Raw genomic sequence first — 57,671 nt, forward strand, 5'->3', positions numbered from 1 at the left:
ATGGTTTTTAACTTTAAAAATAAGTGTTTTCGCCGATTTGTGCTAGGTTTTTAGACAATTCTTTAGGATTTTTTTAAAAATTCTAATTTTTCTAAAAAATATTTTTGCTTTTTTTTGATGGATTTATGTTTTGTATTGAAAACTTTAATCTTTACAAAAATTATTTTTTTAGATTGTTTGGCACAATTTAGCACAATTTATAACACAATAATTTTTTTAATATTGCTAAAACTACGACTACATAAGCAAATCAGAACTTTTATATTAAATCTTGATTTATATTATTTACTTAAGTATTAAAATTTTAACGAATGAAAACTATTGAATTATAGTATGTAGTTTTTGTATTTAATATTTTATTACCTATAAAATCCTAAGTATTTTTTATATAAGTGATATATTTTACAAGAAAAATAAAATATTTTAATTTTGTAATTTGCCACTTGTAAAGTTCTAAGAGCTTCTTTAAAAATTTCATCAGCTAAAACAGCGTCTTGGTATTTTTTACTTTTTTTAGCTTGAAGACATAAAAAATCATGAATTACTACTGCTGATAAGTATTCTGGAGAATTTGGTGGAAAGAAACTCCAAAATATTCTAGGTATATTTGCTCCATTTGTAACAAATCCCTTTGGTATTATGATGGTTTGATTTTTGCTTTCATATTTATATTCAAAAGCTAATTCAAATTTATTTTTATCTATTGGTTTTACTACAACTCTTGTCATTTTACTCTAAAGACTGCAAAAATATATCTTTTGCATGAATATATGTTGTATCAAAGACTTTTATATTTTTAAAATCATTTTCGTTAATTAATAGTGCAATTTCAGTGCAAGCTAATAAAATTCCTTCAATATTATGTTTATTTATAATATTTATGAAAGTTTCTTTACTATTTTGTTTGATAACATTAAAGCAAAGTTCATTGAAAATAATATCATTAATAGTATTTATATCACTATTATTTGGGGTAATTACATTTATTCCTTTTAACTCTTTTTTATAAAAGTCTTCTTGCATAGTGTATTTAGTGCCTAGTAATAAAATATTTTTTATATTATTATGATTTAATTCTTTAAGGCTTGAATGGGCTATATGAATAAATCTAGCTTTTAAATCTTTTTGCAAATCATTTGCAATTTTATGCATAGTATTTGTACAAAGTGCAATTATGTTTGCTCCAGCCTTTTCTAATCTTTTTGCTTCCTTATTTAATAATTCTCCTGCTTTTTGCCATTCGTTATTGTGTTGAAGCTCTTCAATCTCATCAAAATCTACGCTTGATATTAAAATCTTTGCACGAGATAAAGAATTGTGATGAGCTTGGCTAAATTCATTTATTAATTTATAATAAGTTATTGTACTAGCATAGCTCATCCCACCGATTAGGCCTATCATATTAACCTCTTATTGCGGCATTGATTAAGTCTATAAAACCATCTACATTAAGACTAGCTCCACCTACCAAAACTCCATCGCAAAGTCTTTTAATATCAGCGATATTGCTAGAATTTACACTACCACCATATAAAATACTTTGCTTAGTTTTTGAGCGTAAAAAGCTCATAATATTTTCAATATCTTCTAATTTTGCAGCACTTTTACCAATACTATAAATTGGCTCATAAGCTAATATTAATTTATCATATTGTAAATCTATTTTATTTAGTTGTTTGTTTAAAAAATCTATGCTTTTATTTTGTTCGTAAGTAGAGTAATCTTCTCCTATGCAATAAATAATTTTTAAATCATTTTCAGCGCAAAATTCAAATTTTTTTGCCAGAAATTCATCTGTTTCGCCTAAATTTCTTCTTTCACAATGTCCTAAAATAATTGTTTTAATTCCAAATTCTAGCAAATGATCTAGTCCAATTTCTCCAGTAAAAGCTCCACTATGAGTTGGATATATATTTTGGGCAGCTTGAATGAAACTAAATTCACTATCAATAAATGAAGTTGCACTTGGAGCTACAATTACTTCAAGATTAGTAAAATCACTAAATCTTAAATAAGCATTAAGTTTTTTAGCGTATTCAGCAAAACCTTTTCTAGTATGATTACATTTAAAATTTGCGGCAATTATCATTAATATTCTTCCTTTAATATAAGTGGTTTTATAGCAGGTAATTCTTTACCTTCAATTAGTTCTAAACTAGCACCACCGCCAGTAGAGATAAAACTAAAATCATCAGCATCTCCTGCACGATTAATAACATCAGCAGTGTCTCCACCACCAGCAACGCTAGTAGCATAAGAATCGCTTATATAATGGCTCATTTTAAAGCTACCTTTTGAGAATTTATCAAACTCAAATACTCCCATAGGTCCATTCCACCATATAGTTTGAGCGTCACTTAAAATTTCTTTAAATAAAATTGAGCTAGCAGGTCCAATATCAAGCCCCATCCAACCATTTGGTATTTCTTGAACGCTTACTTTTTTTACTACACTATCATTTGAAAAGCTTTGTGCAGCAAGAACATCAACAGGTAAATATAATTTAACGCCTAGTTCTTTTGCAGTTTGCATAATTTGTTTAGCATCTTCAATTAGCTCTTCTTCTACAATTGAATTTCCTATATTTAATCCGTTTGCTTTAAGGAAAGTAAAAGCCATTCCGCCACCAATTATTATCTTATCAACTTTAGGAAGTAGATTGTGTAAAGCTTGTAATTTTCCACTAACTTTACTACCACCAACAACAGCAACAAAAGGTCTAGCAGGAGATTTTAATAAATCTTGTGCGAAATTAAATTCTTTTTGCAATAAAAACCCAGCACATATCTCTTTTGCAAATCTAGTAATTGCTTCTACACTTGAATGTGCTCTATGACAAACTCCAAAAGCATCATTACAATACACATCACACATTGAAGCTAAACTCTTAGCCAAATCTTCATCGTTTTTTGTTTCACCTTTTATAAATCTTAAATTCTCTAGTAGTAAAATTTCACCTTTTTTTAAGTTTTTAGCTTTGTTTTGAGCGTCTTCTCCGATTATATCGTTTGCCATTATAACTTCAGTTCCAAGAAGTTTTGATAATCTTTTTGCAACTGGCTTTAAAGAATATTTATCACTTATTTCTTTTGGTCTACCCAAATGACTTGCAAGAATCACTCTAGCATCATTGTCAAGGCAATATTTAATAGTTGGAATTGCAGATTTTATTCTTCTATCATCACTAATGTTTCCAAATTCATCTTGTGGGACATTAAAATCACATCTAATAAAAACACATTTGTTTACTAAATCTACATCTTTTATGGAAATTAAAGGCATATTATTTCTCCTTACTAATATATTGAGCTAATCTATTTAATTGATATGAATATCCGTATTCATTATCATACCAAGCTAGAACTTTTACAAAATCTTCATCAATTATTTGAGTTAAATCAGGGACAAATATACATCCATAAGTGCTAGTGCAAAAATCACTTGAAACGCAGCAATCGTAATCAATTGCTAGAATTTCATTCATTGTTTTACTTGCTTTTATAAAAGTTTCATTTATTTCATCTTTTGTAGTTTTTTTATCTAACAATAAAGTTAAATCAAGCATTGATACATTTGCTAAGCTAGTTCTAACACTTTGACCATCAACTTTACCTAAAAGGTTAGGTATAACTTTACCTATTGATTTTGCTGCACCTGTGCTTGATGGGACTAGATTTAGTGCTGCTGCGCGACCCCTTCTAATGTCTTTAGGGCATTTTGTATCACATAGTTCTTGAGTTGCTGTATATGCGTGAATTGTATTCATTAAAGCTTTTTTAATACCGAAATTTTCATCTAAAACTTTTGCCATTGGTGCAAGGCAGTTTGTTGTGCAACTTGCATTTGAAATAATAGCTTCGCCGTTATATTTAGTGTGATTTACATCCATTACAAACATAGGTGTATTATCTTTTGGTGGTGCTGACATAATTACTTGTTTAATACCATTGTCTAAATATGCTTTAGTTTTTTCTTGTGTTAAAAATGCTCCCGTGCATTCAAAAACTAAACTAGCTCCATATTTAGCAAAATCAATATTTTCAATTTCTCTACTTCTAATTATTTGAATTCTTTTATTTCCTACTATTAAAATATCTTCTCCATCATTGTCAATTTCTTGATTGAAATTCCCATGAACACTATCGTATTTTAGAAGGTATTTAATACTTTTCATATCCCACGAGCAATTTATTGCTACTAAATTCATTTTGTTTTCATTAAGAATTATTCTACTAAGACATCTACCAATCCTACCAAATCCATTAATCGCTACATTTACTCCCATTTTTAACCCTTTATTTAAAAAATTTGAGATAATACTAATAAAAAAAGGTTAAGAGATTTTGAAAATAGCAATTTTTGGTGGTAGTTTTGACCCAGTTCATTTAGGTCATGAAAAAGTAGTAAAAGCAGCTTTAGATACATTAGATATTGATAAATTAATAATATTGCCAACATATATTAGTTTATTTAAAAATAATTTTAATGCTAGTCCAGAACTTAGATTAAAATGGCTAAAGAGCGTGTTTGTTGAAAGTGATAAATTATTAATAAGTGATTATGAAATATCTCAAAATGAGCCAGTTCCTAGTTTTAAGAGTGTTATGTATTTTAAAAATTTACTAAATTCTAGCTTAATTTATTTTATAATAGGGGCTGATCATTTAAAAACTTTACATAAATGGCATAATTTTGATGAATTATCTAAAAATGTCGTTTTTGTTATAGCTAGTAGGGATAATATTTTTATACCAGATAATTATTTAAGACTTGAAATAAATGAAGATATTTCTTCAAGTTTTATAAGAAATAATTTGATTTTGGAAAAAGTAAATCCTAAAATTAAAGATGAAGTAAAAGAATTTTATAAAGGAAAGTAATGAATAGAAATGAAGATATTATTAAGCTTTTAGATGAAAAAAAAGCAGAGAATGTTGAGTTGATTAATATTAAAGGAAGTGAATATTTTGTAGATGAAGTAATTATTGCAACTATGATTTCTACTAAACAATCTTTTGCAATAATTGAAGATATTAAAGAATTGTTAAAAAAACATAATAGTAAAGTTTATTATGAAGAATGCACTGATGATTGGAGTGTTCTTGATTTAGGAGATTGTTTAATTCATTTAATGAGCCCTGCTTATAGAGATAGATATCAGATTGAAAAATTCTTACTTGAGTTTAAGCGTTAAAAATTTTTTTGTAGTATCGCGTTTATCAATTAAGGAGAAATCATTATGGCTAAAAGAATTTTAATTAAGTTTTCAGGTGAAGCTTTGGCTGGAAAGCAAGGCTTTGGAATAGATACTCATATTTTAAAGTTTATTGCAGGACAAATTAAACAATTAGTAGATGCTGGGACTCAAGTAGGAATTGTTATCGGTGGCGGTAATATTATTCGTGGAGTTAGTGCTGCTAAAGATGGGATAATTAAGCGTGTTAGTGGCGATCATATGGGAATGTTATCTACCGTGATAAACTCAATTGCTATGCAAGAAGCGTTAGAAGGTTGTGGAATTAGTGTAAGAGTTCAGAGTGCTATTCAAATGGAAGCTTTTTGCGAAACTTATATTATGAGAAGAGCGCAAAGACATTTAGAAAAAGGTAGAGTTGTAATTTTTGCAGCAGGAACAGGTAATCCATTTTTTACTACTGATACTGCAGCAGTTTTAAGAGCTATTGAAATTAATGCTGAAATGATTATTAAAGCAACAAAAGTTAATGGTGTATATGATAAAGACCCTATGAAATTTGAAGATGCAAAAAGATATAATGAATTAAGTTACGAACTTGCTATGGGCGATGATATTAAGGTAATGGACGATACAGCAATAGCACTTGCTAAGGATAATAAATTACCAATAGTAGTTTGCAATATGTTTGAAGAAGGTAATATTTTAAAAATTATTAAAGATGATTTTAGCAATTGCTCAATCGTAAAAAATTAATTAAAAGGAATAAAATGAGAACTGAACAAGTAGCAGCAAAAGCATTAGAAAAAGTAGGAAATGATAGATATATTCTATCTTTAATAGTAGCTAAAAGAGCTAGAGAATTAAGTGATGGTGCTGAACCTTTAGTAAAAGTTGAAAAAGGAAAAATGAAATTTACTGATATAGCAATGTTAGAAGTTGCTGAAGAAAAAATTATATTTGATGGTGTAATAAACGAATAAAAAAATGAAAAATATTCTAAGTTTTGAAACATTATTAGAAGACATTAAACATTGTAATGATTTAAATAAAGCACGGGAATTATTGTATTCACTTTTTTCAAGCACTCCTATGCTTGAAAAAGCTTTAGATTTTTGTATAAAATCACATGAAGGACAATTTAGAAAAAGTGGAGAACCTTATTCTATTCATCCTATTTTAGTTGCGTGTTTTGTAGCTTTCTTTTCAAAAGATGAAAGTATGATTTTAGCAGCACTTTTGCACGATGTTGTAGAAGATACCGAATGCACTCAGGAAGAACTTGTAAAAATGTTCGGACATTCTGTGGGTATTTTAGTTGAAGGTATGACTAAAATAGTTGAGATTAGGGGAGATAATTTAGCTAGTTCAGAATCAAACGAAAAACTTAGAAAATCAGCAATGACTTTTAGAAATATGTTAATGGTTAGCATTGAAGATAGTAGGGTATTGCTTGTTAAATTATGTGATAGATTGCATAATATGCTAACTCTTGATGCGTTAAGAGAAGCAAAACAAAAAAGAATAGCTGAAGAAACTCTAATGGTATATGCACCAATTGCACATAGGTTAGGAATTTCTAGTATTAAAAATTACTTAGAAGATTTAAGTTTTAAATATTTAATGCCAGTAGAATTTAAAGAAATAGCAGATTATTTAAAGGCAAATAATGTGCAATTACAATTAACATTAAATGATTTTATTGAAAAAATAATTAATTTAATGCGTGATAACGGATATATTGAAGATGTAGATTTTAAAATAGAAAAAAGAATAAAACATGTATATTCTATTTTTTTAAAAATGCAAAGAAAAGGCGTTAGTATTGAAGAAGTGCTTGATTTATTGGGGATTAGAATTTTAGTAAAAGATGTTAAAGATTGTTATATAGTTTTAGGGCTTTTACATGTGCATTTTAATCCACTTGCTTCAAGATTTAAAGACTATATTGCCTTACCTAAGCAAAATGGTTACCAAACAATCCATACTACTTTATTTGACGCACAATCAATAATAGAAGCACAAATTAGAACATATAAAATGCACGAAACTGCAGAACTTGGAATTGCAGCACATTGGAAATATAAAAATGATAAAGAAGACTATAAAGCTGATTGGGTAAATGATATAGCAACCAATAGTTCTTTAGAAGAAAAAGACAATGATTTGGCATTTTATGAATACGCAAAAGATAGTTTATATGTTGAAGATATTGCAGTATATTCCCCTAAAGGAGAGATTTTTACATTACCTAGAGGTTCGACTGCTCTTGATTTTGCTTTTGAAGTTCATTCACAAATTGGTCTTAAAGCAAGTCACGCTTATATAAACAGAGTAAAATCTCCATTGCTTACAAGTCTTAAAAATGGGGATATTGTAAGAATTGAGATAGATGATAACGCAAAACCAAGATGTTCTTGGCTTGATAGTGTGGTTACTGCTAGAGCCAAAGCTATGATTAAATCACATTGCAAGCAAAGAATTTCAAGTATAGACCAAAAAGCTGGGTTAAGAATTTTGCAAACTATTTTTAGTGCTGATGAAGATAAAATAAATACTTGGATTGCAAATGAAAAATTATCAAAAAATGTTAAAAAATGCACTACAGATAATATTACTTTAAGTAAGGTTATAGATAGTCTTAAAAAATATTCAAAAAGAATTTGGCTAGTTAAAAATTATGATTTAAAAAAACAAAGAATAGAAAATCTTGTTGTATATTCAAACTACAAAATAAATAATGTGGATTTTGATTATTGTTGTAACCCAAAAAGAGGTGATGATATAGTTGCTTTTAAACATAATCATTCTGTTACAATTCATAATAAATTATGTGAAAGAGCAAGTAAATTAATGGAAGATTCTAAAGAAGAAATGGTGCTAATTAAATGGTCTAAGCATGCTCCTAAAAATTATAAAATGATTTTTTCTTTAGAGAATAAAAAAGGCACATTACTAGCATTATTAACAGAATTACTAAAACTACAAATCAATGTTAATAGTATTAATATTACAAAAAATGCTGATAGTTTATTGGAGTATTTTGAAATAGTTTTTGAAGTACCTGATAATCAAAATATAGAAATAGCAAAAGAAAAAATCAAAACAAAATGTAAAATCTATGAGTTTATATCATTAAAAGACGCTTATAGTGAATAAAGGATAAAGATGAATTTGAATGAAATTTATAATGATTTAGAACGCGGTGTATCAGAATTTATTGATTTAGAAAAAATTAAGAATTTGATTAAAAATTACTATGAAAAGGGCGAAGTATTTTATGTAAAAGCTGGGTTTGACCCAACTGCACCTGATTTACATTTAGGTCATAGTGTTATTTTAAACAAAATGAGATTTTTACAAAATCATGGTGCTATAGTTCAATTTTTAATAGGAGATTTCACTGCTCAAATAGGTGATCCAACAGGCAAAAGTGCTACTAGAAAACAATTAAGCAAGGAAGAAGTTTTAAAAAATGCAAAAACTTATGAAGAGCAAGTTTTTAAAATTTTAGATAAAGAAAAAACTGAATTAAAATTTAATTCAACTTGGCTTAATGCTTTAGGAGCAGTTGGCATAGTTGAACTTACATCAACTTTTAGTGTAGCTAGAATGCTTGAGCGAGATGATTTTACGAAAAGATTTAAAGAACAAAGCCCTATATCAATTAGCGAATTTTTATACCCACTTTTACAAGGTTATGATAGCGTTGCATTAAAATGTGATATTGAAATGGGTGGAACTGACCAAAAATTTAATTTATTGATGGGAAGAACATTACAAAGAACTTATAATACAGGTAAAGAACAAGGTATTATAATGTTACCACTTTTAGTAGGTCTTGATGGTGTTAATAAAATGAGTAAGAGTTTGGGTAATTATATCGGAGTTAGTGAAGAACCGAATTCTATGTATGCAAAATTACTTAGTATAAGTGATGAATTAATGAAAGAATATTACAATCTTTTAAGCTTTAAGACAACAAAAGAAATTAATGATATTTTTGACAATATTAAAAACAATACTCTACATCCAAAGGTTGCTAAAGAAAATTTGGCTTTAGAAATAGTTGAGAGATTTTGGGGTAAAGATTTAGCAATTAATGCGAAAAATGAGTTTGATAATATTCATAGTAAAAATGAAATTCCAAGTGATATTGCGGAGTTTAATTTTAATGAAGAACAATGGATTATAAAACTAATGCAAGATACTAATTTGGCAAGTTCAGGCAGTGAAGCAAGAAGAGCTATAAAAGCTAATTCTGTAAGTGTTAATGGAGAAAAAATTAGCGATGAGCAACTAAAATTAAGCAATGGTGAATTTATAATTCAAGTTGGAAAAAGAAAATTTGCAAAAGTAATAATAAAAGGATAATAATGAGCTTACCAGAATTAAAAATAAGAAATTTTACATTAAAAGTGCCGGTATTTCAAGGAGGTATGGGACTTGGAATAAGTTGGGATAAATTAGCTGGTAATGTTAGTTTAAATGGAGCTTTAGGTATTATTAGTTCGGTTGGAACTGGGTTTTATGAAAATAGAGCACATATTAACAAAGAACTAAATGGCAAACCTTATGGAAGTGAGAATTTTTATTCTACAAAAGGACTTAATGCTGTAATTACTAATGCTAGAAAAATTTGTAGTGACTCACCATTAGGCTGTAATATAATGCACGCGTCAAACGAATATGAAAGAATAGTAAAAGACGCTTGCAATGTCGGTTTTAATGCAATTATTAGTGGTGCAGGATTACCTACAAATTTGCCAGAATTTACTAAAGACTTTCCTGATGTTGCATTAATTCCTATTGTATCATCAGCAAAAGCTCTTAAAATAATTTGTAAAAGATGGACTCAAAGATACGATAGATTGCCTGATGCAGTTGTTCTTGAAGGGCCTTTAAGTGGTGGTCATCAAGGATTTACATACGAGCAATGTATAGACCCAAATTACCAATTAGAAAAATTAATTCCTGAAGTAAGAGCTGAGCTTAATGAATGGGGAGATAATATTCCTTTAATTGCAGCTGGTGGAATTTGGAATAAAAATGACATTTTAAATGCTATTAGTTTAGGTGCAAATGGGGTTCAAATGGGAACAAGATTTATAGGAACTTATGAATGTGATGCTGCACTTGAATTTAAACAAGTATTATTAGATGCTAAAAAAGAAGATATAGAATTGCTAAAAAGTCCTGTTGGCTATCCTGCTCGTGGTATTAGAACAAACCTTCAAAAAATGATAGAAGAAGGCACTGCTCCTAAAATTTCTTGTATAGCAAATTGCGTTGCACCATGTGAGCGTGGTAGGGGCGCTAAAAAGGTAGGATATTGTATTGCCGAAAGACTTTATGATGCTTATAGTGGAAAAAAGGAAAGTGGATTATTTTTTACAGGTGCTAATGGATATAGATTAAATAAGTTAATTAGTGTTAAAGAGTTGATTGAAAAATTAGTTAATGGTGAAGATGAATAAAATCTTACTATTATTACTAAGCGTTGTTTTGTTTGCTAGTAGTTTAAATGAAGAATTTGTTAATTTTGATAAGAGTTTTTTATTATCTAGCAAAACAGAACAATTAGCAATTCATCAGAGATTAAAAACTATATATATTAAAAGTATAATTTCTGATGATATTGATACCAAAAAAGAAGTTTTAAAAAGAATTATTTTAAGTTCAAAAACATTAAAACTTGACTCATCTACATATCAAAAAGAATTACAAGATTTAGGTATTAATCCTAATAAGATTTCATTTAATAACATAAATAATACTGATGCAAAAAAGACTAAAGATATAGCTAAAGAGCAAAAATCAATTAATACTCAAAATACCAAAACACAAAATACTAAAACTACAACAAATACTTTAAATTCTAAAAATATAAATAGTCAAAATAAGCCAGAAACAAAACAAGAAGAAGTAAAAAAAACTTATATAACTAAAATTAATAAGGCAAATAACACAATAGAAATATCATTAAAAGGAGATTTTGATAATAATATAAAAAGTATTATCTATAATACAAAAGAATTAAAAAATAAAATATTGGAATTTAATGCTGCTTTAGATATAGGAAAACAAAATTTCATAGATAAAAATTATGAAATAAGTTTGGTTCAATTTAATCCGGAAAAAGTAAGATTTGTATTAAGGTCAAAATCTGATTTGAAATTAGATTATAAGATTGATAATAATGTTTTACTCATTACTATAGATGGTAATTTGCAAGAGCAAAATAAGCAAGAAAATACTACTCAAATAAAAAAATCTTTAGTTGAAGATAAAAAAGAATTAGATAATAATACTAAAGTAAATAATAATGTAAAAAATGCTACTACTAACGATAAAAACAAACAAGAAAGTAATATAAATACGAAGCTAGATAGTAATGATAATGCTACAAATAATATTACAAATGATAAAAACAAAAAACCTATAACAATTACAAAAGCCGTTAAAAAAGATAATGGGGTTTTATTGACTTTAAACAACTCTTTATCAAATGATGATATTAAAACTTTTAGCTATAGCAACAATCAAATCTTAGAATTTGACGCAGTTTTAAATGGTGGTAGGAAAAATTATGATTTTAAAACATACTCTATTAGTGTTTTACAATTTAATCCTAAAAAGGTAAGAGTGGTTTTATACTCTAAGAATACTAAAAAAATATTTTTTAATATAAATAATAATTCTCTAGAAGTAAGCACCGATGAGATTAGTGAAAAAGTTGAAGTTGGATTTAAAAAATCAAATTTATTAATTACTTTAGACGCAGGTCATGGTGGAAAAGATGTAGGTGCAACTGCTTTTGGCAGATATGAGAAAAACATTACTCTATCAATAGTTCTAAAATTAGAAAAAGCTCTAAAGAACAAAGGGTATAAAGTATTTTTAACAAGAAAAAAAGATGTTTATATAAATCTAAGAGATAGAACTAAAATGGCAAATGATAAAAAAAGTGATTTATTTATAAGTATTCACGCAAATTCTATCGGGGATAAGACAAAATTTGATAAAATATATGGAATTGAGACATATTTTCTCTCTCCAGCTAGAAGCGAAAGAAGTAAAAACGCAGCTGCAATAGAAAATAAAAGTGATATTGAAGAGATGAATTATTTTTCTAAACAAACTTTTTTGAATTTTTTAAATAGAGAAAAAATTATTTCATCTAATAAGTTAGCTATTGATATACAAGGTGGTATTTTAAATAATATACCTAAGGGATATTTAAAGCGAGATGGTGGAGTAAAAGAAGCTCCTTTTTGGGTTTTAGTTGGTGCTTTAATGCCTGCTGTTTTGATTGAAGTTGGCTATATATCACATCCTATTGAAGGTAAAAATATCGCAGATAGTGCTTATCAGGATTATTTGGTAAATGGTATTGTAAATGGAATTGAGAGTTATTTTGTTAAAAACAAATAAGGAAGTTTTATGAAAAAGGCGAATTGGATTTTAAAAAATGATGAGATTTTTTCTTTAGATTTTGATGATTTTTATTACAACATAAAAGAACCTTTAAAAGAAAGAAATGGAATTTATATAGATAATGCTTTTAGTAACGCATTTAATAAATTAACCATTTTAGAACTTGGTTTTGGATTGGGTTTAAATTTCTTTTTAAGTGCAAAAAGAGCTATTGATTTAGGCATAAAACTCCATTATGTAGCGATTGAAAATTATTACCAAAGTATTGATGATATAAGATATTTTTGTAATAAATTTGGTATAGAGTTAAATAATAATTTTATTAATGATTACCCACCTTGTAAAGATGGAATTTATAGAATAGAATTTGATGGTGTTGTTCTTGACTTAGTATTTCAAGATGTAAATATTGCTTTAAAAGATTTAGATTTTTTAGCTGATGTTGTATATGCTGATGGTTTTTCTCCTAATAAAAATAAAGAAATGTTTTCTAAAGAGACTTTAAAATATGTCAAAAAGCTATTAAAATTAACTGGTAAATTGGTTAGTTATAGTTCAAATTCTGATTTTAAAAAATCTTTAATTGAATTAGGATTTGAAATACACGATATTAATTTGGGAATAAAAAGAGAAAGCACTCTTGCTATATTAAAACATAAAGATTTGCAAGATGATATAGAAGGATATTTTCATAAAAACTATTTAGAAGTTAATAATATAGCAATTATTGGTGGTGGTATTGCAGGCGCTACAATAGCTTATGAGCTATCAAAGTTAGGTAAAACTATTAGTGTATTTGAGCAAAGCCATACTTTAGCAAACGAAGGAAGCGGAAATAAAATAGGGTTATTAACAGCATTAATTCAAAATCCATCAAGTTTGTTAGGAGAATTTAGTCAGTTTTCGTTTTGGCATAGTTCAAAATTTTATAAAAAATTAGGCTATAGCTTAGAAGGGATATTAGAGCACGCATATACTGATGAATTAAGAGAAAGATTTAAACTACAAAAGGATAATCCATTAATTAAATTACATTTTGATTTTGCATATTTAAAAGATGGTGGGACATTAGAACCCTGTAAATTAGTTCCTAAAATTTTTGCAAAATCCAATACTAGGATATTTTTAAATTATAAACTAAATAGTTTTAGAGAATTTTATGATAGAGTTGAGCTTGATTTTGATAATAAGATTATGATTTTTGATGCTGTAATATTTGCTAGTGGTGCATATTCTAAAGAAATCTTTAGTAATTTACCATTATCAGTAGTAAGAGGTCAGGCAACTTGGCTAAAAAATAAAATTAAATATAAGCACCCAATTAGCTCAAAAGCTTATATAACTGGAGCAAAAGATGGGATTATTTTACTAGGTGCTACTTATGATAGAAACTTAATTGCTGAAGCAAGTAAAGAATATGATGATATTAATATAAATAATTTTAAAGAAATTTTTAAAGCTGATTTTAGTGATTTAGTAATAGGTAATAGGGTTGGTTATAGAAGTTATTCTTCAGATAGATTTCCTATTGTTGGAGCTTATTTTAATGAAGAAAAATATAAAAATCTTTATAAATCTTTACAATTTGATAAACATAAACCGCAAGTAAATTCTCCAAGAAGTAGGATTTTTATAAATACAGCTCATGGTTCAAGGGGTTTATCTAGTGCGATAACATCTGCAAGATTAATTGCTAGTTATTTTAACAACACACCTAGCGGAATGTTTAAAAGATACGAACACGCACTTCATCCTGCTAGATTTTTAATAAGAGATTTAAAAAAAGGCTTAGTTAAAGATTAGGAATTTAAATTCCTAATTTTGCTATCAAAAACTAATAACAATTCAATATTAATTTCTTTAAAAAAGCGTAATTTTTATATTTTAGTATTAAAAATATATATTGATTTAGCACAAACTTAATTATATTTTTTATTTAAAACTAGTGCGAAAAAATACCAAATAATTATTTAAAAATGTTAAAGTTAGGGCTATTAAATTATCAGGATTTGTATTGAAAAAGATTGTATTTTTATTAATTAGTGCTTTTGTTTTTTCAAAGGAATTAAGTGATGAAAAGTTATTTAAATTAGCCGAGACAATTAGCGGAAGAAATGTTGAGTGTAACGGACATGATTATTTTGTAAATTTAAATAATTATATAGATGAGCTAAATAAAGCTTATAATGATAAAAATATTTATCAAAATCCTATAAAAGATTATGATAAATATTATGATTATTTTCAATATTGGGCTTATCAAAGCATTGGCAATAAAAGATTATTTGATGAGTTTAATAATGAAATAAATAATTTTTGTAGCAATAACAAGGAGCATTTTATAAAGCTTTCTTCTAAAAATTATCAAAAATCTTGTGAGAATTTCACTCAAAGGCTAGGAATGAGAGCTTTTGGCTCTATTAATAAATTTATTAAGCTTGATGATATTTATATTGAATTTTTAAAGATAGAAAATCCAGAAGATAGCATTGCATATCTTAACGAAATTAGCCCAAATTATTATCAGTTAGATTTTTTATTAAAAATAGCTTTATTAGCTAAAAAAGATATGAAAATAATAGAGTTTTTAGCTAAAAATAATACAAATATTAATTCAGGTTATGAGAGTGCGATTTTTTATGCACTTGATTATTATGAAGCATTAGAATATTTATTAGAAAACAAAGCTAATGTTAATTATGTAAATGCTCTTGGTAAAAGTGCGATTTTTTATGCAGTTGAAATCAGTGATATTAAAACTATAAAATTACTTATGAAATATGGGGCTAATCTTAATTTACAGCAAATTGATAGTGAAGAAGAGCTAAAAACAAATCTTCCTTATTATATTTCTTTTTGCTCTTACATTCATCCTGCAAAGACTTTAGTAATACACGCAGCGTCTTTAGCGAATTTAAATACCTTAAAATTGCTTATAGAAAATAAGGCTGATTATACGATAAGCGATAATTTTGGATTAAATGCACTAGATTATGCGATGATTTATAACAATAAAGAAAATATTGAGTATTTAAAAAAATTAGGATTAAAGGAGAAAGAACAATGAAAACAGCGTTTGTAACAGGTGCTAGTAGTGGTTTTGGAAAAGCGATTGCTAAAAGACTTTTAAAGAATAATTATAAAGTAGTAGTTCTTGCAAGACGCAAGGAAAAATTATTAGAATTTGAAAATGAATTTAAAAATAATGTATATATAGCAGAAGCTGATGTAAGAGATATAAATGCTTTAAAAAATGTTGTAAATAATTTGCCTAATGATTTTAATAAAATTGATGTTTTAGTTAATTCAGCAGGATTAGCATTAGGTTTAGGAGAGTTTTATAAATTAGATTTAGCAGATATTGAAACTATGGTTGATACTAATATAAAAGGGCTTTTATATGTAACTCATTTGATTTTACCAAGAATGCTTGAAAACGGCGGACACATATTTAATTTTGGTTCAGTTGCTGCTAATAATCCTTATTTTGGTGGTAATGTATATGCAGGAACTAAAGCTTTTGTGGGTCAATTTAGTCACGCATTAAGAAATGATGTAAGAAAAAATAATATAAAAATTACTGATATTGCACCAGGATTATGTAAGACAGAATTTAGCGAAGTGCGTTTTAAAGGCGATAAAATTGCAGCTGATAAAGTTTATGAAAATACAAAATACCTTGATGCAGAAGATATTGCTGATGCAGTTATTAGTATTATTAATTTAAAAGACCATGTAAATATAAATAGAATAGAATTAATGCCTGTTACTCAAACTTGGGCAGGTTTTCACATACAAAAGGATAATGAATGAAATATTTAAAAATAGAAGGTAACGCAAAATTAAGCGGTAGCGTAGAAATTAGTGGAGCTAAAAATGCAGCTTTACCATTACTTGCTGCTGCTTTACTTATTAAAGGAAAATGCACTTTAACAAATCTTCCTTTAGTATCAGATATTAAGACTATGTTAAGATTGCTTGAGAATTTAGGAGCTACATATGAACTAAATAATCATAGCGTTACAATTGATTCAAGCAATGTATTTAATACAAAAGCACTTTATGATATTGTTCGCAAAATGCGTGCTAGCATATTGGTTTTAGGACCTTTGCTTAGTAGATTTAAAATTTGCGAAGTATCTTTACCAGGTGGCTGTGCTATAGGACAACGCCCAATTGATATGCACTTAAGTGCTTTAGAGAAAATGGGTGCTAATATTGAATTAGTTGATGGCTATGTAAAAGCTAGTGGAGAGTTGGTTGGAGCTAAAATACATTTTGATAAAATTTCTGTTGGTGCTACTGAAAATACAATTTTAGCAGCAGTTTATGCTAAAGGTGTAACTACTATAATAAATGCAGCTTGTGAGCCTGAAATCGTTAATTTATGTGAGTTTTTAGTAAAAGCAGGTGTTAATATAAAAGGTATAGGGACAAATACTATTGAAATCACAGGAGTAACCAAATTAAATACTGATTTTACTTGCGAAATTATTCCTGATAGAATTGAAGCAGGAACATATCTTTGTGCAGGTGCTATTACAAAATCAAATATAGAAGTTAAAAATATAATTCCAGAGCATTTGGGTGCATTATTATCAAAATTTGATGAAATGGGGATTAAATATGAAACTTTAAAAAATAGTATTAAAGTATATTCAAGCGATTATAAAGCAGCAAATATCAAAACTAGCGAATATCCAGGCTTTCCTACTGATATGCAAGCTCAATTTATGGCTTTATGTCTTAAGGCAAATGGAGAAAGTATTATTGATGAAAGATTATTTGAAAATCGTTTTATGCATGTAAGTGAGCTAAATCGTATGGGTGCAAATATCAAGCTAAATGGACATATTGCTAATGTTAAGACTTCTAATTTACAAGGTGCTGAAGTGATGGCAACTGATTTAAGAGCTAGTTCAGCATTAATTTTGGCTGCACTTGCTGCAAATGGGACTACTAATATTCATAGAATTTATCATTTAGAGCGTGGATATGAGAATTTGTGTGAGAAATTAAGTAAATTAGGTGCGAAATTAGTTGAATTAAAGGAAGAAGAATGACAATTAATGAAGCGTTAGAAAATATAAAATCACTTAATCACACTCAAAGCACCGAAATTGTTAATTTATTTGATGCAAAAGGAAGAGTTTTAGCGAATGATTTTTATGCTAAATGTAACGCTCCTTTATTTACAAATTCTGCAATGGATGGCTATGCTTTAAAGGCTAGTGAGTTTAAAAATGGTCTTAAAGTTTTAAAGACTATTTTTGCAGGAGATATGAGTGAATGCGAGATTAAAAGTGGCGAATGTGTAAAGATTATGACAGGTGCAAGAGTGCCAAAGGGTGCTGATAGTGTTTTAATGGTTGAAAACTCTATTATTAAAGATGATTTAATGTATGCTACAAGTGATAATTTAAAAGTAGGTGAAGCTATAAGATATGAAGGCGAAGAATACAAAAAAGGCGAATTGATTATCAAAAAAGGCGTAATTACTGATGAGATTATTATGATTTTAGCTAGTAATGGAGTTTTTAATATTGAAGTTATTAAAGAAATAAAAGTTGGTATTTTTGCAAGTGGTCTTGAGATTATTGAGCCTTATTCAAATGGATTTGGTGTTTATAATTCTAATGCTTATGGAATTTATTCTGCTTTTAAGAGTTTTTCTAAACCTTATTATTTAGGGGTTTTAAAAGATGAATATGAGTTTGTTTTAAATTCTTTAAAAGGTGCTTTAGATAATTTTGATTTAGTTGTAAGTATCGGAGCTGCAAGTGTAGGTGATGCTGACTTTATCAAAAAAGCTTTAGATGAACTAGGTTTTAAACCTATTTTTACTAAGGTAAAAATGAAACCTGCAGGTCCTGTTAGCTTATATTTTAAAGATAATAAATATATTTTGGTTTTACCGGGTAATCCTATGAGCGCTTATATTGGGGCTTTAATTTATGCAAGAGCTTTAATTTATAAAATGCAAGGAATTATATATGAAAAGCCAAGCTTTTTATATCCTATATCAATAGATTTAAAGATTAAAAATAATAAAGAAAATGTAGTTATTGGAAATATTATAAATGATACTTTTGTTCCGTTTAATAATGCAAAACTTAGTAGCGGACAAATTACTCCATTAAATAAATGCACTCATTACATAATTTGTCCTATTGATTGTGATATTAAGCAAAACGATAAAGTAAGAGTTTATGAACAAAGTATTTAGTTTATTTGTATTAAGTGGGGTTTTGTTTGCTAATAATTTAAGCGATGAATTATTAAAACATTGGAAAAAACAAGATGAATTTTTAGAAATAAAAAGTCTTAGTTTTAATCCTAATATTAATAATTGCAAAATTATTACATATCCAAATCTTAGCAAACAAGGATTTTTTAAAGCAAATTGCAATGATAAAGATATGCAAATATCTTTTAAATTACAAGCTCTTACTAAGGTTTATATTTTAAAAAAAGATGTCTTAAAGGATGAAGAAATAGGGCTATTTGATTTAAAAAGTGAAAAAATTGATTTTTCAAAATTACCTTATAATGCTTTAAGAACACTTGATAATAGTATTAAGTTTAAAAGCAAAGTAAGAGCAGGTAGTATTATAAAAACCTCTATGCTAATGCCAAATTATTTAATTAATAAAGATGATAGTGTAGTTGGTATTTTAGATGATGGAGATTTGAGTGTGTTTGTTGATTTAATAGCCTTGCAAAGTGGAGTAAAAGGTCAAAGAATTCGCCTTAAAAACACTCAAGGACACAATCTAACTGGCGAAATAATTAATGAAAAACAGGTCTTAATAAAATGAGATTTTTAGTAGCGATTAATGGAGCTAGTGGAGTTAATTTGGCTTTAAAATTAGCTAAGGTATTAAGCAAAGAAAATGAAGTGTATTTAATCCTTAGCAAAGGTGCTTTAAAGGTTTTAAAAGAAGAAAATAATAAAAAATTAAAAAAATACATTAAAAATACAAATATTACTCTTTTAAAAAATGATGATTTAGCTGCACCTGTATCAAGTGGAAGCTTTAAGCTTGATGCGGCGTTTTATTATGCTAGTAGTGATTTTTTAGCAAAGGCTAGTTATGGTTTTAGTGATACTTTAATTCTAAGAAGTTTTGCCGTAAATCTTAAAGAAAATAGAAAAATCATAATAGCTCCAAGAGAAATGCCATTAAATGAATTAATGCTTAAAAATATTTTAAAATTAAATAAATTAGGCTGTATAATAGCCCCTGCAATTTACGCTAAATATTCTAAGAGTTCTTTTAAAGAATTTGTAATAGGTAAATGGTGTGATTTGCTTGGAGTTGAATATAAAAAATTTAAAAGATGGAAAAGCGAATGAAAAAAGCAATTTATCCAGGCACATTTGATCCGATAACAAATGGGCATTTAGATGTAATAAAAAGGGCTTTAAAAATTTTTGATAAATTAATAATAGCAGTTGCTAAAAATGATAAAAAAAAGCCTGATTATGATTTAGAAACTAGGATTAATTTAGTAAAAAATGCAACAAGTGGATTAAATGTAGAAGTAATAGGGTTTGATAATTTATTAGTAGATTTTGCAAAAGAGCAAAAAATATATACTATTGTAAGGGGTTTAAGGGCTGTGAGTGATTTTGAATACGAGCTACAAATGCACTATGCAAATGCTGAATTAAACGAAGAAATTGACACTATTTATTTAATGCCAAGCCTTAAAAATGCCTTTATTTCAAGCTCAATTGTAAGAAGCATTAAAGCTCATGGTGGAGATATTTCAAAATTAGTCCCATCTAGTATTTTAAAGGATTTAAAATGAATTATTACGCTTTTGAAGGAATTGATACTCTAGGCAAAAGCACTCAAATTAAGCTTTTACAAGAATTACCAAATTCTTATTTTAAATTCCAGCCGATTTTTGTAAAAGAACCAGGCGAAACTACTTTAGGAATAAAATTAAGAGAATTGATTTTAAATGACGAAATGAGTAAAAAGGCTAGAATGTTTTTGTTTTTAGCTGATAGGGCTGAATTATTTTCAAAAATTGATTTTACTAAAGAATTTATTATAGCTGATAGGAGTTTGTTTTCTCATTTAGCTTATGAAGTTGATAGTGATTACAAACAATTATTGGATTTTAATTTGTTTGCAACTAATAATGTTTTACCTAATCATATAATATTTTTTAAAGGTAGTAAGGAATTATTAGAAAGTAGATTAAATAATAAAAGCCTTGATAAAATAGAGCAAAAAGGCGTAGAATATTTTTTAAAAGTTCAAGAAAATTATGAAGCGATTTTTAAAGCTTTAAATTTAAAAGTTTTTACAATAGATGCAAGTCTTAGTATAGATAAAATAAATACAATGATTAAGGAGTATATAAATGATACATGCAATTAAAGGAATGAATGATTTATTAGATGATGATGCGTTAATTTACGAAAAGATTATAAAAACTTGTGAAGAAGTAGCAAAAACTTATGGTTATAGCTATATTGAAGTGCCACATTTAGAAGTTACTCCGCTTTTTAAAAGAAGCGTAGGAGAAAGTAGCGATATAGTTGGTAAAGAAATGTATGAGTTTTTAGACAAAAGCGGAGATAGCGTATGTCTTAGACCTGAAGGAACTGCTGGGGTTGTAAGAGCTTTTATTGAGCATAAGATGGATAAAGCTGGAGTTGTTAAAAGATGGTTTTATCACGGCTCAATGTTTCGCTATGAAAAACCACAAAGGGGTCGTTATAGAGAATTTCATCAATTTGGCTTAGAGTGTTTTAATATAGCTAATGTTTATGAAGATGCTAGTGTGATTATGATACTTGCTAAAATCTTTAAAAAACTTGATATTAATTATACTTTAAAAATCAATTCTTTAGGCTCGCCTGAATGCCTTCAAAACTATAGAAAAGCATTAAGAGAATATATTGCAAACATTGAAAATAATTCTGGTTTTAAATTCTGTGCTGATTGTGCTAAAAGAACACAAACTAATGTTATTAGAGTATTAGATTGTAAAAACGATGAATGTGCTAAACACTTAACAAACGCTCCTAAATTAAGTGAGTTTTTAGATGATGAGAGTAGGGCTGATTTTATTAAATTACAAGAGATTTTAAAAGATAATGAGATTAGTTTTGTAATTGATGAAAGATTGGTTCGCGGGCTTGATTATTATTCAAAAACAGCATTTGAGTTTGAAAGTAGCGAAATAGGTGCAAAGGCTGCAATAGCTGGTGGTGGAAGATATGATTATTTGGTTGAGTATTTAGGCGGAGCTAAAAGCTATGGCGTTGGATTTGCTATGGGTGTTGAGCGTGTTATGGATATTTTAAGAAGTAAAAATATAGAACAAAAATTACAAAATACTTATTTTTGTATATTAGATGAAGAATTATTGCCAATTGCTTATAAATTAGTTGATAATTTAAGAGAAAACGGAAAAATAATTAATCTAAATTACGAAGCAAAAAAATTAGCAAAACATTTAAATATAGCGAATAAACAAAACTATAAATACTTTATTGCAATTGGTAGTGATGAAGCTAGTAAAAATGAAGTATTTTTTAAAGATTTAGAAAGTGGCGAACAAAAAAGTATAAAATACGATGAATTAAAGGAAATTTTATGAATGATTATGGCATAGATATTTGGGGAGATGATAATTTTATCATTAAAAATGGCAAGGTATGTTTAAAATACGGAAGCGAACCTGCCATTATTGATATAGTAAATACTCTTTTAGATGATGGATATAAAGGTCCTATAATTTTAAGATTTAATCATTTGATTAAAAAACAAATAGAACAAATCTATATAAATTTTAATAATGCCATTAAAGAATTTGATTATCGTGGTAGTTTTAATGCTGTTTATCCACTAAAAGTCAATCAATTTCCTGGTTTTGTAAAAAGTCTTGTAAAACTTGGTAAAAATCTAAATTATGGTCTTGAAGCTGGTAGTAAAGGAGAATTATTATTAGCTATGGCTTATAACAACGAAAATGCTCCAATAACTGTTAATGGCTTTAAAGATAAAGAACTAATAACAATGGGCTTTATCGCTGCTGAAATGGGGCATAACATAACTTTAACTATTGAAGGTATTAATGAGCTTGAAGTAATTATCAAAACAGCAAAAGAGCGTTTTGGGATAAAACCAAAAATCGGTCTTAGAGTAAGGCTGCATTCTTTAGGTAGTGGCACTTGGGCTAAAAGTGGTGGGATTAATTCAAAATTTGGTCTAACATCAACTGAATTAATAGAAGCAGTAGGGCTTTTAAAAGAAAATGATTTATTAGATTGTTTTACTATGATACATTTTCATATAGGCTCACAAATTAATGAAATACATCCTTTAAAAAAAGCTTTAAGCGAAGCAGGAAATATTTATTTTGAATTACGCAAAATGGGTGCAAATAACCTTGAAAATATTGATATTGGTGGTGGTTTAGCGATTGAGTATTCACAATTTCAAAAGACTTCTCAAAGAAACTATACTTTAAGTGAATATGCAAATGATATTGTATTTATTCTAAAAACTCTTGCAGCACAAAAACAAGAAATAGAGCCAAATATTTATATAGAAAGTGGTCGTTTTGTAAGCGGTTCTCACGCAGTATTAGTAGCACCTGTTCTTGAACTATTTTCTCAAGAATATTCAGAAAGCAAAATGCAGTTAAAAGAAAAAAACCCGCAATTAATAGATGAATTATGTGACTTATACAAAAATATAAAGCCAAGCAATGCAGTAGAATATATGCACGATAGTTATGACCATTTAGATAGTATTTTAACCTTATTTGACTTAGGATATGTAGATTTACAAGACCGCTCAAATGCTGAAATATTAGTTCATCTAATAGGCAAAAAAGCAGTTTCTATGCTAAGTCCAAAACATTTATTAAGAACTCAAAAAGAAGTTCAAGAAAGATATTTGGTCAATTTTTCAATGTTTCAAAGTTTGCCAGATTTTTGGGGCTTAGGGCAAGAATTTCCTATAATGCCACTTGATAGATTAGATACTCAACCAACAAGATCAGCTAGTATTTGGGATATAACTTGTGATAGTGATGGAGAAATATCTTTTGATGCTGCTAAGCGTCCTTTATTTTTACACGATGTTGATGTAGAGCAAGAAGATTATTTCTTAGGATTTTTCTTAGTTGGTGCTTATCAAGAAGTATTAGGAATGAAGCATAATTTATTTACCCATCCAACTCAAGTTAGTATTGATATTGATGATAAAGGTTATGAGATTGAAAGTATTATTGAAAGTCAATCAATTAGGGATATTTTAGAAGATTTAGACTACGATATTCGTGAAATTGATGAAAAAATTCAAGATAAAATAAATTCTTCAGAATTAATAAATGAAAAAACTAAAAAACATATTTTAGGTGAGCTTTTCATATTTATGCACGATAATGGATATTTAAAGAAAATTTAAAAGGAGAGAATATGCAATTTTCAGAAAAAATTAAAGGTTTGGAAGAATCAATAACTTTAGCAATTACAGCTAAGGCAAAATTACTAAAAGAGCAAGGTGTAAGAGTTATTAGTTTTAGTGCAGGAGAGCCTGATTTTGATACTCCGCAAGTTGTAAAAAATGCAGCTATTAAAGCGATAAATGATGGATGCGGAAAATACACTCCAGTATCTGGAACTACTGAAGTTTTAAAAGCAATTTGCACTAAGCTTAAAAAAGACCATAATTTAGATTATGATATAAGTGAAGTAATAGCAAATGTTGGAGCTAAACATAGTTTATTTAATGCAATTCAAGCACTTGTTTGTGATGGTGATGAAGTAATAATCCCAGCTCCTTATTGGGTAACTTATCCAGAGCAAGTTAAGTATTCAGGTGGAGTTCCTGTGATTGTAACTCCTAAAAAAGATTTTAAAATCAGTGCTGATGAATTAAAAGCTGCAATTACACCTAAAACGAAAATATTAATATTAAATAATCCTAGTAATCCTAGTGGAGCTTTATATTCAAAAGATGAATTAATGGCATTAGCTAAAGTTTTAGAAGGCACTAGTATTGTTGTATTAGCTGATGAAATGTATGAAAAATTAGTTTATGATGGAGAATTTGTAGCGTTTGCAAGTTTAAGCGAAGATGCACTAAAACGCACGGTTACAATAAATGGACTTAGCAAATGTGCTGCAATGCCAGGATATAGATTTGGTTATAGTGCTAGTAAAAATAAAGAATTAAATAAATTAATGAAAAATCTTCAAGGTCAATGCACAAGTAATATTTGTAGCATAACTCAAGCTGCAGCAGTTCCTGCTTTAGTTGGAGAGATTGATAAAGATATTGAGATGATGAAAAAAGAATTCAAAAAAAGAAGAGATAAGGCTTGTGAAATGATTAATAGCATTAATGGGCTTAAATTAAGCGTAAAACCTAGCGGGGCGTTTTATTTATTTATTGATTGCTCTAGTATTAATCCTGATGATGTTGAGTTTTGTGCTAAGCTTTTAGATGATAAAAAAGTAGCTTGCGTGCCAGGAAGTGGATTTGGAATGAGTGGGTATTTTAGAATTTCTTATGCAACTTCAATGGAAAATATCATAGAAGGTATAGAAAAAATCGCAGAATTTGTAAAGGAATATAAGTGAGTAAAATCGCTATAAGTATTTTAAGTGGAGGGCTAGATAGCTGCGTTAGCACTGCTTGTGCTATAAATGAAGGCTATAAAGTAATAGCCCTTCATTTTAATTATAGTCAAAGAACAGAGCAAAGAGAATTGCAAGCTTTTAATGAGATTTGCAAGTTTTATAATATAGAAAAATTAGTTGTGGATATGGATTTTTTCAAACAAATTGGTGGCTCTAGTTTAACTGATATGAGTTTAGAAATTCCAAAAGATGAATTAGGTAAAAATGGTAAATTACCAAATACTTATGTGCCTTTTAGAAATGGGATTTTTTATAGTATTGCTGCTGCTGTTGCACAAAGATTTAATGCTAGTGCAATTTATACAGGCTTAGTTAGTGAGGATTCTAGCAATTATCCTGATACTACTTTAGGTTTCGTTGAAAAAACCGCTTCGTTTATAAAAGAAGGTAGTGGAGAAGATATTAAAATAATTACTCCTTTAATCAAGCTAAAAAAATCAGAAATAGTAAAACTTGGAATGAGCCTAAAAGCACCTTTAGAGCTTAGTTATAGTTGTTATGATAGTAATGATTTAGCTTGTGGTAAATGTGAATCTTGCCAATTAAGACTAAAAGGCTTTAGCGAAGCTGGATTTAATGATTTGATAAAATATCAGTAAGATAAGATTTAAAATAAGAATTTAAAATTCTTATTTTAAATTCTATTAAAAGGAAAAATTATGCTAAAGGTTATTTCTAAGATTGATGGATATATCATTTCTTATATGTCTTTTTTGATGTTTTTTAAATATTTGTCTGATTATATTGCTTCAAATGTTTCAATTCAAATTCTTTTATCATTTGTGTTTATGTATTTAATCAAACTAGCCTATCAACAATTTTTAAAAATAGAATATAAAAATATACAAAATAAAAATCAGATTTTTTCTATGTTTAAAATAGGCTTATTGCCAGCTATTTTATTGTATTTTTTATGTGTGGATTTTTACGAAGCTTTTTTTACTAATTATATGAGCTTTTTGTTTATTAAATTTCCTATTGTTTTTTTAAATTCTTTTTTAAATATTTTATTTTTCGTAATTTTAATAATTATTTTAGCTTTTGTTTTGGGTTATATTAAATACTCTCAAGATAAAGATTTAGCTAATAATTTATGATAATAATTTTAAATAAGTTCTAAAATTTATGAACTTATTTATTAATTTTTATATTAAATTTGCGTCTTTTAATATCTCTTTTATTGCTTCTGCACTATCTTTGCTTTTTAGATTTATGATTAATATATCATCAATATTTACAGAGTATTTTTTACCTGCGTATTTTATTATGGTTTTTTTGAGATTTTCCTTACCAAGTTCTGTAAATAAATCTTCGTAATAATAGCTAGAAATCACCATATTAATACTATCTTGTATATAATCATTTTCGTTATTAACATTATCTCCTATGATTTTTAAACTTAAAGTAATTTTTTTAAGCCCGTTTGATTTTGAATACAAATCGGTCTCAAAATTATTAATTTCTATACTATTTGCAAATGCAAAAATACTAAAAAATATTAGCATTATTTTTTTCATAATTGTTCCTTATCGCAAAATTGATAAAATGTCTTTACCACTTGATTTGTCTTTGCCTTTAGTCTAAACAAATTCTCATACGATTTATCACTTCCATTAAAAATAATTTTAAAATTATTAGGATTTGAACTTCTTGATAATGCAACATATAGCTGACCTTGTGCAAAAATCCTATCGCATTTGCAAATTAACTTATCAATACTCATTCCTTGACTTTTATGTATAGTAATAGCATATGATAATTTTAGTGGGAATGCTTTTAATATAGCATCAGGCTTGGTATCAACTAAATTAGGATTAACCCTATAGCTAGCTGCTATTTCAGGGTCATTAAAGTATAAAAATTCTTTAGGGTAAACTGAATAAATCATTCTATTAGATTTAATCTTTAATTCCTGCTCACTTTTATCCCACGCAATTATTTCTCCTTGCATTCCATTATAATAATTATCAGAATTATAAGTAAAAATAACTTTAGCTCCAATTTTAAAAATAAATTCTTCTTCAATTGGTTGAGCTTTTAGCCATTGTTTAAATTCTTTTTCTTGTTCTTCATTTAATTCTGTATTTTTTTTAATACTTGAGTTAAAAACATATTCTTCATCATCAATTTTTTTAAGTTTAGCATTATTTATATTTTTTGCTTCTTCATTGGTGCCACAAATAATTGTATAATCATCATAATTATTTATATCATCTTGAATTTTATACTTTTTAAAATACTCTATGCAAGTATTAGTTATATTGCCAATCCTAATACTTCTTAGATTTTCATAAAATTCCTTATCTTCCATTCTGTGCTGGGTAATTAACTCAATCACCTTAAAATTACATTCATTCCAATATTTAGAGCAAAAAGCATAATTTCCATCGGATTTTACAGGTTCGAGTTGATAAAAATCTCCAACTATTAGTAATTTTATATTGCTATAACCAAAAAGCCTTGAATAAATCATATCAAAAACATCACTACTAATCATTGAAATTTCATCTATTATTATTAAATCTATATTTGATAAAGACTTATTTAAAGCCATTAAATCATCTTTACTTGTTTTTAGCTCATTAATGTTTTTAGCTAGGCGTAATTTAAAAAATCTATGAACAGTGTCTCCACAAATATTAATAGCAGCAAGTGCAGTGCTTGCTAAGACTATGGTTTTAAAAGCTTCACTTTTTATGATTTTTTCTATGGTGTAGGATTTTCCAACTCCTGCACCACCTGTTAAAAATACATTTCTTCCTTGCTTTAATAAATCAATGATATGTTTAATTTGATTCATCTAAGATATTTACTTTATAGTTTTTAGTAGTAAGATTATTTAATCTTAACATTAAATCATCAAAATTATCTCCATCATAAGGATAAAAAGCTACACAATCTCTTGCTTTAGTATTTAAAAAATCATATATTTCATTACTTATTATTTGTGTTTTTTCTTTACTTGTTCCAGAAAATAATATTATTATTCCACTATCTAGTTCAAATACACAATCAGTTTTTCTTAAAATACTAGCAATTACTTTTCTATGCTCTTCATCAGGGCTTTTTATATAAGTAAGACAAAATTCAAAATCTATATCATAAAAATACCTATAAATATTAGCAGTAAAAAAATCTACAACTTTTCTCATATCTTCTTTTTTAAACATTTGCATAACATAACTCCTTTTTATTCGTTTCTTAAAGTTTTTAACACATCAATTTTACTTGCTTTATATGCTGGATAAAGTGATGATAACACTACTATTAAACTAGCACCTAAAATAATAAAGCAAAAATCACTCAAGCTTAAATTAATAGGTAATTTTGAACTACCATAAACATCAGCTGGTAAAGAAATAATATCAAAAGTATCTAAAAACCAAAGTCCAAAAAATCCTAATAAACAACCAAAAATAATTCCAACAAATCCTATAAAACAACCAATAGTAAAAAATGATTTTTGTATTTCGCTTTTGCTTGTTCCTAACGCTAAAAGTAGGGCTATTTCATTTCTTCTATTTAAAACTATCATAAATAAAGAAGTAATTATGTTTAAACTAGCAATAATTACTATCATCATTAAGATAAAAAATAATGCTTTTTTTTCTAAATCAATTGCACTTAAAATATTGCCGTTTTGTTCCCACCAGCCAACTAAAAAATAATTATTTTTGTATTTTTCATTTAATTTTTTAATTTCTTCTTTAGGATTTGCAGTATCTATGTGAATGCCTGTAATGTCATTATTTTTTAATACCTTTTGTAAATCTTTAATATCTACATACACATATGATGAATCATAAGCATTTAGACCTGAATGAAAAGTATTATTTACATAAAAACTTTTTATATTAGGTGTAATACTAAAAGCATTTGCATTAAGGTTTGTAAAAATTATATGTATTTTATCTTCTTTATTAACTTCTAATCTTGAAGCTAGTAAATTACCTAAAATTGCGGGGAATTTCAAATTAGAATTTAAATAATAATCTTTAAAAATTTTATTTACTTCTTTTTCTTTTTCAAAATCAATCCCAAAAATTATAGCACCTCTCATTTCATTACCATATTTAATAGCGGCTTGTGTTTGAATAAAAGGACTGATTTTATAATTTTTACTTAATTCATTTATTAATTCTTCATCAATTAATGTGGTTTTAGGATATAAAGTAATTGGATAATTCATAGTAAGTAATTTATCAATAAAGCTTTTATTCATTCCATTCATTACTGCCATAGTTATTATTAAAACACAAACTCCTAAAGCTACTCCGATAAAAGCAAGTAGCTTAGTAATCATAATAAATGGCATTGATTTATCAAATCTTAGGTATTTAAAAAGCAAGTATCTAATCATAAATATTTCTTCATTACTTCTGCGATTTGTGTTTCTGTAGCATCTTTAATAATCAAATCTGCAAAATCTAAATTCTTTTTAGCGTGTTTATTGCCTAAAAATAACATTATAAAAGTATTTGGATTTTCGCTTTTTACTTGATTAATATTGCTAACTAAACTTTCATAATCAAATAAAATAGCCTCATATCCAATGGCAATGATTTTATAATTATTTTTTAGTTCATCTTTAAATGAACTTATACTATCTACTTTTTTATTCAATTTTGCGTGTTTATTTGCGATATGATATAAATAATCACTTTGCATATCAGAACTAAGCAATATTAATACATCGTTTTGATAATTTGTTGTATTCATATCACTCTTATAATCATTTAGCATTGTTACTAAAATATTTTTTAATTTATTTTTATTAAAAGGTCTTTTTAAAAAACTATCTTTATTGCAATTTTCACTTAAGATAATTGTATTTTTTTCTTTATAATTAAAATTTTCATCGGCTATAACGCAGGCATAATTTGAAAAATCATTAATTTTTGTATAAAAATCAACACTAATTCCGTATTGATTTAGCAATGTTTCTAGCAAAAAGTTTTCTAATAAATCATTATTTAAAATAGCTATTTTTGCACCTTCAAAATTAGGATTTAACTCATTATCAAAATTATCGTAATTAGTTTCGTATGTAATTGTAGTTTTTGTTAAAGAGTATATATTTTGAATATTATCTTCATTATGCTTTTCTATTAATTCTTTAATTTGATTTAAATTCTTATCATTTGTATAAGATAACACGGCATTTATATTCTTTAATTGTTTAGCATTATCAATTAAATGCTTATGTAAAAATTCGTTGTGATTTTGTAAAGCCATCATTTTTTGTTTGATTTTACCAACCTCATCAACGATTAATCTTAAATTCTTATTCAAATCTAAGTTATCGCTATTAGCACCTAAACTTTTTAAAATTTCTTTTAAAATATTTATTTTTTGGTTAGCACTTTTTTTTCTAATTAATGCAGCCATAAAACTAACAGCATTAAATATCAAAATTATTGCTAGAATAATTGTAAAAATTGTTTGATTTAATAGGTTTTCTATAAATAAACTTGCTATTAAAATAGCACATAATAATATATTAAACAAGCTTGGGAACACAACAATCCTTTATATAATTTAGAGCATAATTATGTCTATTAAATTAAATGATTACTTAATAATTTGGCTAATTTTCGTTGCTACATTTTTATTTGTTACTTTTGCTATTTCATCATAACTTGCATTGTATATATTTTCATAATTTTCAAAGTATTTTAATAATTTTACGATACTAGCTTTTGAAATTCCAATTTGCTCTAATTTTGATGATTTTATATCTTGTTTTCTTTTTGCATTTTGATGACAAGTAATTGCAAATCTATGTGCTTCATCTCTTAGTTTTTGAATAAATTGCAATATTTCATCACTTGTTTTAAGATTAAATTCCTTATCCTTAAAATGTATTTTATCCCTAGCAGCACCTTTTGCTCTATGTGCTAAATGATTTAATTTTTCTTTGGAAATTGCAATTACATCTAAATTGATTTCATTTTGAGCTAAAAGCTCGTTTGCTAAATCTAATAAAGCCTTTCCACCATCTATAATCCACAAATCAGGACAGGCTGATTTATCAAAAGAATTTATCCTTCTAGTAAGCATTTCTCTCATTTGTTCATAATCATTATTGCTAGTAAGATTAAATCTTTTATAATTATTTTTATTAAAACTATTAGAAAACACATCATAACTAATTAAAGCTCCGATTATTGCTTGACCTTGAAAATGTGAATTATCAAATACTTCAATATTATAAGGAGTATTGCTAAGATTAAAAAAGCTTTTTAGTTTATTTGCTATATTGTTTTCAATCTTTTCAAGATTTATTAAAGCATTGTTTTTAGCTAATTGAATTAGTTTTTTTATCTCTAAAGTTTTTGCGATTTTTATATTTACTTTATGATTTGCAAGATTGCTTAAGTATTCTTCTAAGAGTTCTATATTTTCATTGTGATTTTCTATATAAATATTAATAGGAATTATTCCTTCTTTATAGTTTGCTAGTATTAATTGGGTTAAAAAATCACCTTCTTTATTAGATATTTTTTCATTTATTACGCTTATTACTTTTCCGTGATTTATCACTAATCTAGTGCTTGATAAGAATTCATTATTATTGGTTATTGCAAATACATCAAAACTAACATCTTTTGCCAAATCCACTTCAATTTCTTGATTTAAATTCTTTATATGATTTATCATATCTCTTATTTTTGCCGCTTCTTCGTAGTTTTCATTATCAGCATATCTAAACATTTTTTCATTTAAAGTTTGTAGCATTAGTTTTGGATTTTTTAGAGCTTGTAGGGCTTGTTTTAAGATATTTTCATATTCATCTTTAACGCTAAACTCACAAGGAGCTAAACATCTTGACATATCATAAAATATACATCTTTTTTTACAGCTTTTCATTTGTCTTAATGGATAACACAAATACAATGCTTCTAATAAATCCTTAGCCCCACTAGCATAAGGCCCATAATATTTAGTCAGTGGGTCTTTTTTAACCTTTCTAGTTATCTCAAATCTTGGATAAGCTTCTTTTAAATCACAGCAAATATATGGATAAGTCTTATCATCTCTTAATAAAATATTATATTTTGGTCGCATTTGTTTAATTAATGAATTTTCTAAAATCAGTGCGTCTAATTCACTATTTGTAGCGGTATATTCTAAATTATTTGCTTCTTCAATTAATTTTATAATTCTAGGAGAGTTTTTAGGATTTGCTCTAAGGCTTGGAGTAAAGGCAAAATAGCTTTTAACTCTTTTTTTTAAATCTTTTGCTTTACCTACATAAAGCAAGGTATTATTATGATAATATCTATAAACTCCAGAAGAATTTGGTAATGATTTAATTTTGTCTAAGAGATTTGATTTTTGCATTTGTTTTTTTGATACTTTCTTTTAGATTATTTATTAATATTTTTTGCTCTTCATATATCGCTAGATTTTGAAAATTCTCACACATTAAGTCTTTTAAAAATATTTTTGGTTGTTTTGATTTTTCATAATCAATATATGCTTTTAAAATAGCATTAGAATTAATTATAATTTCTTCTTCAAATAGATTTAAAATAGCAGCGTCTTTTGGATTAATTCTTTTATATATTTTAATATGTTCTTTTAATGTTTTTATAGTTGAATCATTTCTTAAGTCTTGTGCTAAAGTCGGATGATAAACTCTAATTCTAAAGCAATTTTTATTATATTTTTTAAATACATCACAAACTACACCTTTTTGAGTTAATTTATATTTAAGGTCAGGTGGCATACTTAAAATAAATAATTTTAATTGCTTATTAATCTTTAAAAATAAAAGGTTTTTATTATGAGAAGAAAGAATATTATGAATATTTTCAATGTTTTTAAATTCCACCATATTGTTTTACTTGCTGCCTTGTTGTTTTCTGCTTGTGGGTATAAAAGCGACCCAAGTTATTATAATAACAAGTCAACGCAAACGCAAAAATTACCCTTTGTTGAATTAGAGTAAATAATATCTATCATTTTTTTAAAAAGGAGCTTTTATGGAAATTACATTTTCATGGGCGGGAATTTTATGTTTAGTGATATTTATCATCGGTTACTATTTTATCGCAGCTGAAGATAAATATCATATAAACAAAACAAAACCTGCAATATTTATCGGAACTTTAATGTTTATTATTTTAGGGCTTTATTTGTGTCTAAATGGAAAAAGCACAGAGCCATTAGAACATGAAGTAAAGGATTTAATAGAAGAGATTGCTGAAATAGTGTTTTTCTTAATGGTTGCTATGACTTATATTGAAGCTTTAATTGAGCGTAATGTGTTTAATACCTTAAAATATAAGCTTGTAACAAAGGGATATACTTATAGAAAATTATTTTGGCTAACTGGGCTTTTAGCATTTTTCATATCTCCTGTTGCTGATAATTTAACTACAGCTTTAATTCTTTCAACCGTTTTACTTACAATTGACAATCAAAAAAAGGAATTTTTAGTTCCTGGTGCTATAAATATAGTTGTAGCTGCAAATGCAGGTGGAGCTTGGAGTCCTTTTGGAGATATTACAACTCTTATGGTTTGGACTGCTGGTAAAAGTCCTTTTATAGACTTTTTCGCATTATTTCCTGCTAGTTTCCTTGGTTGGTGGCTTACTGCGTTTTTATTAAGCAAATTCGTTCCAAATGTAAAACCTAATTTTGATGAAAAATCTTTAAAAGTTGAGCGTATAAAAGATGGTGGAAAAATCATTATTTTCTTAGGTGCTTTAACGATTTTTAGTGCAGTTTTAATGCACTCATTATTTGGCTTACCTGCTATGTGGGGAATGATGTTTGGCTTATCACTTTTAAGCCTTTATACTTATAGATTTAATGTCGCTCGTGGTAAAAAAGATATAAATATATTTTCATATATGACTAAAATTGAAATGGATACATTGCTATTTTTCTTCGGTATTTTAGCCGCTGTTGGAGCGCTTCATTTTGCAGGTTGGCTAGCTTATGCTTCAAGATTATATGATTTTGCTGGAGTTATGAGCACAAATATTGGAGTTGGATTTTTAAGTGCGGTAGTTGATAATGTGCCTGTAATGAGTGCAGTTTTAAAAGCAAATCCAAATATGAATATAGATGATTGGCTTTTAGTAACTCTAACGGCTGGAATAGGTGGCTCATTAATTAGTTTTGGTTCTGCTGCTGGGGTTGGAGTAATGGGAAAAATGCGTGGAATTTATACCTTTGGCTCTCATATGAAATATGCTTGGACTGTTTTATTAGGTTATGTTCTAAGTGTTATTGTTTGGTGGTTACAATTTGAATATTTTGATTTATATTAGGAAAGGAAATTAATGGAAAAAGCAGATATTTTAGTGCTTGACTTTGGGTCGCAATATACCCAACTTATTGCTAGAAGACTTAGAGAGCAAGGAGTTTATACACTTATTTTACCATTTAATATTAGTGCGAATGATATTAAAAATTATGAGCCTAAAGGTATTATTTTAAGTGGTGGTCCTGCTAGTGTTTATGCAAATGATGCTTATTTTTGCGATAAAGAAATTTTTGATTTAGGTTTGCCGATTTTAGGGATTTGTTATGGAATGCAGTTAATGGCTCATCATTTTGGAGCAGTTGTTGCACCTGCAGGACATAAAGAATATGGTAAAGCTAAAATTAGTATTCAAGAAGATAGTTGTTTATTTAAAAACTTACCTAAATCTCAAGTGGTTTGGATGAGCCATTCTGATAAGGTTGAGAATTTACCAGCAGGATTTAAAACTATTGCTGTTAGTGATAATAGTCCATTTTGCGTATATGGTAATGATGAGAAAAAAATGTATGCCTTACAATTTCATCCTGAAGTTCAACATAGTGAATTTGGTAAAAATATTCTTAAAAACTTTGCAAAATATGTTTGCAATTGCGAAAGCGTTTGGAATATGGGTTCATTTGCTAAGACACAAATTGAAAAGATTAAAGAGCAAGTTGGAGATAAAAAGGTTCTTTGTGCAATTAGTGGAGGTGTAGATAGTAGCGTTGTTGCTGCATTGCTTGCTAGTGCTATTAAAGAACAAACTATTTTAGTTTTTGTTGATACTGGATTACTTAGAAAAAATGAAAAAGAGCAAGTAGAAAGTATGCTTAAATTAAAATTCGGAATAGAATTAAATACTATTGATGCAAGAGAAATTTTCTTAAAGAAATTAAAAGGTGTAACAGACCCAGAAACTAAGCGTAAAATTATCGGAAATACCTTCATTGAAATATTTGAAGATTTTGCAAAAAAACAAGAAGGTGTTGAATTTTTAGCTCAAGGCACTTTATATACTGATATTATTGAAAGTAGCGTTGTAGGTAGCTCAAAAACAATTAAGAGCCATCACAATGTAGGTGGCTTACCTGAAAAGATGAATTTAAAATTAGTTGAACCTTTAAAAGAAATATTTAAAGACGAAGTAAGATTGCTTGGACTTGAATTAGGTCTTACTAAAGACTTAGTATATCGCCATCCTTTCCCAGGTCCAGGACTTGCAATTAGAATTATGGGTGAAGTAAATGAAGAAAGCCTAAATATCTTAAAAGAAGCTGATGATATTTTCATTCAAGAGCTTAAAGCAAATGGTTATTATGATAAAACTTGGCAAGCATTTTGCGTATTGTTAAATGTAAGAAGCGTTGGAGTAATGGGTGATAATAGAACCTATGATAACGCAATAGCTTTAAGAGCAGTTGATGCAAGTGATGGTATGACAGCTACATTTTCTCATTTACCTTATGAATTATTAGAGAATGTAAGTAGAAGAATTATAAACGAAGTTAATGGAATTAATAGAGTAGTTTATGATATTTCTAGTAAGCCACCTGCAACTATAGAATGGGAATAAAATTCCAAATAACCCTAGCTTAATTAATACCTAAGCTAGGGTTAATAAAACTCTTTTAAAAACATTTAAATCCTTTTATAAAAATATCAAGCTTTTTAATGAGAAGATTTTAATATAAAATAAATTATATTAATAAAAATTAGAATTTTAATTGTATTTTATGTATTTTAAATACTATTCAAGCAAAAAAGGTAAAACTATGAAATGTATTGGTAAAATTTTTAATATTTTAAAACTTATCATAGGTATTTTGAAAAATATTTTTCTTGCTTTATTTATAATTTTTTTTATACATCTTGTATCTTTAATTTATATCAATGTTTGTAATGATATATTATTGCTTTGCACGATAGTTTTTGCTTTTCTTTATTTGTTAATGTCAATGATTATAAGAGATTATAAACCTTCTAAAAAAGTTTTATATATTTTTATTACTTTATCAACTTTGCTAATAATTTCACAATTTTATATAACACATATAAAAGAACCAAATGAATTAATAAAAATGATTATAAGTTCTAATAAAGGGTATTTTACAGATGGAAAGAAAGGCGGATATATCTATGTGATAAAAAATGATTTAGATTTATTTGATTATGTTAATACAAAAATAAGAGATAATACTAAAAAATATTTTGAGGATAGTGGAATTAAACAAATTAAATTTAAAAATAATGTTTATTCTTGCAAGAAGATTATAAAAGGTCAATATTATGATATAACATTCGTTAGTAATGAAACAGACAATGGTATTGTGATGAAAGATATTGTAATAAGATACGAGCCATTTCTTGGAATAGAATATATACAAGATTTATTTTAATTAAAAAAGGAAAGTAATGAAAAACTATATTAATATGCTAATATCTTGGGTTATTATTAATTTAAATAGCAAGGATAAGGCTTTAATAGATTTTGATTATTTTAAAGCTATGTTTTTTCCATTTTCTTATTTGAAGATTAGTATTTATAGATTTTTATTATTCTTGTTTTATTTATCACTTTATTATTCTGTTGATTTAGGGCTTTTAACTAAAGCATTTTCACATAACTCAAATGATAGCTATATATTTTTCAACATAATTTTTACAATTATTCATTTTTTCATTTTACCTTATATGTGGTTTTTTGCTAGTTTTAAAAATAAAATTTCACATAAAATCAATATTGAATATGCGTATATAAGTTTGATTTTTATTGTTGCATTATTGTATCTTTTTTATAATATTTTTCCTAGTTTTAGCTTATTAGTTATATCTTTAATAATACATATTGTGTGTTATTTTTTTAGAGTTAAGACAATTTATTTATTTTTTTTAACTATTGCTATTTTTATTACTTACTATCAACAATTTTATAAAATATTTTCAGAAGAAGTTATTTTAAATATTAATTTGTTTTATATGTATTTAGCTCTTGCAATAAATTATATTTACAATAAAATTATTTCAAAACTAAAATAATATAATGTGAGAAAATATGGCTTTTAAAAATGATTTTATTGTATTTATAAAAAATATACTTTTTTATCTAGCTTGGTTTTTCTTTTTCGTAGCTTTAGCTTTGTTTTATTTAATCTATATAAATCCATTGAGTTTTAATAATCACTTAGATTTTATAATTTATTTGATAATTTCAAGCCTATCTTTTATGCTTTATTACATAATTTCTAAAAGGCTAAAAAACTTTGAAATATATTTAAAAGATAGATTTTTTAGTGTTTTAAAATATTTTTCATTTTACATAATGTTTATTGCTTTAGCTAATGCTTTATTTAATCTTTATGTAAAAAATGATTTTATTTTAGACATTATTTATGCGATTTTATTTTTTATAATTTATAAATTAGTTGGTAAAAATACAATTAAATACCAAGCACTTGTTTTAGCTATCTTGCTAGTATTTTGCGCCTATAAATATTATGATTATTTTTTAAAACTGCCAAATGAACTTGTAATGCAGATTATAAAGGCTAAAACGATTAATTTTGATGATTATTTTTTAGTAGATGATATTAATTTAATCAATGCACTTAATAAAAACATAAAGGATAAAAGCCCTTATGAAGTTTATGAATATTTTAAAGAATTTAAAATGCTAAGGTGTTATAAAAACGCTAATATTTGTTATAAAAATGTAGTATTTGGAAAAATGGTTTTTATAACTTTAATTTATAAAAATAAAGTAATCCAAGAAATTCATTATAAGGTATATAAGTAGGATTTGCTTATTTTGCGTAAAGTAGATTTATTTTCTATCTGCTTTATAATATATTTTATTTATTTGATTATCTTGCAATTTTATTGCTATATCAACTGGGTTTTTATAAATAGTATCTTGAAAATACAGCATATTATTTTTCTCATTTTTTCTAAATCCATATTCTTTTAGATATTTAAGAATTTCATCATTGTTTTTATCTAGTAATACAGCGTTGAGTTCTTTTGTAGTAACTTCATTTATTATGCAATATCTTTGATTTTCTAGGCAAGTTTTATTAGCATTTATGATTTTTGCTATTAAATCATTTGGCTCTTTTATAAAAAATTCATAGTATTTATAAGCAGATACTAAAGCTAAAATTATTAAAAAGTATTTATTAAATTTAATCTCATCTAATCTCTTTTTAATACTTCCATAAATAGCAGAAAGCAAAATTGCAGATATAAAATAATAAGCAAAATTAAAGCCCATAAAAAGTTCAATCAAGCCAATAACTACGCATAACCAAGATAAATAATAAGATAAATATTGTAAGAGTTTTATAATTTTATGCAACATTTCACTACTTTTTAATACAAGTATTAGAAATATTTAGGATTTACCTAAGTAAATCCTTATTTTTTAGATAGTTCGTTTATCATATCTATAAGCATTTGTGGAGATTTTGCATAAGCTAAATTGATTACATATTTTCCATTTACAATAAAAGTTGGAGTTCCGTAAGTATTAGCAATTTCATTTGCAATATCAGTTGAGCTTAACAAATATTTTCCTTCAGGGCTTTGCAAGAAGCTTTCTAATTTTTTCTTTGAAATTCCAAGAATACTTAGACCAGATTTATAAAATTCATCAGGATTATTATTCCAAGTTGATTTATTTTTAAACATTTCAACAAAATAAACGCTACTAATTTTATCATATAGGCTATTTTTATCAATCAAGCTAATTTTATTTTTTTCATCTTGATAATGTGCGTATGCAAGTAAATTAGCCATTTCTTGACCAAATTTTCCCCAAGTTTTTACCATCATTAATCTAATATCTAAATCTTTTAATTGCTCTTTTATTAGTCCTAAAGTATTGTGATTGTGGTGTAAATAACAATGCGAACATTGATAAGACCATATTTCTGTTAAAGAATTATCAGAATTTGGAATTGGATTTTCAAGCACATTGTATTCTACACCTTCACTTAAGGCAAATAAGTTTGAACTAACAAGCAACACTAAAGCTAACTTTTTAATTTGTTTTAACATTTTTTCTCCTTAAAAAAATTGCATAAATATATAAAATTTTAATTAATAAAAATTTTCTATTAGAAATGATAATGATTAACAAAATATCGTATAATAATGGTTCAATTTAAAAAAAAAGGATAAAAAAATGAAAAAGATATTTTCTTCAATCATCGCTACTGCGATTTTAGGCTCAAGTGCTTATGCAATTACTATTGATGAAGCTAGTGTAAAAGCTCATTTTGTTGGCTTTAAAATGGAAAAAAAATTAGGTGTTCCTGGTGTTATTGATGATGCTAAATTTGAATTTAGCAAAACAAGTGGCTCTGTTGTAGATATTTTAAACGGAACTAAAGCAAGTATGGATTTTGCTAACGAAAATACAAAAGATAAAATTCGTGAAAACAATATCCATAGAACATATATTGCAAATCTAAAAAATAGCAAAATTGAAGCTAGTTTAAAAGATGTAAAAGGTGATGAAACAAGTGGTAATGCTATAGGTGTAATCACATTTAATGACATTACAAAAGAAATTCCAATGACTTATAGCGTAGCTGATGGTAAATTAGTTGTAAAAGGAGTAATCAATATGAATACTGATTTTAATACAACTGAAGCATTTACAGCACTTTCAACTGATAAACAAATCTCGGCACTTCACGGAAAGAAAACTCACGAAGAAGTTGAAATTTATTTTGATGTAGATGTTAAATAATCTTTAAAGGCTAGAATACTAGCCTTTAAAAAACTTAAGGATTATTTAAATTGATTTTAATAGATTGTATTGATATTGATAAAGCTTACGGCGAAAAAGTTATTTTAAAAAATGTAAATTTTAGTATAAACGATGGCGAAAAAATCGCAATAATAGGTAAAAACGGGCAGGGCAAATCTACATTTTTAAAAATAATTACTAAAGAAATAGAACCTGATAATGGTAGGGTGTTGATTAATTCAAGTATAAATTTTTCTATGCTTTCTCAAAGCATTAATATAGATTATAATCTTAGCGTAGATGAATATATTAAATTAGAATTAGGCGATATTTTTAATGCTTTAAGCGAATATAATGAGATTAATTCTAAACTATCAACTAATCCAAATGATAAAGAATTATTGCAAAAACAACAAATTTTATTTGATTTAATAGAGAGTAAGGACGCTTGGAGTATTGATAGCAAAATAAATAGAGCTTTAAAAGAATTTGAATTAAGTAGTTTTATAAATAGAAATCTAGCAAGTCTTAGTGGTGGAGAATTAAGAAGATTAAGCCTTGCTTGTATGTTGCTTAAATCTCCTGATGTTTTGATTTTAGATGAGCCTACGAACCACTTAGATGTAACTATGTGTAAATACCTTGAAGATATGTTAAAAGCTAGTAAAAAATGTGTTATTTTTATAAGTCACGATAGATATTTTATAGACAACATTGCAAGTAAATGCGTAGAAATAGAAGATGCGAAATTAAGAGAATTTGAAGGTGGGTATTCAAATTATTTACAAGCTAAGGCAAGATTACTAGAAAGCCTTAATAAAAGCTATGAAACTTTAGTAAAACAATTAAAAAGCGAAGAAGAATGGCTGCGTCGTGGGGTAAAAGCAAGGCTTAAGCGAAACGAAGGCAGAAAAGAGCGTATTTTTAAAATGCGTGAAGAGGCTAAAAAAAATCCTAGTATTTTGAATAGGCTAAGAGTTGAGCTTGCCCGTGCAAGTGATATAAAATCAAATCCACTTATAGCAAATAAGAAAAAAATGCTTTTTGAATTACACGATATTAGCCTAACGCTAGGCGAAAAATTATTATTTAAGCCATTTAATGCAAGAATTTTACAAGGTGAAAAAATAGCAATTGTAGGCAAAAACGGCTGTGGAAAATCTAGCTTTTTACAAATTCTACTTGAAAAACTTCGCCCTAGCAGTGGTTTTATTAAAAAAGGTGAGATAAATATAGGATATTTTGACCAGAAAAAAAGTGATTTAAAAGATGATGAAACTTTGATTGAGTATTTTTGTCCAAATGGCGGTGATACTATCAATGTGAAAGGCTCTAATATGCATGTATATGGATATTTAAAGCATTTTTTATTTCCTAAAGAACAACTTACTTATAAAATCGGCTCACTTAGTGGTGGCGAAAAAAGTAGGGTGGCTTTAGCAAAACTTTTTACAAAAGATTATGAAGTATTAATTTTAGATGAGCCTACTAATGATTTAGATATTGCTACGATTAATATTTTAGAGCAGTATTTAATGGATTTTAAAGGTGCTTTGATATTTGTAAGTCATGATAGATATTTTACGGATAGACTTGCTACTAAGCTTTTTGCCTTTTCAAATCAATCAATTGAAATTGAAACTATGAAATTTAGTGAGCTTTTAGAATTAAACGATGAATTAAGCGAGTTAAATAGCGAAATAGAAAATGATAAAGAAAAACCAGTAAAAGTTGAGCGTAAAAAAAGCGTAAAATTAAGCTATAAACAAAATAAAATCCTAGAAGAACACCCAGTTAAGATTGAAGAGATTGAAAAAGAAATTAGATTATTAAATGAATACTTAAGCGACCCTACAAAATATGAAAAATATGGGATATTGGCTTTAAATGAAAGGCTTGAGAATTTAAATCAGGAATTAGAGCTTTTAGAAAATGAGTATTACGAAGTTTTAGAACTTACAGAAAGGTTAGAAAATGTTGATAATTAGCATAATTAGTGTAATTTTTGTGATTGAAACAATACTTAAATTACTTGAAATAAATCATATTAAAACAAAAACAAATAAAGGTTTTTTAAGTGATGAGCAATTTATAGAATTTAAAAATATAGCTATAGTTGAGCATAAATTTTCAATACTAAATAATTTTTTAGCACTTATTTTAAATTGCGTATTTATATTGGTGTTATTTAATGTATTAAAGGTTCATTTTGAGCCTAATTCACTGCTTGATAATACTATTTTAGTTTTATTGTATTTTATTATAAATTCTTGCATTCTAACTTGCTTAGATTATTATAAAACTATGGTTGTTGATACTAAGCACGGCTTTAATAAAAAAACTCCTAAAATGTATTTTAAAGACCTTTTAAAATCATTAATCTTATTAGTAATTATAGGTGGAGCTTTAGTTTATATTTTGCTTTTTGCTATTGCTAAATTAGGCGAGTTTTGGTGGATAGGTGGCTTTGTTATTTTATTTATTTTTAGTCTTTTAGCTATGGTTATTTATCCTAATTTTATAGTTCCATTGTTTAATAAATTAAGCCCTGTAGAAGGTGAATTAAGAGATGATATTGCAAAATTATTAGATGAATGTGGCTTTAAAAGTAATGGGGTATTTAGTATGGACGCTAGTAAAAACGATACTAGACTTAATGCTTATTTTGCGGGTATGTTCGGAGCAAAAAAAGTAGTTCTTTATGATACTTTAATCAATACTATGAGTAAAGATGAATTACTTGCCGTATTAGCTCACGAATTAGGGCATTTTAAACATAAAGATATTTTAAAAATGCTTTTTATAAGTGGTTTAAATCTATTAATTACCTTTGCGTTTTTTGGATATTTTTCAAGTTTTTTTGAAAATCAATTTAATTTAGAAGGCTTTGTATCTAGCCCGTTGTTTGCTTTTATTATGGTAGGCTCGGCAATTTCGTTTATTTTAAGTCCTATTTTAAATTCTATTTCAAGAAAAAATGAATTTAGTGCAGATAAACACGGAGCAATAAAAACTAGCAAAAACGATATGATAAGTGCTTTAAAGGTATTAGCTATTCATAATAAAGCCTTGCTAGATCATAACGCTATTTATGAAATGATTTATAAAACTCATCCGAGTTTAAGTAGAAGAATAAGTGCATTAAATGATAGCCACATTTAACGAATTAAAAGCCCTAAGCAATGAAGTAATTGCAAGACAGATTATAATGGAGTATTTTTCATATTCAATGCTTGAATATTCAGTCGCAAGGGCAAATGTGATAAATCCAAGCGATAAAATTAAACTTTTAAGTATTGCAAACGAATACAAAAACGGCACTCCATTACAATACATATTCTCAAAAACTTATATAAAAGATTTAGAATTTAAATGTGCTAAAGGAGTGTTAATTCCTAGAAATGATACTGAAATACTAATAGATTTAGCAATAAATCTAATAAATCAAAATAACATAAAAAATATTTTTGAAATAGGTTTTGGAAGTGGGATTATTAGTATATTTTTAAAATTATTTACAAAAGCAAATATAAAAGCTTGTGATATAAACAAATTAGCCTTAAAACTAGCCAATGAAAATGCTAAATTGCATAATATAAATTGTGATTTTTTTATTAGCGATTTTATGAAAGTTAATTTTAAAGACTATGAACTAATTATCTCAAATCCTCCATATATTAGCACCGAATATAATTTAGATAAATCAGTATTAAAAGAGCCTAAAACAGCGCTTTTTGGTGGTAAAAAAGGATATGAAATATTATTTAAAATAATTGATAAATGTTATTTAGAAAATGTGAGATTTTTAATGTGCGAATTTGGATATGATCAAAAAGAAATCCTAAATGATTATCTAAAAGAAAAGAATTTTAAGGCTAGTTTTTATAAAGATTTAAATGGTTTTGATAGAGTTTTTATAGCAGAAAGGTTAGATTATGAAAAAAATTAATGATTTTTTATTAGCTGGAATAATTTTTGTAGAATTATTCATAGGAATTGTTGTTGCTCCTATTATTTTTTATCCTAGTGCAATTATTGGAGATGGGATTTTAAGCCACTTTCAAAGCGGACTTTTGATGACACAAGTGTTTGTAAAATTTAATTATTTGTTACTTTTCGTAAGCTTTTTAAATATTATTTATGAAAGTATTTCAAATAAATTATTTAGTTTAAAGCCAATTTTAAGCCTAATAATTTTGATTTTAGCCTTAGTGTTTGTATTTTATTATACAGCTAATGTGCTTGATATGCAGGCTTTAGGCATTACTGATAGTAAAGATTTTAATGATAATCATAAGCAAAGTGAAATGATTTTTAAAGTTATGGTTATTTTACAATTAATATTATTTTTTACTAAGAAAAAAGAAAAATAGGCTATAATCGGCAAAATTTAAAAGGAGTTTAGTATGCAAATTAACAATAACATACAAAGCAATGTCTTAATGGCTCAAAATAAACCTACTCAAAAAGTTGAAGATACTTCGGTAGAACAACTAAATGAGAAAAAAGTAAGTGAAGAAAAATTAAGCGAGAAAAAATATCAAGAAATCAGCACTCAACAAGATGAAATGATTTCAAAAATTCAAAATAATAATACAAATAAAGCTGATTTGAAAAATGATTTAGAAAAAATAGAAAATAGTTTAAAAACAGCAAATAACAATAATGATAGATTTAAAAATGAAGATTTTTCTAAATTAAACGCTAATTTTTTAAAGCAAAATGAAGAAAGTTTTAAAAACGCTCAGCAAGTTAATTTTAACCAAACTCAAATAGCGTCATTATTAGCGTAATTTTAAGGGTTTTTTAGCCCTTAAAATTGATATTCAAGAGATTTTGAAATTCTTTGTATTTTAGCGCTTCTTGTTTCTTCATTATTTAAAGTAATTTCTATATCAATATTTGTCTTTTTACTAGCAGTATTTATTATTTTGTAAAAATATAAAAAATCATTTTTATAAGGCAAATTAAATTCATTTTTTGGCAGTTTTAAAAATTGAACCAAATACCCTTCAATTATTATATGTTCAATTTCATTTTTACTAGCAATCACAAAATAATCGTTATTATCCTTAACTCCTAAATAACTAATAATGCAATCATTTACATAATAAGACCTTAGCATTATTTCTTCTTTTGAATTATAAAATTCATCATTTTGCTTAACACAAGCTGTAAAACATATCAAAATTACTAAAAATAAAGCTTTTTTCATTACTTCTCTTTCGTTTAATTTATAAATTTATAATTTTTAATAAAAAAGGTTAATCAATGAAAAAAGCATTCGCATTTACTGGCCCATCAAATTCGGGCAAAACTACACTAATTTGTAAAATTTCAGAGCATTTACAAAAGCTTGGCTTAAAGGTAGCAATAATTAAGCACGACCCAAAAGATAAAGCAGTATTTGATACGAATGGTAAAGATAGTTTTAAATTCTATCAAACGGGTGCTGAAGTTGCAGTTTTAAGTCCTGTAAAAACCACTATTTTTTATCACGAAAGCTTAGAAATAGAGCAAATAATAAAGCAATTTAGTGCTAATATTGTTTTAGTTGAAGGACTTAAAAGTTTGCCTTTACCAAGATTATGTGTGTTTTGCAAAGAAGTTGATGAGAGTTATTTAGAATATTCTTTAGCATTAGCTAGTTATTCTAATAAAGATTATGGTTTAAAGCAATTTAATTTAGATGATATTGCTAGTATTAGTGAATTTGTTTTGAATAATGCTAAGGAGATTTAATGCAAGAAATAATAGAAGCTATAAAACAAAGCGTTTTAAAGATTAAGCAAAGCTTTGATAACCCTGAATATGGCTATACAGAATTAAGCAATGCTAGTGGGGATTTACAACTAAAACAAGATGTATTAAGCGATATGATAATTACAAACGAGCTTAGTAAAATTGGCTCAATTAAAGCAATTATTAGTGAAGAAAAAGAAAATCCGCAATTTTTATACGATGATGCAAAATATATAGTTGCGTATGACCCACTTGATGGCTCTTCTTTATTTGATGTTAATTTTACAGTAGGAAGTATATTTGCTATCTATGAAAATACTGCAGAGCCTAATAGTTTAAAAGCAGCTATTTATTCAATTTATGGTCCTAGAACCCAATTAGTAGTTTGTATAAATGAGCCAAAATTATATGAATATGATGGAAAAGAATTTAAATTCTTAAAAGATTTAAAACTAAATGAAAAAGGTAAATTAAACGCAACAGGCGGCACTCAAAAAGATTGGAGCAAGGCTCATAAAGCAATGATTGATAAAATATTTAGTGATGGATACCGCTTAAGATATAGCGGTGCTATGGTTAGTGATTTACATCAGATTTTAATAAAAGGTGGGGGATTGTTTTCATATCCAAATACAAGCGAAGCTACATTAAATGATGGTAAATTAGGAAAACTTAGGGCTTTATTTGAAGTATTTCCTTTCGCTTATATTTACGAAAAAGCTGGTGGATTTTCAAGTGATGGGATAAAAGGCTCTAAAGGATATGAGAGTTTGCTTAATTTAAAATTTAGCACAATTCACGCAAGCACACCTTGCTATCTTGGTTCAATCAGTGAAAAGGCATATTTAGATGAATATTTATGAGAGTAATTTGCAAATTGCTAAAAAGAATTTGCAAGATTGCCAACAAAAAACACAAAATAAATTATCTTGTATAGATTGTGAAAAGCTCTGTGAGTGCGATATAAGAAATGCTTTTGTAAAGGCTACTTATGAAAATATGTCGCAAGGTGCTTCACAAGATTTTAATTTTTAAGGATTTAGATGAAAACATATATTACAACTCCAATTTATTATGTAAATGACAAAGCTCATATAGGTCACGCATATACTACTATAATTGCTGATACGCTTGCTAGATTTGCTAGACTTAAAGGAGATGAGACTTTCTTTTTAACAGGCACTGATGAGCATGGTCAAAAAATAGAAGAAAGCGCTATCAAAAACAACGAAAGTCCAAAAGCTTATGCTGATAAAGTTAGCAAAAGTTTTAAAGATTTGTGGGCTGAACTTGAAATTAGTAATGATTATTTTATTAGAACAACTGATGAAAATCATAAAAATTGCGTTCGTAAGATTTTTTTAAAAATGTATGAAAAAGGCGATATTTATAAAGATGAATACGAAGGTCATTATTGTGTATCTTGCGAGACTTTTCATACAAAAACTCAATTACTTGATAATGATAAATGTCCTGATTGCAAAAAGCCTACTAGAATTTTAAAAGAAGAAAGCTATTTTTTTAGACTAAGCAAATACCAAGATAGATTATTAAAATGGTATGAAGATAATCCTACTTGCATTATGCCAGCTAGCAAAAAAAACGAAGTAATAGCATTCGTAAAACAAGGCTTAAGGGATTTATCGGTAACTAGAACTAGTTTTTCTTGGGGCATAAAAATACCTGATGAATTAAATGATAGTAAGCATATAGTTTATGTATGGCTTGATGCTTTGAGTAATTATTTGAGTGCTTTAGGGTATTTAGATAATGATGAAAAAATGTCTTTTTGGCCTGCAAATATTCAATTAGTTGGTAAAGATATTTTAAAATTCCACGCAATTTATTGGCCTTGTTTTTTAATGAGCCTTGATTTAGAGTTGCCTAAAATGATAGGAGCGCACGGCTGGTGGACGGTTGAAGGCGAAAAAATGAGTAAAAGTGTAGGAAATGTAATAAATCCTATTGATGTTAAAAACGAATTTGGCAATGAGCCTTTAAGATATTTTTTATTATCTCAAATGCCTTTTGGAAATGATGGAGATTTTAGCAAACTTGCAACGGTTAATAAAATAAATGCTGAATTAGTAAATGAATTAGGTAATTTATTAAGCAGAAGCATATCAATGGCTAAAAAATATTTTGATTTAAAAGTGGAATTTGAATCAGGATTTAGCGAAGAATTAAATAAAGCAAATGAATATTTTAAAGCAAGTATAAATGCTATAAATGAGCTTAGAATGAATGAATATATAAGCGAAATTATGAAAGCTTTAAGTATAGCAAATGCGATGGTTTCAAAATATGAGCCTTGGACTATGATGAAAAACAACGAAAGCAAACAAACTCAAAGCTTATTAGCAGTAATTTTTAACATTTTAAAAAATGCTAGTATTTTATTAAGTCCTGTTATGCCAAAAGCTAGTACAAAAATAGCTAATGCTTTAGGAGTAAATATTGATACTAAAACATATAACGATATGTTTAATTTACAAAAAGAATTTAATTTAAACGAATGCGAACATTTATTCTCAAGAGTTGAGCTTAAAATTGAAAGCAAAGAAGAAGTAAAAAAAGAATTAAAAGAGCCAAAAATTAAAATTGATGATTTTGCAAAAATCAAAATGCAAGTAGCAACCGTCTTAGAATGCGAAAATGTAGAAGGTAGTGAGAAATTATTAAAATTCCAACTTGATTTAGGAACTGAAAAAAGACAAGTTTTAAGCGGAATTGCGAAATATTATAATGCTAAAGATTTAGTTGGCAAACAAATTATTTTACTTGCTAATTTAGAGAGTAGAAAAGTATTTAAGCATTTAAGTGAAGGTATGATTTTAAGTGCTAAAAATTCAGATGAAAGCTTAGTTTTATTAACACCACTTACTAAATGTGAAAATGGTGCAGTGATTGGATAAAAATTGGAAATAACTAATTTTTCAGAATTAATTAATGCAAAAATTATTAATAAGCCTAGTGTTTCTAGGCTTAAAGATTTTTGCCTTAATTTAAATAGCGTTACTAATGCTAGTGCGTTTTTTACTGATGAACAAGCATTGGCAAATGAAGCTATTAAAAAAGGTGCTTATGCAATAATTAGCACTAAGGATTTATCAATTAGTGATAAAGAAGTAGCATTTTTAAAAATAAATGATTTTGAATTTGCTTTAACAAGATTGCTTGCGTTTTATTCAATTGATAAAAGGGTAGTTTTATTAGATGAATTAAGCATAGAATGTTTAAATAGGCTAAATATTACTACTTTAAAAAATGACTTATTTTATGATTTTGAAAATATTTTAAAAAATAATTTAATCTTTTGCTCAAGCAAGGAATATTTAGATAAATTAAGCTTAAGCTATGAAAATGTAAAGTATTCTTATGAAATTATTAAACGCTCTAGTTTTTTTTATCAAGATTTAATATTAAATGATGAGTATTATTACAATGTTTTTATACCTATAATATTTACAGAACAATTTGCGAAAATCAATGTATTTAAAGAACTAAATATCAATTATTCAAATCTTAAATTATTAGATTTTATATTTTTAAATGATAATAATGAAATAGTCAAAATGAGCGAAGGCTCTAAAGTTGTGTTTTTTGAAAATAACGAATTAATCATTAGCGAAATCAAAAAACATTTAAATTTATTTGAAATCACCGAAATAAAAAACCATACTTATATGTTATATAAAGGCGATAAAAATAAATTTATTAATGAATTAAATGTATTTAACGAAGGGTTATTTTTATGATTTATATAGTTTCTTTTGCGTTTTCTTTTTTGATGCTTTATTATTTAGCTTTAGTATTGCAGTTAAATAATTATAAATTTAAAAGAGTTTTATTTAATTTTTCTAAAAAGCGTTGGCATTTTTATTATCTAATAGCACCATTTTTACTCTATGTAATTACTTGTGATATTAATCATTTTTTAGCCTTAGGAGTATCTATAATTTATCTTTTAGCTTTAATTTTTTTAGCAAAAAATATTGATAAACCTTTAGTATTTACAGCTAGGATTAAGAGATTGTTTTTATTTAATTTATTAGGTGCTTTTATATTTACCCCAATTCATTTTTATTACAAACTTGACCCACATACCTTAGATATTATAATTTTTGCATTTTTACTTTCGTATATTTGTGAGTATTTTGTAAATAAGAGTTTTTACAATAAAGCTTATAATAAAATAAGCAATTTAAAAGATTGTAAAGTAGTATTAATCACTGCAAGTTATGGCAAAACAAGTATCAAACATTACCTAGCTAGTATTACTCAAAACTATTTTAAAATTCATTATGCTAAAGGAAGTATTAATACTCTTTTAGGACTTATTAAAGATATTAATGAAAACCTAGACCCAAATACAAATTTATTAATAATAGAAGCAGGTGCTAGAAAAAAGGGCGATATAGAAGAAATCACAAAATTAGTCCGCCCACATTATGTAATAGTAGGACAAATTGGCACAGCTCATTTAGAATATTTTAAAAATATAGAAAATACTAAAGAAGTTAAAAAAGAAGCCCTAAAAAGCACTAGATTGGAATTAGCAATCACTCATAGTAGTGTAGGTGAGAGCTTTAGCTATGATAGTGCTTTAAGTGAGATAAAAGCTAGTTTAGATGGGCTTAGTTTTAAATGCAATGATGAAAAATATTTTGCTAATTTATTAGGTAGTTTTAATGCTAGTAATTTATGTGCTTGTATTTACCTAGCTAAGGCTTTAGGTTTAAATTACGAGCAAATTAGCAAAGAAATAGCTAATTTAAAAGCTACAGAACATAGATTACAAATCATCTCTCGTGAGCCAAAATTTATAATTGATGATGGGTTTAATGGTAATTATGATGGTATGAGTGATAGTTATAGAATAATTAAAGATTATAACTTAGGCAAAAAAGTCTTAGTTAGTCCAGGCATAATTGAAGCAAGTGAAGAGTTAAACAAAAAACTATGCGAAGTAATTAATGAATGTTTTGATTTAGCAATTATTACAAGTGAGACTAATGCTAGAATATATGATGAGAATTTAAAAATTAAAAAAATCATTCTAAAAGATAAAGCAAAATTAATTGAAACTTTAGCTAATGAAACTAAAGAAAAGGATTTAATAATATTCTCAAACGATGCTCCTAATTTCATATAAAATAGAATAAAATTATTAGCTAAAAAATTTTTTAGATAATAATTTTTATTATTTACCAATTATTATCCTATATTATTTATTATTACTTCACATTTTTAAAAGGAGATATAATGAAACAATTAACAACGGATTTTGGTAACCCAATAGGTTCAAATCAAAACTCACTTAGTGCAGGTGCAATGGGACCGCTTTTAATGCAAGATTATCAATTGATTGAAAAACTTGCTCATCAAAATAGAGAAAGAATTCCAGAGCGTGCAGTTCATGCAAAAGGAAGTGGAGCTTATGGAGAATTAAGAATAACACAAGATATTAGCAAATATACAAAAGCAAAAGTTTTTGCTAAGGGTGAAGTTACTCCACTTTTCTTACGCTTTTCAACAGTTGCAGGTGAAGCAGGTGCAGCTGATGCTGAAAGAGATGTTCGTGGTTTTGCGATTAAGTTTTACACAAAAGAAGGTATTTGGGATTTAGTAGGTAATAATACTCCTACATTTTTCTTAAGAGATGCTTATAAATTCCCTGATTTTATTCACACTCAAAAAAGAGACCCAAGAACTCATTTAAGAAGCAATAATGCGGCGTGGGATTTTTGGACTTTAACTCCTGAAGCACTACATCAAGTAACAATTCTTATGAGTGATAGAGGAATTCCTGCATCATATCGTCATATGAATGGATATGGTTCTCATACTTATTCGTTTATTAATGATAAAAATGAAAGATTTTGGGTTAAATTTCACTTTAAAACCAAACAAGGAATTAAGTGCTTAACAAATGAAGAAGCAGAAAAAATCATAGCAAAAGATAGAGAATCTCATCAAAGAGATTTATACGAGAATATTGAAAAAGGAAATTTCCCTGTTTGGAGCGTAAAAGTTCAAATCCTTGCAGAAAACGAAGTTGAAAAACTTGGATTTAATCCATTTGATTTAACAAAAGTATGGCCTCATAGCATTGTTCCATTAATTGAAGTTGGAGAAATGATATTAAATCGCAATCCACAAAATTATTTTAATGAAGTAGAGCAAGCTGCATTTAGCCCAAGCAATATTGTTCCAGGTATAAGCTTTAGCCCTGATAAAATGCTTCAAGCTAGAATTTTTAGCTATCCTGACGCACAAAGATACAGAATTGGTGCAAACTATCATCAATTACCTGTAAATAGAGCTAGAAATGAAGTTAGCACATATAATGTTGCAGGTGCTATGAATTTTGGTATAGGTGATAATTTAGCTAATGGTGCTTATTATGAGCCAAATACTTTAGGTGGTGCAAGTGAAAATGCTAAATATCTTGAGCCTGATTTGGCAATAGGTAATAGTGCAGCTAGATATGCTCCGCTTGATAATGATTTTTATACACAACCAAGAAATCTATTTAATATCTTACCTGCTGATGAAAAAGAAAGACTATATAAAAATCTAGCAGCAAGTTTTGATGGTGTAAAAGATGAAATCATTGCAAAAGCTCTAGCGCATTTTGAAAAAATTAGCCCTGAATATGCAAATGGCGTAAGAAAAGCTTTAGGAAAATAAAATGCAATTAAGTAGTGCCGAATTAGCAAGATACGATGAATTATGTAAAATGGCGTTGGATTTTGCAAGAAATAATGATTACAACACTCTCCTTAACATGATAAAGGCAGGATTTAATGTTGATTTTAAAGACCATCGTGGAAACACACTTTTAATGTTGGCTTGTTATAACGGCTCTTACGAATGCGCTCAAATGCTTATTAGCAATGGTGCAAGTGTTGATATGAAAAATGATAAAGGTCAAACTCCACTAGCTGGAGTTTGCTTTAAAGGTTATTTAAATATCGTAAAACTGCTAGTAGAAAATGGAGCGAATATTGATGAAAACAATGGTTTAGGAATGACTCCTTACACATTTGCTTTAATGTTTGGAAGAACTGAAATTGCTGAATATTTAGCTTCGCAAAAATCTAGTATATTAAAAAAATTAACGTTAAAACTCTTAAAACTCTTCAAAAAAGTATAAAATTTAAAAGCAAATAATATTTTTTTATAAATAATTAATATTATTTGCTATTTTATGATATATTTTGCAAAAAATTTTAAAGGAGATAAAATGTTAAATTGTAACAATCTAAATTCTTTTGTATTATTCACTAAAGCCCATTGACCCTTACTCTTATTTTTTAATTTCCCAATTTTTATTATTGTTTATTTTTTTAGTTTTTTATTTTTAGCATTTTAAGCTTTATAGCTTTATTTTATTTGCTTGAAAATAAATTTGTTTTATTGTTTTTAAAGGAAAAATTATGAAAAAATTTATTATTTTATTAGCATTTGTAATGCAAATTTTCGCACAAGATTTGATTAAAGTTGGAATTGACCCAGCATATGCACCATTTGGATATATGAAAGATGAAAAAATCGTTGGCTTTGATATAGATTTAGTAAATGAAATAGCTAAAATATTGGATATTAAAGTGGAATTTGTTCCTATGGATTTTGATGGTTTAATAAGTGGTTTAAAACTTAAAAAAATTGATATGATAGCTTCAGGACTTAGAAATACACCAGAAAGAGCTAAAAGCGTTGAGTTTAGTGATTTTTACTACATAAGTAGTAATTATTTTTTAAAACAATCTTCAAGAACTGATATTATTGAAATTAATGGACTTACTATAGGAGCACAATTAGGCTCAATTCAAGCTGATATATTAGCTAGATTTAAAGATGTAAAAATATTTTTAAATGCTGATACTTCAAATTTAATTTTAGCATTAGTTGGTGGCAAAATTGATTCTGTTTTAGTAGATAAAACTGTAGCCAAAGGATATTTAAGAAATTATAAAAATTTAGTTGTATTTAAGAAAACTGAAGAAAAAACTGATGGTCTTAGTTTTGCTTTTGCTAAAGGAAATACAAAGTTAAGAGATGAATTTAATAGGGCACTTAAAATTATAAAAGATAGTGGAATTTATGATAATTTAATAAAAAAATATGATATGGAATAAGGAAAAATTATGAAAAAATTAATTATTTTATTAGCATTTGTAATGCAAATTTTCGCACAAGATTTGATTAAAGTTGGTATGTCGCCTGGTTTTGCTCCGTTTGGATATATAAAAGATGAAAAAATCGTTGGCTTTGATATAGATTTAGTAAATGAAATAGCTAAAGTGTTGGATATTAAAGTAGAATTTGTTCCTATGGATTTTGATGCTTTAATGGGCGCTGTTAAATTAGGCAAAATTGATGTGATAGCTTCAGGACTTAGCAATACTCCTGCAAGGGCAAAAAATGTTGAGTTTAGTGATATTTATTACACTGGTTCAAATTGTTTTTTAAGATTAAAATCAAGAACTGATATTAAAGATTTAAATAATTTAGTAGTAGGAGTGCAATTAGGTTCAATTCAAGCTGCAATGCTTAATGAAATTCCTTCGGCAAAACCATTTTTAAATTCTGAAATTTCAAATCTAATCCTAGCATTAGTAAATGGCAAAATAGATGCTGTTATAGTTGATAAATTAGTAGCTAGAGGATACTTAAATACCTATAAAGAAATTGAAATATTTAAAGATATACAAGAAAAAAGTGGCACTAGCTTTGCATTTGCTAAAGGTAATATTAAATTAAGAGATGATTTTAATAAGGCTTTAGAAATTGTAAAAAGTCAAGGAATTTATGAAAAATTATTAGAAAAATATGAAATGTGATATTTTTTAATACAAATTTTGTTAATTTTGTTACAAATCGTAACGAAATTAACAAAAAAAATAATTTTTTATTATCATTAACAAAAAATATTGATATTATTATTTAAATTATTTTAAAGGAGAAAAAATGCAAAAGAGTGTTGCTAAATTATTTTTAAGACTTCGTTGATGCTTACTACTATTTTTTAATTTCCCAGATTTTATCATTGTTAATTTTTATTATTGTTAGTTTTATCATTGTTATTTAGGTTATTTTAGTTTTTTGCTCTAAGCAATTTAGTTATTTATTTTTATTAAAAGGATTAATTATGAAAAAGTTATTTTTAGGTTTTGCACTAGTTGCACAAATTTTTGCTCAAGATATTTTAAAAGTAGGAACATCTCCAGGTTATGCACCATTTGAATATATGAAAGATGGTAAAATTGTTGGATTTGATATGGATTTAGTGGAAGAAATAGCAAAAATACTAGATATTAAAGTTGAATTTGTTGCTATTGAATTTGATGGTTTAATCAATGCTTTAAAAGCAGGAAAAATTGATGTTATAGCTTCTGGAATGAATGAAACCCCACAAAGAGCAAAAAGTGTTGATTTTTCTAATTCATATTATAACGGGGTAAATTATTATGTTAAATTAAAAGAAAATACTAATATAAATTCTTTAGAAGATTTATCAAAAGGGGCTAAATTAGGAGCTCAATTAGGCACTTTACAAGCTGATGAAGTTAGTAAAATTAAAGGCGTAAAACCATATTTAAATTCTGAATTAATAGTTTTTGTTTTAGCAACGGTTAATAAAAAAATAGATGGTTTTGTATTAGACGCTGCTGTGGCTAAAGGCTATATTAATACTTATCCTGAACTTAGCGTATTTGCTAAAACACCAATTTTAGGTGATGGAGTGAGTTTTGCATTTGCTAAAGGTAATACAAAATTAAAAGATGATTTTAATAATGCCTTAAAAATTCTAAAAGACAACGGAACTTATGTAAAATTATTACAAAAATACGATTTAGATAATTAAGGAGAAAGTATGAAAAAAATTGTTTTAGCTTATAGCGGGGGTCTTGATACTTCAGCAATTATTCCTTGGCTTAAAGAAAATTATGATTGTGAAGTGTATGCTTTAGTAGCTGATGTGGGTCAAGATAAAAATGAATTAGTAGATGTTAAACAAAAGGCATTTAATTCAGGGGCAAAAGATTGTGTGGTAGTTGATTTAAAAGAAGATTTTGTTAAAAACTATATATATCCTACAATTTTAAGCGGGGCATTATATGAAGGCACATATTTACTAGGCACTTCAATGGCAAGACCGGTAATTGCTAAGGCTTTAGTTGATTATGCAATAAGCATTAATGCTGATGCTATCGCACATGGAGCTACAGGAAAAGGTAATGATCAAGTAAGATTTGAATATACTATAAACGCACTAGCACCTAAGTTAGAAGTTATAGCTCCTTGGAGAATTTGGAATATGAAATCAAGAGAAGATTTGCTTGATTTTTTAGCGTTAAAAAATATTAAAACAACAGCGAGTAAAGAAAAAATCTATAGCAAAGATGCAAACGCTTGGCATATTTCAACTGAAGGTGGAGTTTTAGAAGACACAACAACTTTTAATAATGAAGATTGTTTTTGTCTAAGTGTAAATCCAAAAATCGCTCCTAATGAAGCTGAATTAGTAAAATTAAGCATTGAAAAAGGTGTGGTTACAAAGGTAAATGATATTAGCTTAAGTCCTTACGAAGCTTTAAATAAACTTAATGAAATAGGGGCAAAACACGGAGTTGGTAGGATTGATATTGTGGAAAATAGGCTTGTGGGAATGAAATCAAGAGGATGCTATGAAACACCTGGCGGAACAATTATAAATACTGCTTTAAGAGCGTTAGAGCAAATCGTTCTTGATAGAGATAGCTTAAAATTAAGAGCTATGTTAGGACTTGAAATGAGCTATTTAGTGTATGATGGTAAGTGGTTTTGCCCTACAAGAGTTGCTATTAGTGCTGCGATTAATGAATTTAGCAAAGATTTAAATGGAGAAATAATTATAGAATTATATAAAGGCAATTGCAATGCAATGAGTAAAAGCTCTCCTAATAGTCTTTATGATAAAGATTTTGCAACTTTTAGCGAAGATGAAGTTTATAATCAATTTGATGCAGCAGGATTTATAAGACTATTTAGCTTAAGTGCAAAAATTAGAGCACTAAAAAAATCTTAATTTAATATTTTAGGTCTTTTCATTAAGACCTAAAATTATTCTATTTCTATATTTATTTACAATCTAATTCTATTTTCTAGCTATTCAAAACACTATTATTACGATATTTGTTTTAATTTTTACACAAAGCATATTGATGAATTAAATAATATTTTTTATCAAAAAATAAATTATAAAACTATAAAATTTTATATAAATAATATTTTTTATTATCTAAAAAACTTTATAATCTTTTTACTTTAATTAAAAGGAGAAAATAATGAAAAAAATTATGTTATCTTTAAGTTTATTAGTAGGTTTAAATGCTGCTAGTTTAATTGATGAAGCAAAAGAAGCAGGTTTGGTTGCTATACCTAGCGATAAAGCCAAATTAGAAGAATTAATTAAACAATATGCACCTGATTATGTAGAATATCCTACCACTAAAGAAAGAGTTGAACTTGGTAAAAAACTATATTTTGACCCAAGAATTTCAAAAAGTGGAATTATATCTTGTAATACCTGTCATAATTTAGGTTTAGGTGGAACTGATGG

Annotated in this window: 61 protein-coding genes (1 of these 61 running past the window's edge); 46 read left to right on the forward strand and 15 right to left on the reverse strand. The window is 26.9% G+C overall.

The features are described 5' to 3' along the window. Positions 1-359: 359 nt before the first annotated feature. Genes AVBRAN12640_RS05730 through gap form a run of 5 tightly spaced genes read right to left on the reverse strand, consistent with a single transcriptional unit; the run spans position 360 to position 4,285 of the window. Complete coding sequence (locus tag AVBRAN12640_RS05730) at positions 360-728, reverse strand: DUF1353 domain-containing protein (protein ID WP_214117583.1); 369 nt, start codon at positions 726-728, stop codon at positions 360-362. A 1-nt stretch (position 729) separates the two neighbouring features. After that, entirely contained in the window at positions 730-1,401 is a 672-nt protein-coding gene (locus AVBRAN12640_RS05735) for an aspartate/glutamate racemase family protein (RefSeq protein WP_214117582.1), read from the reverse strand. Between the two features lies 1 nt (position 1,402). Beyond that, a complete protein-coding gene (locus tag AVBRAN12640_RS05740) occupies positions 1,403-2,089 on the reverse strand; it encodes a triose-phosphate isomerase (protein ID WP_214117581.1) in 687 nt (228 codons plus the stop codon). Next, positions 2,089-3,282 (reverse strand): phosphoglycerate kinase, encoded by a 1,194-nt coding sequence (locus AVBRAN12640_RS05745; RefSeq protein WP_214150312.1) that lies wholly within the window; start codon positions 3,280-3,282, stop codon positions 2,089-2,091. Before AVBRAN12640_RS05745 ends, AVBRAN12640_RS05740 begins: the two co-directional genes overlap by 1 nt. A gap of 1 nt (position 3,283) precedes the next feature. Further along, the gene (gene gap, locus AVBRAN12640_RS05750; RefSeq protein ID WP_214117579.1) at positions 3,284-4,285 is read right to left on the reverse strand and encodes a type I glyceraldehyde-3-phosphate dehydrogenase; all 1,002 of its coding nucleotides are present in this window, start codon (positions 4,283-4,285) and stop codon (positions 3,284-3,286) included. A gap of 58 nt (positions 4,286-4,343) precedes the next feature. Here gap and nadD point away from each other — a divergent pair, with 58 nt between their 5' ends. From nadD to AVBRAN12640_RS05860, 22 genes are all read left to right on the forward strand, one after another. Beyond that, positions 4,344-4,880: a nicotinate (nicotinamide) nucleotide adenylyltransferase gene (gene nadD / locus AVBRAN12640_RS05755; protein ID WP_214117578.1), complete on the forward strand. Its 537-nt coding sequence runs from the start codon at positions 4,344-4,346 to the stop codon at positions 4,878-4,880. Then, complete coding sequence (gene rsfS, locus AVBRAN12640_RS05760; RefSeq protein ID WP_214117577.1) at positions 4,880-5,194, forward strand: ribosome silencing factor; 315 nt, start codon at positions 4,880-4,882, stop codon at positions 5,192-5,194. The genes nadD and rsfS overlap by 1 nt, the downstream gene beginning before the upstream one ends. A 45-nt stretch (positions 5,195-5,239) precedes the next feature. Continuing rightward, entirely contained in the window at positions 5,240-5,950 is a 711-nt protein-coding gene (gene pyrH / locus AVBRAN12640_RS05765; RefSeq protein ID WP_250325143.1) for a UMP kinase, read from the forward strand. A gap of 14 nt (positions 5,951-5,964) precedes the next feature. Then, positions 5,965-6,177 carry a DNA-directed RNA polymerase subunit omega gene (locus AVBRAN12640_RS05770; protein ID WP_214117576.1) on the forward strand — a complete coding sequence of 71 codons (213 nt, stop codon included), beginning with the start codon at positions 5,965-5,967 and terminating at the stop codon, positions 6,175-6,177. Positions 6,178-6,181: 4 nt separating this feature from the next. Next, positions 6,182-8,353 carry a RelA/SpoT family protein gene (locus AVBRAN12640_RS05775; RefSeq protein WP_214117575.1) on the forward strand — a complete coding sequence of 724 codons (2,172 nt, stop codon included), beginning with the start codon at positions 6,182-6,184 and terminating at the stop codon, positions 8,351-8,353. Positions 8,354-8,362: 9 nt separating this feature from the next. Continuing rightward, entirely contained in the window at positions 8,363-9,568 is a 1,206-nt protein-coding gene (tyrS, locus tag AVBRAN12640_RS05780) for a tyrosine--tRNA ligase (RefSeq protein ID WP_214120370.1), read from the forward strand. A 2-nt stretch (positions 9,569-9,570) separates the two neighbouring features. After that, a complete protein-coding gene (locus AVBRAN12640_RS05785) occupies positions 9,571-10,671 on the forward strand; it encodes a nitronate monooxygenase family protein (RefSeq protein WP_336608562.1) in 1,101 nt (366 codons plus the stop codon). Continuing rightward, on the forward strand, positions 10,664-12,628 hold the full coding sequence (locus tag AVBRAN12640_RS05790) for an N-acetylmuramoyl-L-alanine amidase family protein (RefSeq protein WP_336608561.1): 1,965 nt from the start codon (positions 10,664-10,666) through the stop codon (positions 12,626-12,628). The genes AVBRAN12640_RS05785 and AVBRAN12640_RS05790 overlap by 8 nt, the downstream gene beginning before the upstream one ends. Positions 12,629-12,637: 9 nt before the next feature. Further along, on the forward strand, positions 12,638-14,434 hold the full coding sequence (gene mnmC / locus AVBRAN12640_RS05795) for a bifunctional tRNA (5-methylaminomethyl-2-thiouridine)(34)-methyltransferase MnmD/FAD-dependent 5-carboxymethylaminomethyl-2-thiouridine(34) oxidoreductase MnmC (RefSeq protein WP_336608560.1): 1,797 nt from the start codon (positions 12,638-12,640) through the stop codon (positions 14,432-14,434). Positions 14,435-14,645: 211 nt separating this feature from the next. Beyond that, a complete protein-coding gene (locus AVBRAN12640_RS05800; protein WP_336607148.1) occupies positions 14,646-15,698 on the forward strand; it encodes an ankyrin repeat domain-containing protein in 1,053 nt (350 codons plus the stop codon). Next, on the forward strand, positions 15,695-16,444 hold the full coding sequence (locus AVBRAN12640_RS05805) for an SDR family NAD(P)-dependent oxidoreductase (protein ID WP_214117569.1): 750 nt from the start codon (positions 15,695-15,697) through the stop codon (positions 16,442-16,444). The genes AVBRAN12640_RS05800 and AVBRAN12640_RS05805 overlap by 4 nt, the downstream gene beginning before the upstream one ends. Further along, on the forward strand, positions 16,441-17,694 hold the full coding sequence (gene murA, locus AVBRAN12640_RS05810; protein ID WP_214117568.1) for a UDP-N-acetylglucosamine 1-carboxyvinyltransferase: 1,254 nt from the start codon (positions 16,441-16,443) through the stop codon (positions 17,692-17,694). The genes AVBRAN12640_RS05805 and murA overlap by 4 nt, the downstream gene beginning before the upstream one ends. Next, the gene (locus AVBRAN12640_RS05815) at positions 17,691-18,857 is read left to right on the forward strand and encodes a molybdopterin molybdotransferase MoeA (protein ID WP_336608559.1); all 1,167 of its coding nucleotides are present in this window, start codon (positions 17,691-17,693) and stop codon (positions 18,855-18,857) included. Before murA ends, AVBRAN12640_RS05815 begins: the two co-directional genes overlap by 4 nt. Then, the gene (gene flgA / locus AVBRAN12640_RS05820) at positions 18,841-19,449 is read left to right on the forward strand and encodes a flagellar basal body P-ring formation chaperone FlgA (RefSeq protein ID WP_336607146.1); all 609 of its coding nucleotides are present in this window, start codon (positions 18,841-18,843) and stop codon (positions 19,447-19,449) included. The genes AVBRAN12640_RS05815 and flgA overlap by 17 nt, the downstream gene beginning before the upstream one ends. Continuing rightward, on the forward strand, positions 19,446-19,988 hold the full coding sequence (locus AVBRAN12640_RS05825) for a UbiX family flavin prenyltransferase (protein ID WP_214117565.1): 543 nt from the start codon (positions 19,446-19,448) through the stop codon (positions 19,986-19,988). Before flgA ends, AVBRAN12640_RS05825 begins: the two co-directional genes overlap by 4 nt. Beyond that, a complete protein-coding gene (gene coaD, locus AVBRAN12640_RS05830) occupies positions 19,985-20,446 on the forward strand; it encodes a pantetheine-phosphate adenylyltransferase (RefSeq protein WP_214120471.1) in 462 nt (153 codons plus the stop codon). The genes AVBRAN12640_RS05825 and coaD overlap by 4 nt, the downstream gene beginning before the upstream one ends. Then, positions 20,443-21,027 carry a dTMP kinase gene (gene tmk, locus AVBRAN12640_RS05835; RefSeq protein ID WP_336608558.1) on the forward strand — a complete coding sequence of 195 codons (585 nt, stop codon included), beginning with the start codon at positions 20,443-20,445 and terminating at the stop codon, positions 21,025-21,027. Before coaD ends, tmk begins: the two co-directional genes overlap by 4 nt. After that, the gene (hisS, locus tag AVBRAN12640_RS05840) at positions 21,011-22,255 is read left to right on the forward strand and encodes a histidine--tRNA ligase (RefSeq protein ID WP_336608557.1); all 1,245 of its coding nucleotides are present in this window, start codon (positions 21,011-21,013) and stop codon (positions 22,253-22,255) included. Before tmk ends, hisS begins: the two co-directional genes overlap by 17 nt. Further along, complete coding sequence (gene speA / locus AVBRAN12640_RS05845) at positions 22,252-24,072, forward strand: biosynthetic arginine decarboxylase (protein WP_214117561.1); 1,821 nt, start codon at positions 22,252-22,254, stop codon at positions 24,070-24,072. The genes hisS and speA overlap by 4 nt, the downstream gene beginning before the upstream one ends. Positions 24,073-24,083: 11 nt before the next feature. Continuing rightward, on the forward strand, positions 24,084-25,250 hold the full coding sequence (locus tag AVBRAN12640_RS05850) for a pyridoxal phosphate-dependent aminotransferase (RefSeq protein ID WP_336608556.1): 1,167 nt from the start codon (positions 24,084-24,086) through the stop codon (positions 25,248-25,250). After that, complete coding sequence (gene queC / locus AVBRAN12640_RS05855; RefSeq protein WP_336608555.1) at positions 25,247-25,909, forward strand: 7-cyano-7-deazaguanine synthase QueC; 663 nt, start codon at positions 25,247-25,249, stop codon at positions 25,907-25,909. Before AVBRAN12640_RS05850 ends, queC begins: the two co-directional genes overlap by 4 nt. Positions 25,910-25,969: 60 nt before the next feature. Next, positions 25,970-26,407 carry a hypothetical protein gene (locus AVBRAN12640_RS05860; RefSeq protein WP_214117558.1) on the forward strand — a complete coding sequence of 146 codons (438 nt, stop codon included), beginning with the start codon at positions 25,970-25,972 and terminating at the stop codon, positions 26,405-26,407. A 48-nt stretch (positions 26,408-26,455) separates the two neighbouring features. Here AVBRAN12640_RS05860 and AVBRAN12640_RS05865 read toward each other — a convergent pair whose 3' ends face one another. From AVBRAN12640_RS05865 to AVBRAN12640_RS05895, 7 genes are read right to left on the reverse strand one after another with little or no spacing between them, the layout of a single operon-like run. Then, complete coding sequence (locus AVBRAN12640_RS05865; protein ID WP_214117557.1) at positions 26,456-26,827, reverse strand: flagellar basal body-associated FliL family protein; 372 nt, start codon at positions 26,825-26,827, stop codon at positions 26,456-26,458. Further along, a complete protein-coding gene (locus tag AVBRAN12640_RS05870; protein ID WP_336608554.1) occupies positions 26,824-28,110 on the reverse strand; it encodes an ATP-dependent DNA helicase in 1,287 nt (428 codons plus the stop codon). Before AVBRAN12640_RS05870 ends, AVBRAN12640_RS05865 begins: the two co-directional genes overlap by 4 nt. Next, on the reverse strand, positions 28,097-28,486 hold the full coding sequence (locus tag AVBRAN12640_RS05875; RefSeq protein ID WP_336608553.1) for a hypothetical protein: 390 nt from the start codon (positions 28,484-28,486) through the stop codon (positions 28,097-28,099). Before AVBRAN12640_RS05875 ends, AVBRAN12640_RS05870 begins: the two co-directional genes overlap by 14 nt. Before the next feature lie 14 nt (positions 28,487-28,500). Then, positions 28,501-29,670, reverse strand: a complete 1,170-nt coding sequence (locus tag AVBRAN12640_RS05880) for an ABC transporter permease (RefSeq protein WP_336608552.1) — start codon at positions 29,668-29,670, stop codon at positions 28,501-28,503. After that, positions 29,667-30,830 (reverse strand): hypothetical protein, encoded by a 1,164-nt coding sequence (locus AVBRAN12640_RS05885; protein WP_214117553.1) that lies wholly within the window; start codon positions 30,828-30,830, stop codon positions 29,667-29,669. The genes AVBRAN12640_RS05880 and AVBRAN12640_RS05885 overlap by 4 nt, the downstream gene beginning before the upstream one ends. A gap of 51 nt (positions 30,831-30,881) precedes the next feature. Further along, positions 30,882-32,654: an excinuclease ABC subunit UvrC gene (gene uvrC, locus AVBRAN12640_RS05890; protein WP_336608551.1), complete on the reverse strand. Its 1,773-nt coding sequence runs from the start codon at positions 32,652-32,654 to the stop codon at positions 30,882-30,884. After that, positions 32,623-33,150: a hypothetical protein gene (locus AVBRAN12640_RS05895; protein WP_214117551.1), complete on the reverse strand. Its 528-nt coding sequence runs from the start codon at positions 33,148-33,150 to the stop codon at positions 32,623-32,625. Before AVBRAN12640_RS05895 ends, uvrC begins: the two co-directional genes overlap by 32 nt. A gap of 148 nt (positions 33,151-33,298) precedes the next feature. Here AVBRAN12640_RS05895 and nhaD point away from each other — a divergent pair, with 148 nt between their 5' ends. From nhaD to AVBRAN12640_RS05920, 5 genes are all read left to right on the forward strand, one after another. Beyond that, positions 33,299-34,594, forward strand: a complete 1,296-nt coding sequence (nhaD, locus tag AVBRAN12640_RS05900) for a sodium:proton antiporter NhaD (RefSeq protein WP_214117550.1) — start codon at positions 33,299-33,301, stop codon at positions 34,592-34,594. A gap of 12 nt (positions 34,595-34,606) precedes the next feature. Then, the gene (gene guaA, locus AVBRAN12640_RS05905; protein WP_214117549.1) at positions 34,607-36,142 is read left to right on the forward strand and encodes a glutamine-hydrolyzing GMP synthase; all 1,536 of its coding nucleotides are present in this window, start codon (positions 34,607-34,609) and stop codon (positions 36,140-36,142) included. A gap of 199 nt (positions 36,143-36,341) precedes the next feature. Then, positions 36,342-36,965, forward strand: a complete 624-nt coding sequence (locus tag AVBRAN12640_RS05910; RefSeq protein ID WP_336608550.1) for a hypothetical protein — start codon at positions 36,342-36,344, stop codon at positions 36,963-36,965. A gap of 16 nt (positions 36,966-36,981) precedes the next feature. Beyond that, positions 36,982-37,605 carry a hypothetical protein gene (locus AVBRAN12640_RS05915; protein WP_214149974.1) on the forward strand — a complete coding sequence of 208 codons (624 nt, stop codon included), beginning with the start codon at positions 36,982-36,984 and terminating at the stop codon, positions 37,603-37,605. Positions 37,606-37,621: 16 nt separating this feature from the next. After that, positions 37,622-38,362, forward strand: coding sequence for a hypothetical protein (locus AVBRAN12640_RS05920; RefSeq protein WP_336608549.1), 741 nt, complete (start codon positions 37,622-37,624; stop codon positions 38,360-38,362). Between the two features lie 27 nt (positions 38,363-38,389). Here AVBRAN12640_RS05920 and AVBRAN12640_RS05925 read toward each other — a convergent pair whose 3' ends face one another. Together AVBRAN12640_RS05925 and AVBRAN12640_RS05930 are read right to left on the reverse strand one after the other, a co-directional pair. After that, positions 38,390-38,923: a hypothetical protein gene (locus tag AVBRAN12640_RS05925; protein WP_336608548.1), complete on the reverse strand. Its 534-nt coding sequence runs from the start codon at positions 38,921-38,923 to the stop codon at positions 38,390-38,392. 56 nt (positions 38,924-38,979) lie between these two features. After that, positions 38,980-39,621, reverse strand: a complete 642-nt coding sequence (locus AVBRAN12640_RS05930) for a thioredoxin domain-containing protein (protein WP_214117544.1) — start codon at positions 39,619-39,621, stop codon at positions 38,980-38,982. Positions 39,622-39,748: 127 nt separating this feature from the next. Here AVBRAN12640_RS05930 and AVBRAN12640_RS05935 point away from each other — a divergent pair, with 127 nt between their 5' ends. Genes AVBRAN12640_RS05935 through AVBRAN12640_RS05960 form a run of 6 tightly spaced genes read left to right on the forward strand, consistent with a single transcriptional unit; the run spans position 39,749 to position 45,111 of the window. Further along, on the forward strand, positions 39,749-40,318 hold the full coding sequence (locus AVBRAN12640_RS05935) for a hypothetical protein (RefSeq protein WP_336608547.1): 570 nt from the start codon (positions 39,749-39,751) through the stop codon (positions 40,316-40,318). A gap of 50 nt (positions 40,319-40,368) precedes the next feature. Beyond that, the gene (abc-f, locus tag AVBRAN12640_RS05940; protein WP_214120464.1) at positions 40,369-42,306 is read left to right on the forward strand and encodes a ribosomal protection-like ABC-F family protein; all 1,938 of its coding nucleotides are present in this window, start codon (positions 40,369-40,371) and stop codon (positions 42,304-42,306) included. Beyond that, positions 42,293-43,480, forward strand: a complete 1,188-nt coding sequence (locus tag AVBRAN12640_RS05945) for a M48 family metallopeptidase (RefSeq protein ID WP_336608546.1) — start codon at positions 42,293-42,295, stop codon at positions 43,478-43,480. Before abc-f ends, AVBRAN12640_RS05945 begins: the two co-directional genes overlap by 14 nt. After that, positions 43,464-44,267 carry a HemK/PrmC family methyltransferase gene (locus AVBRAN12640_RS05950; RefSeq protein WP_214120462.1) on the forward strand — a complete coding sequence of 268 codons (804 nt, stop codon included), beginning with the start codon at positions 43,464-43,466 and terminating at the stop codon, positions 44,265-44,267. Before AVBRAN12640_RS05945 ends, AVBRAN12640_RS05950 begins: the two co-directional genes overlap by 17 nt. Continuing rightward, positions 44,254-44,691 carry a DUF4149 domain-containing protein gene (locus AVBRAN12640_RS05955; RefSeq protein ID WP_336608545.1) on the forward strand — a complete coding sequence of 146 codons (438 nt, stop codon included), beginning with the start codon at positions 44,254-44,256 and terminating at the stop codon, positions 44,689-44,691. The genes AVBRAN12640_RS05950 and AVBRAN12640_RS05955 overlap by 14 nt, the downstream gene beginning before the upstream one ends. A gap of 33 nt (positions 44,692-44,724) precedes the next feature. Then, positions 44,725-45,111: a hypothetical protein gene (locus AVBRAN12640_RS05960; protein WP_336608544.1), complete on the forward strand. Its 387-nt coding sequence runs from the start codon at positions 44,725-44,727 to the stop codon at positions 45,109-45,111. 20 nt (positions 45,112-45,131) lie between these two features. On the opposite strand, the gene AVBRAN12640_RS05965 is transcribed toward AVBRAN12640_RS05960, so the two are convergent. Continuing rightward, the gene (locus tag AVBRAN12640_RS05965) at positions 45,132-45,533 is read right to left on the reverse strand and encodes a hypothetical protein (protein WP_336608543.1); all 402 of its coding nucleotides are present in this window, start codon (positions 45,531-45,533) and stop codon (positions 45,132-45,134) included. 56 nt (positions 45,534-45,589) lie between these two features. On the opposite strand from AVBRAN12640_RS05965, the gene mobB reads away from it, so the two are divergent. The 13 genes from mobB to AVBRAN12640_RS06030 form a co-directional block, all read left to right on the forward strand. Further along, the gene (gene mobB, locus AVBRAN12640_RS05970) at positions 45,590-46,060 is read left to right on the forward strand and encodes a molybdopterin-guanine dinucleotide biosynthesis protein B (RefSeq protein ID WP_336608542.1); all 471 of its coding nucleotides are present in this window, start codon (positions 45,590-45,592) and stop codon (positions 46,058-46,060) included. Beyond that, on the forward strand, positions 46,060-46,923 hold the full coding sequence (locus AVBRAN12640_RS05975; RefSeq protein ID WP_336608541.1) for a class 1 fructose-bisphosphatase: 864 nt from the start codon (positions 46,060-46,062) through the stop codon (positions 46,921-46,923). The genes mobB and AVBRAN12640_RS05975 overlap by 1 nt, the downstream gene beginning before the upstream one ends. Further along, positions 46,910-47,095, forward strand: coding sequence for a hypothetical protein (locus AVBRAN12640_RS05980; protein WP_214117534.1), 186 nt, complete (start codon positions 46,910-46,912; stop codon positions 47,093-47,095). The genes AVBRAN12640_RS05975 and AVBRAN12640_RS05980 overlap by 14 nt, the downstream gene beginning before the upstream one ends. 8 nt (positions 47,096-47,103) lie before the next feature. Beyond that, positions 47,104-48,975: a methionine--tRNA ligase gene (gene metG, locus AVBRAN12640_RS05985; RefSeq protein WP_336608540.1), complete on the forward strand. Its 1,872-nt coding sequence runs from the start codon at positions 47,104-47,106 to the stop codon at positions 48,973-48,975. Positions 48,976-48,978: 3 nt separating this feature from the next. Further along, entirely contained in the window at positions 48,979-49,818 is an 840-nt protein-coding gene (locus tag AVBRAN12640_RS05990; protein WP_336608539.1) for a hypothetical protein, read from the forward strand. After that, positions 49,815-51,215 carry a UDP-N-acetylmuramoyl-tripeptide--D-alanyl-D-alanine ligase gene (locus AVBRAN12640_RS05995; protein WP_336608538.1) on the forward strand — a complete coding sequence of 467 codons (1,401 nt, stop codon included), beginning with the start codon at positions 49,815-49,817 and terminating at the stop codon, positions 51,213-51,215. Before AVBRAN12640_RS05990 ends, AVBRAN12640_RS05995 begins: the two co-directional genes overlap by 4 nt. A gap of 110 nt (positions 51,216-51,325) precedes the next feature. Next, on the forward strand, positions 51,326-52,753 hold the full coding sequence (locus AVBRAN12640_RS06000) for a catalase (protein ID WP_214120328.1): 1,428 nt from the start codon (positions 51,326-51,328) through the stop codon (positions 52,751-52,753). A gap of 1 nt (position 52,754) precedes the next feature. After that, positions 52,755-53,219, forward strand: a complete 465-nt coding sequence (locus AVBRAN12640_RS06005; RefSeq protein WP_214120329.1) for an ankyrin repeat domain-containing protein — start codon at positions 52,755-52,757, stop codon at positions 53,217-53,219. 283 nt (positions 53,220-53,502) lie between these two features. Further along, positions 53,503-54,204, forward strand: a complete 702-nt coding sequence (locus AVBRAN12640_RS06010) for an ABC transporter substrate-binding protein (RefSeq protein WP_336608537.1) — start codon at positions 53,503-53,505, stop codon at positions 54,202-54,204. A gap of 9 nt (positions 54,205-54,213) precedes the next feature. Next, the gene (locus tag AVBRAN12640_RS06015) at positions 54,214-54,909 is read left to right on the forward strand and encodes a transporter substrate-binding domain-containing protein (protein WP_214117527.1); all 696 of its coding nucleotides are present in this window, start codon (positions 54,214-54,216) and stop codon (positions 54,907-54,909) included. Positions 54,910-55,217: 308 nt separating this feature from the next. Next, the gene (locus tag AVBRAN12640_RS06020) at positions 55,218-55,934 is read left to right on the forward strand and encodes a transporter substrate-binding domain-containing protein (protein WP_214117526.1); all 717 of its coding nucleotides are present in this window, start codon (positions 55,218-55,220) and stop codon (positions 55,932-55,934) included. 9 nt (positions 55,935-55,943) lie between these two features. Further along, positions 55,944-57,137: an argininosuccinate synthase gene (locus AVBRAN12640_RS06025; protein WP_214120331.1), complete on the forward strand. Its 1,194-nt coding sequence runs from the start codon at positions 55,944-55,946 to the stop codon at positions 57,135-57,137. 259 nt (positions 57,138-57,396) lie between these two features. Continuing rightward, positions 57,397-57,671: the 5' portion of a cytochrome-c peroxidase gene (locus AVBRAN12640_RS06030; protein ID WP_214117524.1), read on the forward strand. It continues 754 nt past the right edge of the window; the window shows 275 of its 1,029 coding nt (coding positions 1-275); its start codon is at positions 57,397-57,399; its stop codon lies beyond the right edge, outside the window.

The sequence above is a fragment of the Campylobacter sp. RM12640 genome, assembly GCF_020137595.1.
Taxonomy (GTDB): Bacteria; Campylobacterota; Campylobacteria; order Campylobacterales; family Campylobacteraceae; genus Campylobacter_E.

Bases quoted from the DNA above. Each gene is read 5' to 3' on its own strand.
- AVBRAN12640_RS05730 (WP_214117583.1), bottom strand. From the start codon at position 728: ATGACAAGAGTTGTAGTAAAACCAATAGATAAAAATAAATTTGAATTA.
- AVBRAN12640_RS05735 (WP_214117582.1), bottom strand. From the start codon at position 1,401: ATGATAGGCCTAATCGGTGGGATGAGCTATGCTAGTACAATAACTTAT.
- AVBRAN12640_RS05740 (WP_214117581.1), bottom strand. From the start codon at position 2,089: ATGATAATTGCCGCAAATTTTAAATGTAATCATACTAGAAAAGGTTTT.
- AVBRAN12640_RS05745 (WP_214150312.1), bottom strand. From the start codon at position 3,282: ATGCCTTTAATTTCCATAAAAGATGTAGATTTAGTAAACAAATGTGTT.
- gap (WP_214117579.1), bottom strand. From the start codon at position 4,285: ATGGGAGTAAATGTAGCGATTAATGGATTTGGTAGGATTGGTAGATGT.
- rsfS (WP_214117577.1), top strand. From the start codon at position 4,880: ATGAATAGAAATGAAGATATTATTAAGCTTTTAGATGAAAAAAAAGCA.
- pyrH (WP_250325143.1), top strand. From the start codon at position 5,240: ATGGCTAAAAGAATTTTAATTAAGTTTTCAGGTGAAGCTTTGGCTGGA.
- AVBRAN12640_RS05770 (WP_214117576.1), top strand. From the start codon at position 5,965: ATGAGAACTGAACAAGTAGCAGCAAAAGCATTAGAAAAAGTAGGAAAT.
- AVBRAN12640_RS05775 (WP_214117575.1), top strand. From the start codon at position 6,182: ATGAAAAATATTCTAAGTTTTGAAACATTATTAGAAGACATTAAACAT.
- tyrS (WP_214120370.1), top strand. From the start codon at position 8,363: ATGAATTTGAATGAAATTTATAATGATTTAGAACGCGGTGTATCAGAA.
- AVBRAN12640_RS05785 (WP_336608562.1), top strand. From the start codon at position 9,571: ATGAGCTTACCAGAATTAAAAATAAGAAATTTTACATTAAAAGTGCCG.
- AVBRAN12640_RS05790 (WP_336608561.1), top strand. From the start codon at position 10,664: ATGAATAAAATCTTACTATTATTACTAAGCGTTGTTTTGTTTGCTAGT.
- mnmC (WP_336608560.1), top strand. From the start codon at position 12,638: ATGAAAAAGGCGAATTGGATTTTAAAAAATGATGAGATTTTTTCTTTA.
- AVBRAN12640_RS05805 (WP_214117569.1), top strand. From the start codon at position 15,695: ATGAAAACAGCGTTTGTAACAGGTGCTAGTAGTGGTTTTGGAAAAGCG.
- murA (WP_214117568.1), top strand. From the start codon at position 16,441: ATGAAATATTTAAAAATAGAAGGTAACGCAAAATTAAGCGGTAGCGTA.
- AVBRAN12640_RS05815 (WP_336608559.1), top strand. From the start codon at position 17,691: ATGACAATTAATGAAGCGTTAGAAAATATAAAATCACTTAATCACACT.
- flgA (WP_336607146.1), top strand. From the start codon at position 18,841: ATGAACAAAGTATTTAGTTTATTTGTATTAAGTGGGGTTTTGTTTGCT.
- AVBRAN12640_RS05825 (WP_214117565.1), top strand. From the start codon at position 19,446: ATGAGATTTTTAGTAGCGATTAATGGAGCTAGTGGAGTTAATTTGGCT.
- coaD (WP_214120471.1), top strand. From the start codon at position 19,985: ATGAAAAAAGCAATTTATCCAGGCACATTTGATCCGATAACAAATGGG.
- tmk (WP_336608558.1), top strand. From the start codon at position 20,443: ATGAATTATTACGCTTTTGAAGGAATTGATACTCTAGGCAAAAGCACT.
- hisS (WP_336608557.1), top strand. From the start codon at position 21,011: ATGATACATGCAATTAAAGGAATGAATGATTTATTAGATGATGATGCG.
- speA (WP_214117561.1), top strand. From the start codon at position 22,252: ATGAATGATTATGGCATAGATATTTGGGGAGATGATAATTTTATCATT.
- AVBRAN12640_RS05850 (WP_336608556.1), top strand. From the start codon at position 24,084: ATGCAATTTTCAGAAAAAATTAAAGGTTTGGAAGAATCAATAACTTTA.
- AVBRAN12640_RS05860 (WP_214117558.1), top strand. From the start codon at position 25,970: ATGCTAAAGGTTATTTCTAAGATTGATGGATATATCATTTCTTATATG.
- AVBRAN12640_RS05865 (WP_214117557.1), bottom strand. From the start codon at position 26,827: ATGAAAAAAATAATGCTAATATTTTTTAGTATTTTTGCATTTGCAAAT.
- AVBRAN12640_RS05870 (WP_336608554.1), bottom strand. From the start codon at position 28,110: ATGAATCAAATTAAACATATCATTGATTTATTAAAGCAAGGAAGAAAT.
- AVBRAN12640_RS05875 (WP_336608553.1), bottom strand. From the start codon at position 28,486: ATGCAAATGTTTAAAAAAGAAGATATGAGAAAAGTTGTAGATTTTTTT.
- AVBRAN12640_RS05880 (WP_336608552.1), bottom strand. From the start codon at position 29,670: ATGATTAGATACTTGCTTTTTAAATACCTAAGATTTGATAAATCAATG.
- uvrC (WP_336608551.1), bottom strand. From the start codon at position 32,654: ATGCAAAAATCAAATCTCTTAGACAAAATTAAATCATTACCAAATTCT.
- AVBRAN12640_RS05895 (WP_214117551.1), bottom strand. From the start codon at position 33,150: ATGGTGGAATTTAAAAACATTGAAAATATTCATAATATTCTTTCTTCT.
- nhaD (WP_214117550.1), top strand. From the start codon at position 33,299: ATGGAAATTACATTTTCATGGGCGGGAATTTTATGTTTAGTGATATTT.
- guaA (WP_214117549.1), top strand. From the start codon at position 34,607: ATGGAAAAAGCAGATATTTTAGTGCTTGACTTTGGGTCGCAATATACC.
- AVBRAN12640_RS05910 (WP_336608550.1), top strand. From the start codon at position 36,342: ATGAAATGTATTGGTAAAATTTTTAATATTTTAAAACTTATCATAGGT.
- AVBRAN12640_RS05915 (WP_214149974.1), top strand. From the start codon at position 36,982: ATGAAAAACTATATTAATATGCTAATATCTTGGGTTATTATTAATTTA.
- AVBRAN12640_RS05920 (WP_336608549.1), top strand. From the start codon at position 37,622: ATGGCTTTTAAAAATGATTTTATTGTATTTATAAAAAATATACTTTTT.
- AVBRAN12640_RS05925 (WP_336608548.1), bottom strand. From the start codon at position 38,923: ATGTTGCATAAAATTATAAAACTCTTACAATATTTATCTTATTATTTA.
- AVBRAN12640_RS05930 (WP_214117544.1), bottom strand. From the start codon at position 39,621: ATGTTAAAACAAATTAAAAAGTTAGCTTTAGTGTTGCTTGTTAGTTCA.
- AVBRAN12640_RS05935 (WP_336608547.1), top strand. From the start codon at position 39,749: ATGAAAAAGATATTTTCTTCAATCATCGCTACTGCGATTTTAGGCTCA.
- AVBRAN12640_RS05945 (WP_336608546.1), top strand. From the start codon at position 42,293: ATGTTGATAATTAGCATAATTAGTGTAATTTTTGTGATTGAAACAATA.
- AVBRAN12640_RS05950 (WP_214120462.1), top strand. From the start codon at position 43,464: ATGATAGCCACATTTAACGAATTAAAAGCCCTAAGCAATGAAGTAATT.
- AVBRAN12640_RS05955 (WP_336608545.1), top strand. From the start codon at position 44,254: ATGAAAAAAATTAATGATTTTTTATTAGCTGGAATAATTTTTGTAGAA.
- AVBRAN12640_RS05960 (WP_336608544.1), top strand. From the start codon at position 44,725: ATGCAAATTAACAATAACATACAAAGCAATGTCTTAATGGCTCAAAAT.
- AVBRAN12640_RS05965 (WP_336608543.1), bottom strand. From the start codon at position 45,533: ATGAAAAAAGCTTTATTTTTAGTAATTTTGATATGTTTTACAGCTTGT.
- mobB (WP_336608542.1), top strand. From the start codon at position 45,590: ATGAAAAAAGCATTCGCATTTACTGGCCCATCAAATTCGGGCAAAACT.
- AVBRAN12640_RS05975 (WP_336608541.1), top strand. From the start codon at position 46,060: ATGCAAGAAATAATAGAAGCTATAAAACAAAGCGTTTTAAAGATTAAG.
- AVBRAN12640_RS05980 (WP_214117534.1), top strand. From the start codon at position 46,910: ATGAATATTTATGAGAGTAATTTGCAAATTGCTAAAAAGAATTTGCAA.
- metG (WP_336608540.1), top strand. From the start codon at position 47,104: ATGAAAACATATATTACAACTCCAATTTATTATGTAAATGACAAAGCT.
- AVBRAN12640_RS05995 (WP_336608538.1), top strand. From the start codon at position 49,815: ATGATTTATATAGTTTCTTTTGCGTTTTCTTTTTTGATGCTTTATTAT.
- AVBRAN12640_RS06000 (WP_214120328.1), top strand. From the start codon at position 51,326: ATGAAACAATTAACAACGGATTTTGGTAACCCAATAGGTTCAAATCAA.
- AVBRAN12640_RS06005 (WP_214120329.1), top strand. From the start codon at position 52,755: ATGCAATTAAGTAGTGCCGAATTAGCAAGATACGATGAATTATGTAAA.
- AVBRAN12640_RS06010 (WP_336608537.1), top strand. From the start codon at position 53,503: ATGAAAAAATTTATTATTTTATTAGCATTTGTAATGCAAATTTTCGCA.
- AVBRAN12640_RS06015 (WP_214117527.1), top strand. From the start codon at position 54,214: ATGAAAAAATTAATTATTTTATTAGCATTTGTAATGCAAATTTTCGCA.
- AVBRAN12640_RS06020 (WP_214117526.1), top strand. From the start codon at position 55,218: ATGAAAAAGTTATTTTTAGGTTTTGCACTAGTTGCACAAATTTTTGCT.
- AVBRAN12640_RS06025 (WP_214120331.1), top strand. From the start codon at position 55,944: ATGAAAAAAATTGTTTTAGCTTATAGCGGGGGTCTTGATACTTCAGCA.